The 57671-nt window shown below is 38.0% G+C and carries 53 protein-coding genes and 1 tRNA gene (1 of these 54 running past the window's edge); 31 read left to right on the forward strand and 23 right to left on the reverse strand.

Features of this window, described 5'->3' with window-relative positions; all coding sequences use genetic code 11:
• From K8089_RS09175 to K8089_RS09185, 3 genes are all read left to right on the forward strand, one after another.
• Window positions 1-171, forward strand: a 171-nt coding sequence (locus K8089_RS09175) for a GIY-YIG nuclease family protein (protein WP_237603052.1), incomplete at its 5' end; no start/stop codon positions are given.
• Window positions 172-349: 178 nt separating this feature from the next.
• Window positions 350-1330, forward strand: a complete 981-nt coding sequence (locus tag K8089_RS09180; RefSeq protein ID WP_237602983.1) for a YitT family protein — start codon at window positions 350-352, stop codon at window positions 1328-1330.
• 56 nt (window positions 1331-1386) lie between these two features.
• Window positions 1387-1461: transfer RNA gene (locus K8089_RS09185), tRNA-Val, on the forward strand.
• A gap of 75 nt (window positions 1462-1536) precedes the next feature.
• On the opposite strand, the gene K8089_RS09190 is transcribed toward K8089_RS09185, so the two are convergent.
• The gene (locus K8089_RS09190) at window positions 1537-2817 is read right to left on the reverse strand and encodes a UDP-N-acetylmuramoyl-tripeptide--D-alanyl-D-alanine ligase (protein ID WP_237602984.1); all 1281 of its coding nucleotides are present in this window, start codon (window positions 2815-2817) and stop codon (window positions 1537-1539) included.
• A 70-nt stretch (window positions 2818-2887) separates the two neighbouring features.
• Window positions 2888-4561 (reverse strand): gliding motility lipoprotein GldJ, encoded by a 1674-nt coding sequence (gldJ, locus tag K8089_RS09195; RefSeq protein WP_407932387.1) that lies wholly within the window; start codon window positions 4559-4561, stop codon window positions 2888-2890.
• Window positions 4562-4783: 222 nt separating this feature from the next.
• Between gldJ and porU the strand changes: the two genes are divergently transcribed.
• From porU to K8089_RS09240, 9 genes are all read left to right on the forward strand, one after another.
• Complete coding sequence (porU, locus tag K8089_RS09200; protein WP_237602986.1) at window positions 4784-8617, forward strand: type IX secretion system sortase PorU; 3834 nt, start codon at window positions 4784-4786, stop codon at window positions 8615-8617.
• Between the two features lie 34 nt (window positions 8618-8651).
• Entirely contained in the window at window positions 8652-9812 is a 1161-nt protein-coding gene (porV, locus tag K8089_RS09205) for a type IX secretion system outer membrane channel protein PorV (protein ID WP_237602987.1), read from the forward strand.
• Between the two features lie 100 nt (window positions 9813-9912).
• A complete protein-coding gene (cdd, locus tag K8089_RS09210) occupies window positions 9913-10395 on the forward strand; it encodes a cytidine deaminase (RefSeq protein ID WP_237602988.1) in 483 nt (160 codons plus the stop codon).
• Window positions 10396-10655: 260 nt separating this feature from the next.
• Window positions 10656-11654 (forward strand): pyruvate dehydrogenase (acetyl-transferring) E1 component subunit alpha, encoded by a 999-nt coding sequence (pdhA, locus tag K8089_RS09215; protein WP_237602989.1) that lies wholly within the window; start codon window positions 10656-10658, stop codon window positions 11652-11654.
• A gap of 148 nt (window positions 11655-11802) precedes the next feature.
• Complete coding sequence (locus tag K8089_RS09220; RefSeq protein WP_237602990.1) at window positions 11803-13524, forward strand: pyruvate dehydrogenase complex dihydrolipoamide acetyltransferase; 1722 nt, start codon at window positions 11803-11805, stop codon at window positions 13522-13524.
• Window positions 13525-13630: 106 nt separating this feature from the next.
• Window positions 13631-14311 (forward strand): SDR family NAD(P)-dependent oxidoreductase, encoded by a 681-nt coding sequence (locus K8089_RS09225; protein WP_237602991.1) that lies wholly within the window; start codon window positions 13631-13633, stop codon window positions 14309-14311.
• Window positions 14312-14315: 4 nt separating this feature from the next.
• Window positions 14316-14936 (forward strand): SprT-like domain-containing protein, encoded by a 621-nt coding sequence (locus tag K8089_RS09230; RefSeq protein WP_237602992.1) that lies wholly within the window; start codon window positions 14316-14318, stop codon window positions 14934-14936.
• 209 nt (window positions 14937-15145) lie between these two features.
• Window positions 15146-16225 (forward strand): mannose-1-phosphate guanylyltransferase, encoded by a 1080-nt coding sequence (locus K8089_RS09235; protein ID WP_237602993.1) that lies wholly within the window; start codon window positions 15146-15148, stop codon window positions 16223-16225.
• Complete coding sequence (locus K8089_RS09240; RefSeq protein WP_237602994.1) at window positions 16226-17662, forward strand: DUF389 domain-containing protein; 1437 nt, start codon at window positions 16226-16228, stop codon at window positions 17660-17662. It abuts the gene before it with no gap.
• Between the two features lie 4 nt (window positions 17663-17666).
• Here K8089_RS09240 and K8089_RS09245 read toward each other — a convergent pair whose 3' ends face one another.
• From K8089_RS09245 to gcvP, 9 genes are all read right to left on the reverse strand, one after another.
• On the reverse strand, window positions 17667-18431 hold the full coding sequence (locus K8089_RS09245) for an ABC transporter ATP-binding protein (RefSeq protein ID WP_237602995.1): 765 nt from the start codon (window positions 18429-18431) through the stop codon (window positions 17667-17669).
• Window positions 18428-19168 carry an MlaE family ABC transporter permease gene (locus K8089_RS09250; RefSeq protein WP_237602996.1) on the reverse strand — a complete coding sequence of 247 codons (741 nt, stop codon included), beginning with the start codon at window positions 19166-19168 and terminating at the stop codon, window positions 18428-18430. Before K8089_RS09250 ends, K8089_RS09245 begins: the two co-directional genes overlap by 4 nt.
• A 68-nt stretch (window positions 19169-19236) precedes the next feature.
• Window positions 19237-20343: an alkaline phosphatase gene (locus K8089_RS09255; RefSeq protein WP_237602997.1), complete on the reverse strand. Its 1107-nt coding sequence runs from the start codon at window positions 20341-20343 to the stop codon at window positions 19237-19239.
• Window positions 20344-20445: 102 nt separating this feature from the next.
• Window positions 20446-21300 carry a glycosyltransferase gene (locus tag K8089_RS09260; protein WP_237602998.1) on the reverse strand — a complete coding sequence of 285 codons (855 nt, stop codon included), beginning with the start codon at window positions 21298-21300 and terminating at the stop codon, window positions 20446-20448.
• The gene (locus K8089_RS09265) at window positions 21300-21821 is read right to left on the reverse strand and encodes a class I SAM-dependent methyltransferase (RefSeq protein WP_237602999.1); all 522 of its coding nucleotides are present in this window, start codon (window positions 21819-21821) and stop codon (window positions 21300-21302) included. Before K8089_RS09265 ends, K8089_RS09260 begins: the two co-directional genes overlap by 1 nt.
• Before the next feature lie 72 nt (window positions 21822-21893).
• Entirely contained in the window at window positions 21894-23294 is a 1401-nt protein-coding gene (locus K8089_RS09270) for a hypothetical protein (protein WP_237603000.1), read from the reverse strand.
• Between the two features lie 9 nt (window positions 23295-23303).
• On the reverse strand, window positions 23304-23546 hold the full coding sequence (locus K8089_RS09275) for a hypothetical protein (RefSeq protein ID WP_237603001.1): 243 nt from the start codon (window positions 23544-23546) through the stop codon (window positions 23304-23306).
• Between the two features lie 41 nt (window positions 23547-23587).
• Entirely contained in the window at window positions 23588-24646 is a 1059-nt protein-coding gene (locus K8089_RS09280; protein ID WP_237603002.1) for a 3-oxoacyl-ACP synthase III family protein, read from the reverse strand.
• A 118-nt stretch (window positions 24647-24764) separates the two neighbouring features.
• Window positions 24765-27614 (reverse strand): aminomethyl-transferring glycine dehydrogenase, encoded by a 2850-nt coding sequence (gene gcvP / locus K8089_RS09285; protein ID WP_237603003.1) that lies wholly within the window; start codon window positions 27612-27614, stop codon window positions 24765-24767.
• 133 nt (window positions 27615-27747) lie between these two features.
• On the opposite strand from gcvP, the gene K8089_RS09290 reads away from it, so the two are divergent.
• Window positions 27748-28566 carry a UbiA prenyltransferase family protein gene (locus K8089_RS09290; RefSeq protein ID WP_237603004.1) on the forward strand — a complete coding sequence of 273 codons (819 nt, stop codon included), beginning with the start codon at window positions 27748-27750 and terminating at the stop codon, window positions 28564-28566.
• A 4-nt stretch (window positions 28567-28570) separates the two neighbouring features.
• Here the strand turns inward: K8089_RS09290 and K8089_RS09295 are convergent, their stop codons facing one another.
• Window positions 28571-28816 (reverse strand): hypothetical protein, encoded by a 246-nt coding sequence (locus K8089_RS09295; RefSeq protein WP_237603005.1) that lies wholly within the window; start codon window positions 28814-28816, stop codon window positions 28571-28573.
• Between the two features lie 5 nt (window positions 28817-28821).
• Entirely contained in the window at window positions 28822-29370 is a 549-nt protein-coding gene (locus K8089_RS09300; RefSeq protein ID WP_407932386.1) for a sigma-70 family RNA polymerase sigma factor, read from the reverse strand.
• 259 nt (window positions 29371-29629) lie between these two features.
• Between K8089_RS09300 and K8089_RS09305 the strand changes: the two genes are divergently transcribed.
• The gene (locus K8089_RS09305) at window positions 29630-31075 is read left to right on the forward strand and encodes a M20/M25/M40 family metallo-hydrolase (RefSeq protein WP_237603006.1); all 1446 of its coding nucleotides are present in this window, start codon (window positions 29630-29632) and stop codon (window positions 31073-31075) included.
• Window positions 31076-31223: 148 nt separating this feature from the next.
• On the opposite strand, the gene K8089_RS09310 is transcribed toward K8089_RS09305, so the two are convergent.
• The 3 genes from K8089_RS09310 to K8089_RS09320 all read right to left on the reverse strand — a co-directional run bounded on the left by K8089_RS09310 (window position 31224) and on the right by K8089_RS09320 (window position 35113).
• Window positions 31224-33266, reverse strand: a complete 2043-nt coding sequence (locus K8089_RS09310) for a M3 family metallopeptidase (protein ID WP_237603007.1) — start codon at window positions 33264-33266, stop codon at window positions 31224-31226.
• 102 nt (window positions 33267-33368) lie between these two features.
• Window positions 33369-33854, reverse strand: coding sequence for a 5-(carboxyamino)imidazole ribonucleotide mutase (gene purE / locus K8089_RS09315; protein WP_237603008.1), 486 nt, complete (start codon window positions 33852-33854; stop codon window positions 33369-33371).
• Between the two features lie 104 nt (window positions 33855-33958).
• The gene (locus K8089_RS09320; RefSeq protein WP_237603009.1) at window positions 33959-35113 is read right to left on the reverse strand and encodes a 5-(carboxyamino)imidazole ribonucleotide synthase; all 1155 of its coding nucleotides are present in this window, start codon (window positions 35111-35113) and stop codon (window positions 33959-33961) included.
• A gap of 201 nt (window positions 35114-35314) precedes the next feature.
• Here K8089_RS09320 and K8089_RS09325 point away from each other — a divergent pair, with 201 nt between their 5' ends.
• Genes K8089_RS09325 through K8089_RS09345 form a run of 5 tightly spaced genes read left to right on the forward strand, consistent with a single transcriptional unit; the run spans window position 35315 to window position 39945 of the window.
• A complete protein-coding gene (locus K8089_RS09325) occupies window positions 35315-35770 on the forward strand; it encodes a hotdog fold thioesterase (RefSeq protein ID WP_237603010.1) in 456 nt (151 codons plus the stop codon).
• A 24-nt stretch (window positions 35771-35794) separates the two neighbouring features.
• Window positions 35795-36112, forward strand: a complete 318-nt coding sequence (locus K8089_RS09330) for a thioredoxin family protein (protein WP_237603011.1) — start codon at window positions 35795-35797, stop codon at window positions 36110-36112.
• Window positions 36113-36128: 16 nt separating this feature from the next.
• Window positions 36129-36845, forward strand: a complete 717-nt coding sequence (locus tag K8089_RS09335) for a hypothetical protein (protein WP_237603012.1) — start codon at window positions 36129-36131, stop codon at window positions 36843-36845.
• Window positions 36845-37705 (forward strand): hypothetical protein, encoded by an 861-nt coding sequence (locus tag K8089_RS09340; RefSeq protein WP_237603013.1) that lies wholly within the window; start codon window positions 36845-36847, stop codon window positions 37703-37705. The genes K8089_RS09335 and K8089_RS09340 overlap by 1 nt, the downstream gene beginning before the upstream one ends.
• A gap of 41 nt (window positions 37706-37746) precedes the next feature.
• Window positions 37747-39945 (forward strand): heavy metal translocating P-type ATPase, encoded by a 2199-nt coding sequence (locus K8089_RS09345; RefSeq protein ID WP_237603014.1) that lies wholly within the window; start codon window positions 37747-37749, stop codon window positions 39943-39945.
• A gap of 14 nt (window positions 39946-39959) precedes the next feature.
• Here the strand turns inward: K8089_RS09345 and K8089_RS09350 are convergent, their stop codons facing one another.
• Window positions 39960-40343: a hypothetical protein gene (locus K8089_RS09350; protein ID WP_237603015.1), complete on the reverse strand. Its 384-nt coding sequence runs from the start codon at window positions 40341-40343 to the stop codon at window positions 39960-39962.
• A 455-nt stretch (window positions 40344-40798) separates the two neighbouring features.
• Between K8089_RS09350 and K8089_RS09355 the strand changes: the two genes are divergently transcribed.
• From K8089_RS09355 to K8089_RS09405, 11 genes are all read left to right on the forward strand, one after another.
• Complete coding sequence (locus tag K8089_RS09355; RefSeq protein WP_237603016.1) at window positions 40799-41347, forward strand: GNAT family N-acetyltransferase; 549 nt, start codon at window positions 40799-40801, stop codon at window positions 41345-41347.
• 46 nt (window positions 41348-41393) lie between these two features.
• A complete protein-coding gene (locus K8089_RS09360; RefSeq protein WP_237603017.1) occupies window positions 41394-41891 on the forward strand; it encodes a hypothetical protein in 498 nt (165 codons plus the stop codon).
• Between the two features lie 4 nt (window positions 41892-41895).
• Window positions 41896-42210: a hypothetical protein gene (locus K8089_RS09365; protein ID WP_237603018.1), complete on the forward strand. Its 315-nt coding sequence runs from the start codon at window positions 41896-41898 to the stop codon at window positions 42208-42210.
• A 264-nt stretch (window positions 42211-42474) separates the two neighbouring features.
• Window positions 42475-43047: an adenylate kinase gene (locus K8089_RS09370; protein ID WP_237603019.1), complete on the forward strand. Its 573-nt coding sequence runs from the start codon at window positions 42475-42477 to the stop codon at window positions 43045-43047.
• 46 nt (window positions 43048-43093) lie between these two features.
• The gene (gene obgE / locus K8089_RS09375) at window positions 43094-44092 is read left to right on the forward strand and encodes a GTPase ObgE (RefSeq protein WP_237603020.1); all 999 of its coding nucleotides are present in this window, start codon (window positions 43094-43096) and stop codon (window positions 44090-44092) included.
• A gap of 389 nt (window positions 44093-44481) precedes the next feature.
• A complete protein-coding gene (locus K8089_RS09380; RefSeq protein ID WP_237603021.1) occupies window positions 44482-45033 on the forward strand; it encodes a hypothetical protein in 552 nt (183 codons plus the stop codon).
• 171 nt (window positions 45034-45204) lie between these two features.
• Window positions 45205-45972 carry a LytR/AlgR family response regulator transcription factor gene (locus K8089_RS09385; RefSeq protein WP_237603022.1) on the forward strand — a complete coding sequence of 256 codons (768 nt, stop codon included), beginning with the start codon at window positions 45205-45207 and terminating at the stop codon, window positions 45970-45972.
• The gene (locus tag K8089_RS09390) at window positions 45969-47084 is read left to right on the forward strand and encodes a sensor histidine kinase (protein WP_237603023.1); all 1116 of its coding nucleotides are present in this window, start codon (window positions 45969-45971) and stop codon (window positions 47082-47084) included. Before K8089_RS09385 ends, K8089_RS09390 begins: the two co-directional genes overlap by 4 nt.
• A gap of 116 nt (window positions 47085-47200) precedes the next feature.
• Window positions 47201-47725: a DUF4136 domain-containing protein gene (locus tag K8089_RS09395; protein WP_237603024.1), complete on the forward strand. Its 525-nt coding sequence runs from the start codon at window positions 47201-47203 to the stop codon at window positions 47723-47725.
• A 337-nt stretch (window positions 47726-48062) separates the two neighbouring features.
• Entirely contained in the window at window positions 48063-48788 is a 726-nt protein-coding gene (locus K8089_RS09400) for a tetratricopeptide repeat protein (RefSeq protein WP_237603025.1), read from the forward strand.
• Window positions 48789-48886: 98 nt separating this feature from the next.
• The gene (locus K8089_RS09405; RefSeq protein ID WP_237603026.1) at window positions 48887-50242 is read left to right on the forward strand and encodes a UDP-N-acetylmuramate--L-alanine ligase; all 1356 of its coding nucleotides are present in this window, start codon (window positions 48887-48889) and stop codon (window positions 50240-50242) included.
• Window positions 50243-50257: 15 nt separating this feature from the next.
• Here K8089_RS09405 and K8089_RS09410 read toward each other — a convergent pair whose 3' ends face one another.
• From K8089_RS09410 to K8089_RS09430, 5 genes are all read right to left on the reverse strand, one after another.
• A complete protein-coding gene (locus tag K8089_RS09410) occupies window positions 50258-50854 on the reverse strand; it encodes an FMN-binding negative transcriptional regulator (protein ID WP_262913913.1) in 597 nt (198 codons plus the stop codon).
• Between the two features lie 120 nt (window positions 50855-50974).
• Entirely contained in the window at window positions 50975-52465 is a 1491-nt protein-coding gene (locus tag K8089_RS09415; RefSeq protein ID WP_237603028.1) for a cellulose synthase family protein, read from the reverse strand.
• The gene (locus K8089_RS09420) at window positions 52462-53160 is read right to left on the reverse strand and encodes a glycosyltransferase family 2 protein (RefSeq protein ID WP_237603029.1); all 699 of its coding nucleotides are present in this window, start codon (window positions 53158-53160) and stop codon (window positions 52462-52464) included. Before K8089_RS09420 ends, K8089_RS09415 begins: the two co-directional genes overlap by 4 nt.
• Window positions 53161-53264: 104 nt before the next feature.
• Window positions 53265-54851, reverse strand: a complete 1587-nt coding sequence (locus K8089_RS09425) for a 4Fe-4S binding protein (RefSeq protein ID WP_237603030.1) — start codon at window positions 54849-54851, stop codon at window positions 53265-53267.
• A gap of 61 nt (window positions 54852-54912) precedes the next feature.
• Entirely contained in the window at window positions 54913-56217 is a 1305-nt protein-coding gene (locus K8089_RS09430; RefSeq protein ID WP_237603031.1) for an NAD(P)/FAD-dependent oxidoreductase, read from the reverse strand.
• Between the two features lie 133 nt (window positions 56218-56350).
• On the opposite strand from K8089_RS09430, the gene K8089_RS09435 reads away from it, so the two are divergent.
• Window positions 56351-57406 (forward strand): glycoside hydrolase family 113, encoded by a 1056-nt coding sequence (locus K8089_RS09435; RefSeq protein ID WP_237603032.1) that lies wholly within the window; start codon window positions 56351-56353, stop codon window positions 57404-57406.
• A 12-nt stretch (window positions 57407-57418) separates the two neighbouring features.
• On the opposite strand, the gene K8089_RS09440 is transcribed toward K8089_RS09435, so the two are convergent.
• Window positions 57419-57671: the 3' portion of a hemerythrin domain-containing protein gene (locus tag K8089_RS09440; RefSeq protein ID WP_237603033.1), read on the reverse strand. The gene runs 182 nt beyond the window's last position; 253 of the gene's 435 nt are visible here — the last part of the coding sequence; its start codon lies off the right edge, out of view — the gene reads right to left on this strand; it ends in the stop codon at window positions 57419-57421.

Here is a 57671-nt window from a genome sequence, read left to right on the forward strand (position 1 = left end):
TTAAAGGAGCATCTTTGGAAGCACAAAGGTTTTACGTCAAAGGCAAAAGATTGGGAACTTAAATACTCCGAAAGCTTTGCGACAAAAGCTGAAGCCATCTTACGTGAAAAGCAGATTAAAAAATGGAAAAGTAGAAAGATGATTGAGACGTTGATAAACTCCAAGAATTAGCTCTGCTGATTTAGAGCATCCCGAATTAACTTCGGGAGGGTCGGGGGTTCGAACCTTCCGAAGTAAATTCGGAACAGGCTCTCATCGCCCACCAGATTTTTTATTGTATTATTTTCGCGCTTTATATTAAATGGAATAAGTTTAACTTTGACGAAATTATTTCTAAATACGAAAATTCTTGATTCCATTTATTCATAAAATAATAAGCAACGTAGTAAAGAAACGTCAAAAGAGCGGGAAATCTGCCAATACAACTGAGCCTTTAGAAAAACGTGTAAACAATCTTGAGGTAGAACTGGTGCACGAGGCGAGTGATATATTCTTCCTTCTCTTGGGCGTGGTTTCAGCGTCTTTTGGGTTAAGGGGGTTTTTAATTCCCAATGGGTTTATTGACGGTGGGGTAACAGGAGTGTCACTTATGGTAAATGAATTGGCGGGCATTTCTTTTTCACTGTTATTAGTAAGCTTTAACCTTCCATTTTTAATCTTGGCTTATTTTTCTGTAGGAAGAAGATTTGCGATTAAAAGTGTTTTGGGAATAGTGTTACTGGCAGTTGCTGTGGCTATAATTCCGTATCCTACTATTACAGACGACAAAATATTGGTTGCTGCTTTTGGTGGATTATTTTTAGGTTTGGGTATTGGGTTGGCTATTCGCGGGGGGGCGATAATTGATGGCACAGAGGTTTTAGCAATTTACATAAGCAGAAAAACCAGCCTTACCGTTGGAAATGTAATTATGATATTTAACGTAACTATATTTACGGCAGCAGCGTATTTTCTTTCAACCGAAATTGCTTTGTACGCGATACTTACCTATTTCGCAGCTTCAAAAACCGTAGATTTCGTAATTGACGGGATTGAAGAATTTATGGGAATTACTATTATTTCTGAAAAAAACGAAGAAATTCGACTGGCCATTATTGAAAAAATGGGACGCGGTTGTACAATTTATAAAGGTGAAAACGGCTTTTCTAAAAAAGGGGAGTCTAGAAAACTTGTTGACGTAGTTTACACGGTAATTACGCGTTTAGAAATGAGTAAGCTAAAAACCGAAGTCGATAAAATTGATAAGCAGGCCTTTATGATTATGACCTCGGTGAAGGATGCGAAAGGTGGGATGATTAAAAAGAAACCCATCAAAAAGTTCGATAAATAGCTTTAACACAATTGTTTCTTTCGGGTATTAGAATTTGTATTTTCGAAATTTTAATTGGGCCATTAACTCAGTTGGTTTAGAGTGTCACGTCGACAACGTGGAAGTCGTTGGTTCGAATCCAACATGGCCCACTATCGGAATTCGCCGTGCTTATAAGAAACAGATAGTTATGCCGAAGCTTCTTTAGAGCAAGGCACACTTTATTTTTAAATAATATCTAAAATTCGCTCCATCGCCATTCCGCGCGAGGCTTTAATTAAAATTGTAGCTGCTTTCGGTGGGTTGTTTTCCAGGGTTTTCTTTAATTCATCAAAATCTTCAAATTGTTTTATATGAGAAGATTTATTTGTGGTTTTTAGAAAATTGCTTCCTGTTAAATACACTTTTCCGAAAGGGTTTTCGACCAAGAAATTAACGATGTTTTGGTGCTCAGTTTCGGCATTTGCCCCCAGTTCAAACATATCGCCTAAGAACATAATTTTATTATTGCCTTTTGCTTGTTTAAAATTCTCCAATGCGGCCATCATACTCGTTGGATTGGCATTGTAAGCATCCATTAATATAGTATTTGTGCCTTTAGTAATCAATTGCGAGCGATTATTTGTAGGTATATAACTTTCAATTCCCGCCTTTATTTTTTCGGTTGGAACTTTAAAAAAAGCACCAATTGCTATTGCAGCAGAAAGATTCGCAAAGTTGTATAGTCCCACCAAATTACTTTGTATTTGTGTGCCGTTAAAGGCTACCAAAAGTTGATGGGAGCTATCTATTAATTGAATATCGAAATCGTTATTTTTGGTGCCAAAGGTTATTCTCTCAATACCTTCAGATTTTTCCAATTGTTTTACATCTTCGGCATTTACAAAAATTTTCTTATTGTGTTTTTTGAGATATTGATACAGTTCGGTTTTACCTTGTACAACGCCATCGAGGCTGCCAAATCCTTCTAAATGCGCTTTTCCAAAGTTGGTAATATACCCGTAATCGGGTTCGGCAATTTCACTCAGCATTTTTATTTCGCCTAAGTGATTGGCGCCCATTTCTACGATACCTATTTCGGTTTCTTTGTTCATAGCGAGCAATGTTAGGGGTACGCCTATATGGTTGTTTAAATTTCCTTGTGTGGCAACGGTATTAAATTTTTTTGAAAGAACAGCGTTTACTAGCTCTTTGGAAGTTGTTTTTCCATTGCTTCCGGTAAGCGAGAGTATTGGTAGTTTTAAAGATTCTCGATGAAATCTGGCTAATTGTTGCAGGGTTAGCAGCACATTTTCTACTAAAATGGTTTCTCCGGTGTTTTTATGAAAGCTTTCTTCATCAACAATTACTTTAAAAGCCCCTTTGTCTAATGCCTCTTGAGCGAATAAATTGCCGTTGAAGTTTTCACCTTTTAAAGCGAAAAACATACAGTTTTTAGATATTTTGCGCGTGTCTGTGCTTACGCCACTGCTCTGCAAAAAATAGTTGTGAAGTGATGCTATATTCATAAAATAAATATACTAAAAAACCCTCCGAAGCTGTATGCCACGGAGGGTTGTTTTTATAAATTTTATAATTTTAATTTCTTGGACGTTTTCCTTTTTTAGATTTTGAACCTACGCGGCTCATAGCACATCTAAACCCAATGTAGTCTGTTGCCATATCCTGTGGAAAATAACGTCTCTGTGCTGGATCTAACCAGTAGTCTCTATCTCTCCACGAGCCTCCTTTATACACACGAACTTCGTTATCTATTAAAGTAGTTCGGTTTGAAGATTTGTCGTATTGACGATCTAAAGTACCGCTGCTGTCTGCATATACTTTTTGAATAGGTGAGTTGTACATACGGTGGGTGCCGTCGCCACTTTCACTCTCTTCATCTGCGAATGATTGGTAGTAGCGGGATGAACGCTTGTCTCCATCTCTATAATCGCGGTTGTCGCTTTGAGAGAAATTGGTTCTTAAATACGTTTCATTTTCGTCAATAGGTACTTGAAGGATTCCTCCGGGCAAGTTACGGGCTACAATTTTACCATTGCTTAAAGTATCAAAAACGATGGAGTCTTTAGTAACAATTTGTACTTTTCCATCTTCGCCAATAGCGTTTTTGGTATAAACGTTTCCACGGTAATAGTTAAAGTCGTTGAATTCATCGTCAACAATTGGACGGTAAACATCTGCGACCCATTCGGCAACGTTACCAGCCATATCGTATAGTCCAAAATCGTTTGGTTCGTACGATTTTACTTGTGCAGTAATATCTGCGCCGTCATCGCTCCATCCGGCAATACCACCGTAATCTCCATCACCTTGTTTAAAGTTTGCCATTTGATCGCCGCGAGATCTTCTTTTTCCCGACCGTGTATATTGACCTTCCCATGGATATTTTTTCTTTCCTCTGTATGCATTGTAATTACGAAGACCAACTAAGCCAAGAGCTGCGTATTCCCACTCTGTTTCGGTAGGAAGACGATACGCTGGCATAAGCAATCCATCTTTACGTTGTATGTACAAGTTGGTGCTATCCTTACTTCTTTTTGCAATAGATTCAGATTTTTTTCCACCGCGCGTAATAGAATCATTACCTCCATAGGTTAATGTAGGGGCGTTTAAATATGTTTGGGTGTTAAAAGTTTCTCCCGGTTCAACTTCGTAAGGTGCATTTCGTGCAGTAATACCTTCGGTTGCTAACACCATTTCGTTAACGCGGTCTGTTCTCCAATTGCTAAATTCAACTGCTTGAATCCAACTTACACCTACTACAGGATACTCTGCGTAGGCAGGGTGACGAAGGTAATTATTGGTCATTACTTCATTAAAGCCTAAACGATTTCTCCAAACGAGGGTGTCTGGCACGGCGCCTTCGTATATTTTTCTGTAGGTTTCATCGGAAGGTGGGAAAACTTTTTTCAACCAATCAAGATATTCAAGGTACATTAAGTTTGTAACCTCTGTTTCATCCATATAAAAGGATTGAACGTGTTGCTGATTTGGTGAGTTGTTCCAATCGTGCATAGGATCGTCCTGCACTCTACCCATGGTAAAAGTACCGCCTTCAACAAATACAAGGCCTGGACCTGTTTCTTGTTCTTTAGATTGCGGGTTGTATTGAAATCCACCTTCTTTGGCGTTCATCTTCCACCCGGTGGCTCGAGAGCTGTTTTTATAGTCTCTGGTTTTGTTGCAACCTACTAGAAGTGTGGCTGCTATTAAAGTAACAAATAGCTTAAGTGCTAGGTTTTTTCTTAACATCATAGATTCAAAATATGATAAAATTGGGTTCGCAATATAGTAATTAACGACATAAACACAATAATATTTTATTATTATTGCGCTGTAGGGTTTTAAAAGGTTTTAAGACCAATCAAGTATGCAAACGTATTAGTTTTAAAATTATTATCCTAATACGATAATAGAGAAAAACTTTAAAAAGTGCGTTATACTAAGTGTATATTTGCAGCGTTATTGGTACTAATGAGAAAAGCGATACTATTTTTTGTTTTTATTGCATTACCTATTATAGGGAAGGCACAATCAAAAAGCATTACCATAGATTGGGGAGATTCCCGTCCCACGGCAAGCGATACTAAAATAAACGAATCGCCAGCGGCTGCAAGACAAAAAGCTATGGCAGCCTTAAAATTGCAATTAAACAAGGAAGCAATTGTCTATCACACCAAATGGGAAGACGCGGGTTTTGCCGATAAAACTTCTGCTGCAATTACCAATGTGCGTTATGGCACGGTCTCTCCCGAAGAATTGAACAAAATTGACACCCAATTAGTTCCCAACACGCTTCAATATTCCTTGGGTAGTTCGCGCTCAAGAGAAAAACTTTTCACCATTTTAAAACTTTCACCTATAGTTAAAACTAGTGGCGGGTATCAAAAAGTACTTTCTTTTGATGTTGCTTATCGCTACGGACCATTCTGTGACGACTATACTCCAGCAGTTACAAATTCGGTGTTAGCTACTGGGCAATGGTATAAATTTAAAGTTGAAGAAACGGGTATTCATAAAATAGACAAATCTTTTTTAAGCAGTTTGGGAATGAATACAGACGGCATAAATCCGCGAAATATTAAAATTTATGGTTATGGCGGAAAATCGTTGCCATTACTAAATGAAGAAAATAAGTTTTTTGACCTTCCAGAAATTGCCATTCAAGTTGTAGGCGAAGAAGACGGAACTTTTGACGGTAGCGATTATATCTTGTTCTACGGCACCAGCACCCAAGGTTATGTTGAAGAGAATGATTCAAATATAAATCCATATTCAGACGACTCGTTTTATTATGTAACGGTAAATGGAAATGCCGGAAAACGCGTGCGCCCGATGGTAGAGCCTTCGGGAGCGGTGGATTTTACTATTTCGGAATTTGACGATTATCAATTTTATGAAAAAGACGAAGAGAGTCCTACAAAATTGGGAAGAAAATGGTTCGGAAATAGATTTGATATTAACAATGAACAAAGTTTCAATTTTGAGTTTCCTAACATTGTTTCAAGCAAACCTATTCAATTAACAATTAAAACTGCAGCGGCTTCCGAGAGTGTAACTTCATTGGCGGTAACTGTAAATAGCACTGCTTTGGATCCTATTGAATTCCGCAGATTGGGTGTGGGTGGGCTTTTAGATTTAGATACTTATGAAAAGGAGATTCCGGCGAGTGGCGAATCGGTTCAAATAGATTTAATGTATAACAATGCCGGCAATCCGTCAAGTATAGCTTATTTGGATTATATTGGACTGTGGGCCGTAAGAACGCTGAGTGGCACTGAAGGACAATTGCCATTTCGGTATAAGGCGGCTGGCACACTTTCTGGCGTTGGAGAATATCAATTGTCGAATGCTTCGCAGTTTTCGCAAGTTTGGGATGTTACCGATGCACAGTTTATCACTTCAAAACAAAACGAAAACAACGCTTCTTCTTTTAGTTTTAAGCAAACACTGGGCGAAGTGCGCGAATATGTAGCCGTGGGTCCTTCTAACTATCTAATTCCTATTAAAGCAGCACAATCGGTTGTTCAGAATCAAAATTTAAAGGGTACAATTTTTAAAGACGGTTCTGGCAATTTTAAAGATGTGGACTATCTTATTATTACGGCACCTTTTCTTATTCAGCCCGCTTTGCGTTTGGCAACCTACCATAAAAACCTTCAAGGGCTTAATGTAAAGGTGGTAACCACAGATAAAATTTATGAGGAATTTAGCGGTGGCAGTCAAGATATTAGTGCTATCAGAAACTTTGTGCGCTATGTGTATAACAATGCTTCTTCAGAATCCAAACGGGTAAAATATGTTGGAATAATTGGCGATACCTCGATTGATTATAAAAATAGACTGCCGAACAACAACAATATTGTTCCAACGTTTCAAACACTTACGGGGGTTAGTATAGCACAGTCGTTTATGTCTGATGATTTCTTCGGAAATATGGATTCGTGCGAAGGAACTATTGGCTCTGGCACATCAGATATTGATTTGCTCGATATTGCGATGGGCAGAATAATAGCAGACAATGTTTCCACGGCCAATGCTATGGTTGATAAAATTATAAAATACACTTCTGAAAGTTCCTACGGCAATTGGAGAACTAATTTTGTTTTAATTTCAGACGATATAGACAAGGAAAATGAAGAGCAGCTGCAATTGAAATTGGATGCCTTAGGCGATCAGATTTCAGTGGAAAAACCGTTTATTAATGTGAAAAAAATTCACACAGATGCATATCAACAAGAAGCATCGGCAGGAGGAAATCGGTACCCAGAAGTTAACGAAGCTATTAAAAGTGCTTTTGATGTAGGCGCAATAATCATTGATTATTTTGGGCATGGGGGTGAAGATGGATTGGCTGCAGAGTATATATACACTAAAGAAGCTGCGCAAAACCTGAGAAACAAAGACAACTTGCCCTGTGTTGTTACCGTTACTTGCGAATTCACCAAATTTGACAATCCGTTGCGCATTACTGCCGGGGAGCTCACGTATTTAAATAAAGATGGCGGAGCTATTTCGCTTGTTACAACCACCCGGGCAATCTATATTAATACAGGGGTTTTATTCAATCAATTACTTGCAGATAATCTTTTTGGCTACGGAAGAGACATACCCGAAACACCGGCCGAAGGTTTGCGTCTTTCCAAATTGGGGATGGATAGTGATTTAAGGCGCGTAGTTTTCTACATAGGCGATCCGGCGATGCATCTTGCTTTTCCTAAAAAAAGCATCCGACTAACAAAACTGAATGACATGCCTATTGGGCAAGCTACAGATACGTTAAAAGCATTGAGCAAAATAAAACTTGCTGGTGAAGTAATAAATGAAGCCGGCCTGTTAATGGCAGATTACAACGGTATTTTGGAAGCAAAAGTGTTTGATAAAAACGTAATGCGACAAACTTTAGACAATGACAACTTCAATTTTGTAATGGATTTTACTACGCTTGGCGAATCGTTGTTTAACGGGAAGGCCACCATTACGAATGGAAATTTTGAATTTGAATTTGTTGTCCCCAGAGACATTCAAATACCCGTGGGCAAAGGCCGGGTTAGTTTGTATGCTAAACGAGACAACGAGCTGGAAGACCAAGCAGGTGTAAATTTAGATATAGACGTTGGAGGTCTTAACGAAAATGCTCCTGAAGATAATGAAGGACCGCTAATAAAACTTTATATGAATGACGAGAGTTTTGTTTCAGGCGGAATTACAGATGATTCTCCAATGTTACTCGCAAAACTTGAAGATACCAACGGAATTAACACCGCTAGTGGTATTGGTCACGATATAGTTGCAATTTTAGATGGCGATGAATCCAATCCCTTTGTTTTAAATGAATTTTATCAAGCCGATGTTGACGATTATACAAAAGGGAAAGCAACCTTTAAATTCCGCGACCTCGAAGATGGCTTGCATACTTTAACTCTCAAAGCTTGGGATGTTTACAACAACTCTGCCACTGCCGAAATTCAATTTATTGTTGCGGGTAGCGAAAAGCTTGAAATTACGCGCGTGCTTAATTACCCAAACCCATTTGTAAATTATACCGAATTTTGGTTTAACCACAACCGGCCAGATGAAACTTTAGATGTACAGGTACAAGTTTTTACCGTAACCGGAAAAGTAGTTTGGACCAAAAACGCAACCCTACCGCCTTCTGGCAGCTATTTATGTCGCGAAATCACTTGGGATGGTCGTGATGATTTTGGCGATCGCATCGGAAAAGGTGTGTACGTTTATAAGATAACTGTTAAATCGGCGTTAACAAATCAGCGGGTTGAAAAATTTGAGAAACTCGTTATCCTTTAAAAATTAAATTTATATTTGCTCAAAATTATTTAATATGAAAAAATTATTTATTCCAATTTTGTTAGGCCTTGTAGCATTTAAGTCTGTTGCACAAGAAGATAATACCGGAATTGAAAATCGTGTAATTACAACTGGTGTTCCATTTGTGCTTATTGCTGCCGATCCACGTGCCGCAGGTATGGGAGATATTGGTGTTGTTACCTCTGCCGATGCGTTTTCGCAGCAGTGGAACCCTGCAAAATACGCCTTTGCACTTTCAAAACAAGGTGTTGGTGTAACTTACACTCCCTATCTTAGTAAATTGGTAAACGATATATTTTTAGGTAACATTACCTATTACAATAGAATTAACGAACGTAGCGCTGTTGGTGCAAGTTTTCGATATTTCAGCAATGGTGAAATTGAATTGCGCCAAACTGCAGAAGAAGAGCCTTTGCTAGTGAAGCCAAACGAATTGCTTTTTGATGTTTCGTATTCACTGAGACTTAGTGAGCGTTTCGCAATGGGAGTTGCTGGGCGTTATATTCGTTCAGATTTAAAACTTCAAACGGCAGTTGCCGACGCTTCTGCTGCAAGTACCTTTGCCGTAGATATTGCGGGTTATTATCAGAGTGAAGAAATACCTTACAACGACTTTGACGGACGTTGGAGAATGGGTTTCAATATTTCTAACATAGGCCCTAAATTAAAGTATGACGAAGTAGGTTCTGAAAGTAACCTTCCAACCAATTTAGGCCTTGGAGGTGGATTCGATTTCATCTTAGACGAATACAACAAAGTAGGTGTTTCTGCACAGGTTAATAAATTATTGGTTCCAACCCCAAGCGATTCAAACAACGATGGTGTAATTAACAGTGAAGATGATTACTATAATGAAAGTTTCTTTAGTGGAATGTTCTCTTCATTTGGAGATGCTCCAGACGGTTTTAGTGAAGAACTAAAAGAATTTACTTGGGCTTTAGGTGCTGAGTATTGGTACCAAGATGTGTTTGCATTCCGTACAGGTTATTTCAACGAAAGTGATGACAAAGGAAGTAGAAAGTTTATGTCTTTCGGTGCTGGTTTCCGCTACACGGCAATCAATATTGATATTTCGTACTTGTTCTCTACCTCTAAATTGTCAAACAGCCCATTAGATGGAACCCTTCGTTTTGGTTTAACTTTCAACTTTGGCGATACATACGACGAATACTAGGATAAAAGTTGGGGAGTTTATGAGTGGAGTAGTTGAGGAAAGATTATTTTTATACGAAACACTAAGCTTTTAAAACTATTGACTCATCGACTCAATGTAAATGAAAAAACAAAAAATTGAAATTGCCTTGGAAGTTTTTGACACTGTTTCAGAACTTCCAAAAGATATTCAAGAATTGATGAATAAGGCGCAGCAAGCACGTGAAAATGCTTATGCGCCTTATTCACATTTTAAGGTTGGGGCAGCGCTTCGGCTGGTTTCGGGAAAAATTGTTCTGGGCAGCAATCAGGAAAATGCCGCATTCCCATCTGGACTTTGCGCAGAAAGGGTAGCTGTATTTAGTGCGGGTGCCAATTTTCCCAATGAAATTATTACAGACCTTGCCATAACCGTGCGTGCCGAAAGTCACGAAGTAATTGAAGCTATTGCTCCTTGTGGCGCTTGCCGACAATCGTTAGCAGAGTACGAACAAAAACAAAAAAGCCCAATAACTATCTACTTTATGGGCGAAACCGGAGAGATTATCAAAGTGGCTTCAATAATGGATTTACTGCCGCTAGGCTTTGATGCGAAATACCTCTAAATGGGGGAGCACCAAATTCTAAAAAAGACAAAACACTAAAAAACAATTTCCCCAACACAACTAATATAATTCAGATTATAACCAATAACTCTTGCTTTAAGAAGACTTGTTAATTATTTGAATTTTATTTGAAGTTTGATTTTTCAATTTATTTCAGTTTTTGTTTTTGGGATTTGTAATTTGTATTTTCTCCTTATAAAGTGCTATTTTTGTTATCCGTTTAATTTATTTTCCGCAGAGGAAAACCTTATCGCAGATAGATGAAGAAAATCACCAAAAAAACGTACCTAGATTGGTATGAGAATATGCTCTTTTGGCGCAAGTTTGAAGATAAACTGGCGCAAGTTTATATCAATCAAAAAGTGCGAGGCTTTTTGCACCTTTACAATGGCCAAGAAGCTGTTTTGGCGGGAGCATTGCACGCAATGGATCTTTCTAAAGACCGAATGATAACCGCTTATCGAAATCACGTTCAGCCTATTGGAATGGGCGAAGATCCTAAAAAAGTAATGGCAGAGCTTTACGGTAAAGCAACTGGCACCTCACAAGGGTTGGGAGGCTCTATGCATATCTTTTCAAAAGAACATCGCTTTTATGGCGGTCACGGTATAGTTGGTGGGCAAATCCCACTTGGAGCTGGCCTCGCCTTTGCCGATAAGTATTTTGAACGAGATGCTGTAACCCTAACCTATATGGGCGATGGTGCCACGCGTCAAGGGTCACTTCACGAAACTTTTAACTTGGCAATGCTGTGGAAACTACCGGTTGTGTTTTGTGTTGAAAACAATGGGTATGCAATGGGAACTTCGGTTGAGCGAACTGCAAACCACACAGATATTTGGAAGCTCGGTTTGGGGTACGAAATGCCTTGTAAGCCTGTAGATGCTATGAAACCAGAGGTGGTTGCAAAAGAAATGGACGAAGCAATTAAACGTGCCCGTCGCGGCGATGGGCCAACATTCTTGGAGTTGCGCACCTACCGTTACCGAGGCCACTCTATGAGTGATGCTCAGCATTATCGCACCAAAGAAGAAGTTGCGAAAAAACAGGAGGAAGACCCAATTACATACGTACTTCATCAGATTTATGAAAACAAATGGGCAACCGAGGCCGAAATCAAAAAAATTGACAAGAAAGTAAAAGATATGGTGACGGAATGCGAAAAATTCGCAGACGAATCTCCATATCCAGACAAGAACATAATGTTCGACGCTGTTTACGAACAAGAGGATTACCCGTTTTTATCAGATAAATTGTAATTTTAATTGACGAAGGAATTAGGACTAAAGACAAACCATAATACAAAACACCATTCAATGTCCTAAATCCTTTTGTCTTTTATCCTTAACCCTTTTGATAAAAAAATAAAATAGAAACTAAAAGATACCCGCATTCGCGGGCAATATTATGGCAGAAGTAATAAATATGCCGCGTTTAAGCGACACCATGGAAGAAGGAACGGTAGCAACCTGGCTTAAAAAAGTGGGCGACACCGTAAAAGAAGGCGATATTTTAGCCGAAATTGAAACCGACAAAGCTACAATGGAGTTCGAATCTTTTTATGAAGGAACGTTACTTCATATAGGTGTGGAAGAAGGTGAAACTGCGGCGGTAGATAAACTTTTGGCGATAATTGGTGAAAAAGACGAAGATATTTCCGCATTGATCAATGGAAAATCTGAAGATAAAAAAGATGATTCATCAAACGATGATGATGATTCGGAAGATGACACTTCAGAAAAAGATACTTCTGAAAATGACAATGCTGAGAAAATGGATTCTGAAAAGGAAGACACCAATGAAAAATCTGAAGAATCTTCCTCTGGAGCCGAGCTGCCTGAAGGTGTTGAAGTAATTACAATGCCGCGTTTAAGTGATACAATGACCGAAGGAACTGTTGCAACTTGGCTTAAAAAAGAAGGTGATAAAGTAGAAGAAGGCGATATTTTAGCCGAAATAGAGACAGACAAAGCCACGATGGAATTTGAATCATTCTATTCCGGCACCTTGTTGAAAATAGGCATAGGCGAAGGCGAATCTGCCGAAGTTGATGCTATGCTTGCAATTATTGGCCCGAAGGATACCGACTTGAAAGCTGTTGAAGCCATTATTAAAAAAGGAAGCACTACTGCCAATTCAAAAAGCGAAAAATCTTCTAAAAAAGCTTCCGAAGCTACTGAAAAGAAAGAAAAGCAAACTTCGGAAGATACTTCTGAAAAGGCAGTGTCTAAAAAGGAAGTTGCTGCAGATAAAAAACAGGAAGGTCATCCAACTACAAATGAAGGCCGCATTTTTGTTTCACCATTAGCCAAAAAAATGGCTGAGGAAAAAGGCATTGATCTGCGCCAGGTGCAAGGCAGTGGCGAAAACGGTCGTATTGTAAAAAGTGATATTGAAAATTACCAACCGGCTGCTGGTGGTGGACAGGCTTACACTCCCGTGGGCACTGAAAGTTTTGAGGAAGTGAAAAACTCTCAAATGCGTAAAACCATTGCCAAACGTTTGGCCGAATCTAAATTCACCGCTCCCGAATATTATTTAACCGTGGAGTTGGATATGGACCACGCAATTGCGGCGCGCGAAGCAATAAATGCAAATCCGGATGTGAAGATTTCTTTTAACGATATGGTGATTAAAGCGTGTGCGATGGCTTTGCGCAAACATCCACAAGTAAACAGTCAATGGACGCCAGAGGTTACTAAAATCGCGAAGCACATCCATATAGGCGTTGCCGTAGCGGTTGATGAAGGCTTGTTAGTGCCGGTATTGAAATTTGCAGACCAAATGACTTTTTCGCAAATTGGTGGACAAGTAAAAGAACTTGCCGGAAAGGCGCGAAATAAAAAGATAACTCCGCAGGAAATGGAGGGCAGTACGTTTACGGTTTCAAACCTTGGAATGTTTGGAATTACTGAATTTACTTCAATTATAAATCAGCCAAACTCGGCAATTTTATCTGTTGGTACAATTGTTCAAAAACCAGTAGTTAAAAACGGTCAAATTGTAGTTGGCAATACAATGAATGTTACACTAGCTTGCGATCACCGCACCATCGACGGTGCAACGGGAGCTAAATTTATGCAAACTGTAAAACAGTATATTGAAAATCCTGTGACGATGTTTGTGTAAAATAATTAAACAAACCTAACAGATCTTTAAGACCTATTAGGTTTTTTACTCGAATAGACCCCAAAGGTATCAAAGACCTTTGGGGTCTTTCCCAAATATTTAATCCATGAAAAACATAATAATTACAGGAACTTCACGCGGCATTGGTTTTGAACTGGTGAAGCTTTTTTCGGAAGCTGGACACAACGTTTTGGCATTATCGCGGAATTCAAAACCTATTTCAAATTTAAAGCTGAAAAATGTTACGGCTCTTGAATTTGATATAGCCGATCAATCTGAAATAGTAAAGCTTTCGGCTTTTTTACAAACCGGGATGAAATCTGTGGATATTTTAATAAATAATGCGGGATATTTGGTGAACAAGCCTTTTTCAGAAATTACTTCCGAAGAATTTAAAAGATGTTATGATGTAAACGTTTTAGGCCCAACTTCACTTATAAAAACAGTAATTCCATTTATGAAGCAAGATAGCCACGTTGTAAATATTAGCAGTATGGGCGGTATACAGGGAAGTGTTAAATTCCCTGGACTCAGCGCATACAGCAGTAGTAAAGGGGCTATAATTACATTAACCGAATTACTTGCCGAAGAATACAAAGAAACTGGTCCTGCGTTTAACGTTTTGGCACTTGGTTCTGTACAAACTGAAATGTTAGCAGAAGCTTTTCCCGGGTTTAAAGCGCCACTTTCAGCAACCGAAATGGCACAATATATAATGGATTTTTCCCTTACGGGGAATAAATATTACAACGGAAAAATACTTCAAGTTTCAAGTACTACGCCTTAATTTTATGACGGATATCCTTGAAAAATACATTCCACAAGCCTCCGTTGCCTCAGCTTTTCAGTTGATTAAAACACATAATGTTCATCTTAAAATTGTAAATGAACGCGTTACGCGTCACGGCGATTATAGAAAATTGGCCAACGGTCAGCATCAAATTACGGTGAATGCTTCGTTGAATAAATATCGTTTTTTAATCACGCTCGTTCATGAAATTGCACATTTGGAAGCTTTCACAAAATATGGACACACAATAAAACCGCACGGATTGGAGTGGAAACGCACCTTTCAACTTTTAATGCTGCCGTATTTACGTCCCGAAGTTTTCCCCAACCAATTGTTGCCTTTGTTGGCGCGGCATTTCAAAAATCCAAAGGCTTCCAGCGATACAGATGCAGCTTTGTCACTAGCCTTAAAACAGTTTGACCCAGAGAACGATAAAAACTATATATTTGAAATACCTTTAGGGGGGCATTTTAGATTGTACAACGGTAAAATCTTTAAACGCGGCAAGCAACGGGTTAAACGATTTGAATGTATAGAGGTTTCCACCGGAAGAACCTACCTTTTCAATCCGAATGCTGAAGTGGAATTTTTGAAACCTCCTAACTCACAAAGGGAGTATTAATTTGAAATATTGGTTGCCATTTTTTTGAAAATGGAACCACGAAACAGGACCAAAGGGAAACAAAGAAGCTGGACTAAAGAAAAACGGAATTTAGGGAAAATAAGGCGCAGGAAACTGTAATAGATTAATAAAAAGATACCCGCCGAAGTTTATATTGAGCCTGCCTGCCGAAGGCACGTAGGCAGGCGGAGTTGAAATACGGCATTACAATGAACAAAGATTATTACGCAGTAATTATGGCAGGGGGGATTGGCTCCCGATTTTGGCCAATGAGCACTCAGGAATTTCCAAAGCAATTTCACGATATGCTGGGAACTGGGCAGACCTTGCTTCAAAAAACGTTTTCGCGTTTAAATAAAATTATTCCTTCGGGAAATATATACATTCTCACCAATGAGATGTATCTGGAAATTACTTTAAAGCAATTGCCAGAAATTACCGAAAAGCAAGTAGTTTTAGAACCTGCAATGCGCAATACGGCGCCGTGTATTTTACTTTCCGCTTTAAAAATTAAAAAGGAAAATCCGGATGCTTTAATGCTCGTTGCCCCCAGCGATCATTGGATTGAAGATGAAACAGCCTTTGCCAAAGACGTGCAAGCGTGTTTTGATGCGGCACAGCGCGAAGATATTTTACTCACTTTAGGCATAGAACCAACATTCCCCAATACGGGTTATGGTTATATTGAAAGCGACAAAAACAGTTCTTCAGAAATAAAACCAGTGAAACAGTTTCGCGAAAAACCCGATTACGAAACCGCAAAACAGTTTTTAACTGCAGGAAATTTTCTTTGGAATGCAGGGATCTTCATTTGGAGCGTAAAAAGTATCGTTGCATCTTTTGAAAGCCATCTTGCCGAAATGAATGCCTTATTTTTAAAAGGAATGGTTTCTTTAAACACTTCCGAAGAAAAGCAATTTATAGATAACAGTTATTCGCAAGCCGAGAATATTTCGATAGATTATGGAATTTTAGAAAAGGCGCGCAATGTATTCGTAAAAAAGGCTACCTTCGATTGGAATGATTTGGGTACTTGGGGTGCGCTTTATGACAAGTTGGAAAAAAATGAAGACCGAAATGCAGTGGTAAATGCCGAAACATTATTAAAGAATTCAGATAATAATATGATCTTTACCGATAGAAAAAAACTTGTTGTTTTAGACGGTATTGCAGATTATATTGTGGTTGATAAAGAAGACGTTCTTTTGTTATTTCCGAAGAAAAAAGAGCAGGAGATTAAGGAGTTGTTGAAAGAGGTTTCAAATAAATTTGATAATAAATATTTGTAGATGAATACATCAGGAAATAATAACGATATTAAGGCCACACCTAACGACGAGCAATTTGAGACTGTTAAGCTTAATACATGGCAAAGTATCAAACAATTCCTGAGAGAGCTTTTTGATATTCGTGCAGATACGGATCGCGACGCTACTATTGAAGCGGTAAAGAAGGATATTTCGTTTAAAGGGCACACGGCTTGGATTCTTATTTTCTCCATCTTTGTGGCATCTATTGGGCTCAATGTGAGTAGCACAGCAGTGGTTATTGGGGCGATGCTTATTTCGCCACTTATGGGGCCAATTGTGGGGGTAGGGTTATCTGTTGCAATTAACGACGTTGACACTTTAAAACGCTCCCTTATAAACTTAGGAGTAATGGTAATTTTAAGTGTGCTAACCGCCTTTCTCTATTTTAAACTTTCACCGTTAACCGAAGAAACGCCAGAGCTTATAGCCAGAACCTATCCTACTATTTTAGATGTGCTTATTGCAATTTTTGGTGGGTTGGGGTTAATTGTGGCAAAAACGAAAAGCGGCACTATAGCGAGTGTTATTTTTGGGGTTGCAATTGCTACTGCTTTAATGCCGCCACTTTGTACTGTGGGCTACGGATTGGCTATTGGCAACGCTTCGTACGCAGGTGGGGCACTATACTTATTCTCTATTAATGCTGTGTTTATTGCGCTTTCTACATTTATAGTTTCAAAAATATTACAATTTCCGTTGGTGCGGTATGCCAATAGCAAGCGCAGAAAGAGAACTTCACAGATTGCCTCGTTAATTGCTATTGCAGTTATGGTTCCTAGCGTGTGGTTATTTATAAAGCTATTAGAACAACAGGTTTTTGAAAATAAAACCAAGGAGTTTGTAAACACCGTAATAAAATACGACGGTGTTGAAGTAGTGAAATTTACCCAAGACTATAAAACAAAAAATATTGACGTCTATTTAATAGGTAGGCCCGTGCCGCAAAATAAAATAAATGAGTGGCTTACAAAATTAGAAAAAACCGAAAAATTAGAAGATACGCGTTTGCGAATCTACCAAGGCGCCGATCAAAGTGGAGAAATGGCTGCCAGATTATCGGGTGAAATTAAAGCGGGAATTTTGGAAGATTTATACGTTAAAAACGAGCAAATTATTCAGAATAAGGACGAGCAAATTCGGTTTTTAGAAAATGAATTGGCGCTTTTAAAAATTCAGAATATTCCGTTTAAACAGTTAAGCGAGGAGATTAAAATAAATTACGAAAACATTGAAACCTTTAGTTTTTCGAATAAAATAACCACTAATTTTAAAACTACCGATACGGTTCCCGTAATTAATGTTCGATGGAAAAAGAATGTGTCGTCTAAAGAACGAAAAGCAGAATTAAAAAAGATAGAAGCTTGGTTGAAGTTTAAAATGAAGTTTGATACCCTGCAGGTTTCCGAATATCCGTAAATGCTTATCCTTCTTTAAGTTGTACTTCGCGTATTTTTTTGAAAAGATCTGAAGAATACACAAAATTAGTTACGTCTTCGTTATCGGTTTTAAAGATTTCTTGATTGGTCCCTTGCCAAACAAGTTTTCCGTTTTTAAGTAAAACTACCTTTTCGCCAATTTCCATAACCGAATTCATATCGTGCGTTACTACTATTGTTGTAATGTTGTATTCGTGGGTAATTTCTTGAATAAGCGTATCTATTAAGGTTGCGGTTTTTGGATCGAGGCCGGAGTTTGGTTCATCGCAAAATAGAAATTTTGGCTTGTTTACAATTGCTCGGGCAATAGACACTCGTTTCTGCATTCCACCAGAGATTTCTGCAGGAAACTTTTTATTTACATTTTCAAGATTAACGCGTTTTAGTACTTCGTTCACCCTGGCAATCATATCGGCTTTTTTTTGTTTGGTAAACATACGTAACGGAAACATTACGTTTTCTTCAATATTCATTGAATCGAAGAGCGCCCCACCTTGAAACAGCATGCCTATTTCCTCACGAAGCTTGCGTTGCTGTTCGTCGTCCATATCTTGAATGGCGTTATCACCGTAATAAATTCTACCTTGTTCGGGTTTAAAAAGACCGATTAAACATTTTAAAAAAACTGTTTTACCACTTCCGCTTTGCCCGATGATGAGGTTGGTTTTGCCTCTGTCAAATTCTGTAGATATTCCTTTCAGAATTTTTTCGCTACCAAAACTTTTATGTACATTTTCAACTTTAATCATGAGCTTAAAAGGAGTTGTGTTATTATATAATTTGCAGCAATAATAAGTACACTAGTCCAAACAAATGAGTTGGTACTGGCTTTCCCCACTTCTAAAGCGCCACCTTTCATATAGAAACCTTGCCAAGAGGGAACGGTAGCGAGAATAAAGGCAAAAACAAAGGTCTTAAAAAAGGCGTAAAAAAGTTGATAGGGTATAAAATCTTCTTGCACTCCCGCTATAAATTCGGACGAACTGGTAAAGCCACCGTAAACACCGGCAACCCAGCCTCCGAGAACACCGAGAAACATGGAAAGTACAATTACAAACGGATAAAACATTAAGGCCACTATTTTAGGAAAAACCAAGTAGTTTAAGCTGTTAATACCCATTACTTCTAAAGCGTCAATTTGTTCTGTAACCCGCATAGAGCCAATGCTGGAGGTGATAAATGATCCAACTTTTCCGGCCATAATTATTGAAATAAATGTTGGCGCAAATTCTAAGATAACCGATTGCCGTGTGGCAAACCCAATTAAACTATCTGGAATTATGGGGTTGTCCATATTTAGAGCAGTTTGAATTGCAACAACTCCACCCACAAAAAAGGAGATAAAGGCCACAATACCCAAAGAACTAATAATAAGATCGTTGATTTCCTTAAAAATAAGATGCCTTAAAACCGATGTTTTGGTAAAACTACCAAACACCTTTTTAAGCATTAAAAAATAGGAACCAATATCTTGTATATACTTCATATAAACGCTAGCTATGGCTAAAATACTAAAATTAGTGCACTGATAATTGAAAAAGCTTTTTTTAGCTTTTATTTATTAAAAAGCGCCATCATTTTGTGGTAAACCTCAATGCTTTCATAAATTCCGTTGAAACTCGCAGCACCTGGGCCTTCAGCAAAAACTGGAACCATAGTGCCTGAATGGCCCGTGGTAGAAAAGAGAGGTTTTATTGTGTTGTAATCACTGCCATCTGAAGCTAGAGTAAAACCTCCAGTTTCATGGTCTGCAGTAACAATTACAAGTGTTTCACCATTTTGTTTTGCAAAGTCTAATGCGACGCCCAAGGTTTTATCAAAATCTAGCAATTCTTGTATTAGATAGTCGGCGTCGTTGTCGTGGCCGCCCCAATCTATTTGGCTGCCTTCAACCATTAAAAAGAAACCTTTTTCGTTTTTGGAAAGTTTTTCCAGTGCCAGTTTTGTTGCATTTGGAAGAAAATCGCCGCGGCCTTCGCTCATTTTGGGCATTCCGTTTGACGCGAGTAAAATTAATTCGTTTTTATCGCTGGGGGTTTTGGGAAGTTTGTCTGTAATAACTTCATATCCTTTGGCTCGCATTGTTGCCAATAAATCTTTTCCGTCTTTTCGCTCGTTAAAAAATTTGAGTCCGCCACCGGCAAAAAAGTTAACGCCGGAATTTGGCGCAAACGCTGTAATTTCTTCGTATAATCTTCTGCTTTTTACGTGTGCATAAAAACTCGCTGGCGTGGCGTGTTGAATAGAAGATGTAGCAACAATACCAGTAGCCAAGCCTCGATTAGACAGTTGTTCCACAATTGTTGGAGCTGGTATTGTGTCTATATTTACCCCAATTGCGCCATTGTATGTTTTTACGCCTGTAGAAAAAACAGTAGCACCAGCTGCCGAATCTGTGATTAATTCGTTACCCGAAGATGTTTTACTAAGACCTATGGTGCTAAAACGTTCAAAATTCGGTTTTCCATCTTTGTAATAAATGGCCGCCGAAACCTGACTCAAACCCATCCCGTCACCAATTAAAAGGATGATATTTTTTGGTTTTTTTACTTCGGTAGAAGTTGTTGAAACTGTATTATCACTTACCTGAACAGAAACGCAGGAAGTAATAATAAGTAGGATTGAGAAAAAAAATGTGAGGAAAGAAATCTTGAGTTGCATTGCTAAAATTTAAGGAGCAAAAATAACGAATTTATCTACGATTATATGTTAAGGAGATGTTGTCATATTTTAAATCTTAAATCACAAATCTCAAATTACAAATCACCCAATTCCCAATTTCTTTCGGATGTTTTTCCAACGCAGCTGGCGGATGAATTCGCCTTCCTTTTCTGAAACAATAAAGTCTAATTTGGCGTTTTTTGCTTTAAAATAACCTTTTAAAGTATCCAGAAAAAAGGAGAGGCTATTTTTTTTAGAAGCGAGTTTTGCCGAAGCAATAAGCGTGAGCCAAAAACCATAGCGCATTTTGTAGAATGCCTCGCCTTGTTTCAGTTTGGCGGCTCGTGTATAAACTTTTCCTGTAGGTTTTAGATGTTTTACGTGAAGCGATGGGTCGGTTTTAATTTTCCAGCCGTGGTATTGTGCTTGTAGTTCGTCCACGGTATCCCAACCCATGGCATTTTTTAAACCATTTATTTGCTGAAAACATTCCTTTCGGTAGGCTTTTAAAGCCCCGCGAAGATGGTCTTTATTTGTGAGATTTTCTAAAACCCAATCGTCATCTTTTTCAATGTAGCAGAAGCCTCCTGCCATTCCAATTGATGATTCGCTTTTAAAAATTTCACTTAATTTCTCTAAATAGTTCTTTGGAAAAATTAAGTCTGCATCAAATTTACAGATAATATCGAAGTCATCATCTAAGGTTTCAAAACCTTTATTAAAAGCATTTATAACCTTACTTCCCGGCTCGTGTAGTTTTTTGGAATTGTGAAACACACTTGTTATAAAATCGTAATTTTCGGAAAACTGATCGATTATTTTTTGGGTATCGTCTGTGGAAGCATCGTTTACAACAACAATTTTTTTTGGGGGCAGAGTCTGTTCCACCAACGACTGAAGCGTTTTACCAATTAATGCTTCTTCGTTATGGGCTGGTATGACGATGTAAATATCCATTAAACTCTCTCAGCATAAACCAAATAATAACGGGGTATAATTCTTCGAAGCATTGGACGAATACCTATTTTATTCACCGGGTTGGTAAATTTCTCGCTTTTTACAATTCGCCAGCCCGCTTTTTCGAGTAGCCAATCAAATTGCCAAGCTTCAAATTCGTGATAGTGGCGATCCCATTTGTCGGTTTTACTTCTGTATGCCGGTGCAAACCAAAGTTTTAATGGAACAGATGCAACCAGTTTTTTTGCTTGAATATCTTTTAGCACGTTAAAAGGAGCGACCAAATGCTCAAAAATTTCGAAAGCGGTTACTACATCAAAATTGTTTGTTTTTACTACTTCAGTTTTAAGGTCTAGATCTTCGCCTTTGGTATTTGTTACATTGTAACCTTCCTTCGAAAGTATTTCAGAAAAAGGGTTTGAAACCCCTAAATCAAGAATTTTTTCTTCTTTAGAAATTACTTCGTTTAAAAAACTGAGAGTATGCTTATATCTTTTTTTGGGAAACCTAGCTTCGTACATTTTCTTAATTGAAAAATTCGTGATTTATTAATGGATATATATCAAATACTGAATTATATTAATAATGTTTTTTTAGTTTATAGGTATTTTGATTCCTGAAATAAAATAGTCTGGATTATCTGTGCCGAAAGCCATATATATATATATATAACCGTTTTTTATGAGTGGTGAAGCAAAGGCGCCTAAATGATCCCAACACCATTCGTAAATTGGATATTTGTGGTATAGTTGTACAGGGTTAATTATTAATGGGCTTCTGCTATCATGTTTCCAAGTATCCCCGTTCCAATTAATTAGTCCATATTCTCTATTATATGAGGTCAGGTAATTTGAAGAGATTTCTTCACTTCCTAATAATATATATAAATTTGAATTAAACTGAATATATGATGCGTCATCTGCTTTTCCTCTTAAATAACCGCTCTCATTACTACCTTTGTGAATTACATTTGATGATATAATACCATTGTTATGATCTAAGGCGTCAAATAAATTTGTTGCAATTACTTCGTGAATTTCCCTATCAATAGAAGCTGAATTTCTTTTATGGAAAAGTATTCTATAATTATTTTCAAACTTTGTTAATGCCAAAGGAAAACTATTCTGATCTTCCCCGTGCCATTCAGGAATCATAATTTCCTTAGGTTGTTGAATAATGCTAAGGTCTTCGTCTATTACCATATATGCAGATGTATAATTGCCGTTTGGTTGTTCCACACCAAGTAAGACGAGAAAATTATTATTCTCTAGTTTATAAGGATTATCACTTGAAAAAACATTTCCATTTGTTTTTGCAAATGGTATCATATCAGTACTTAAAATTTTTTGGTCATGAAATGTCCAATCTTCTAAGTTTTCGCTAGTTGCATAATAAATACTTCTTTTGGTATGAGATCCAAATATCACAGGAGTCAAAAGCACGTAGGTTCCATCAGATTTTTCAATAATACCACCAGGCTGAATGTAATTAAAAACCCCTTCAGGAACTCTGGTTGGATATGGGTTAAATAATGGGCGATCATTGATAATATCGTAATTAACGAATGGATTAAAAAATTCTATTGTTGCTCCTATATTTTTATTTAAACTCCCTAGATAAGTTTCTCCTAAAGTAATCCATCCATTCTCGAGATCTATACTTTCAATTTCAACTACAGTTGAAGCTTCACTGCCTTGAATTACAAACCAACTTCGATTATTGTTTGTCTGAACCAATAAATGCTCCATATAAGTATAATTGGTTTTGATTTTATTGTTTCCATCATAATCGATTATTTCAATAGGATTCTCACGCTTTATATTATTGAATTTGTCTGAAATTAATGCGTTGGAGAAAAGATGATTAAGACTTCCTTCTGGAAAGATTTCTTCAGAACCTGTTTCAGTTTCATCAACTATGATTGGTTCTACATCGTCATTGCTACAAGAAATGAAAAAAGAAATTATTATAATCAATGAAATTGTTTTTTTCATATTCTAAATTTATATGGGTTTGATTTCAGAATTTGCTAAAATCTCTACGTTTAATATGTTGTAATTTTGATTTTTAGTTAAATAAAGATCTTCGCCTTTCGGGTTTGTTACGTTAAAGTCTATTCCGGTAATAATTTCAGAAAAAGGGTTTGAAACCCCTAAATCAAGAATTTTTTCTTCTTTAGAAATTACTTCGTTTAGAAAACTGAGGGTGTGGTTGTATCTTTTCTTTGGGAACTTGCCTTCGTACATTTCTTTAATTCAGAATTCAGAAATTATAATTCTGAATTATTTTAAACCTTATAAACAATCGCATTGATATTCATGCCTGCACCCACGCTGGCAAAAATAACTACATCGCCTTTTTTAATGGAGTGTCCTTTTAGTTCTCCGTTTAAAACTAAATCGTAAAGGGTTGGTACTGTTGCCACACTGCTATTGCCCAATTTATTAATGCTCATAGGCATTATATTTTCTGGGGTAGATTTATCGTAAAGTTTATAAAAGCGGTTAACAATAGCCTCGTCCATCTTTTCGTTGGCTTGGTGTATGAATATTTTTTCAACTTCATCTATGCCGTGGCCACTTTTTTCGAGGCAAGTTTTCATTGCATCTGGGACGTGGTTTAGCGCGAATTCGTATATTTTTCTACCGTACATTTTTATATAGCGGCGGTTGTCTTTTTTTTCCAAATTGTTGCTTTCGCCGAAATAAATAAAGTGTGCTTCATCAAAAGCGTAGGTGGCACTAAAATGACTAAGAATTCCGCCTTCAGCGTCAGTGGCTTCAACCACTGCAGCACCTGCGCCATCGCTGTAAATCATAGAGTCGCGATCGTGCGGATCAACCACGCGCGAAAGGGCTTCGGCACCTATAACCAAACATTTTTTGGCAATTCCAGCTTTTATAAATGCATTGGCTTGAATCATACTTTCAATCCAACCTGGGCATCCAAAAAGCATGTCGTAACCCACACAAGTTGGGTTTTGAATTTTAAGATTGTGTTTTACTCGCGTGGCAATACTGGGCACGGTATCGCTTTGCACAGAGCCGTGTTTTACATCGCCATAATTGTGGGCAACTATAATGTAATCTAGTTCTTCTTTTTTAATTCCTGCGCTGTTAATTGCGTTTTCTGCGGCAAAGGTTGCAATGTCTGACGTGTTTAGGTTTTTGGGTAGGTACCTGCGTTCGGCTATACCGGTAATGGCTTTGAACTTTTTAATTATGGTTTCATTTTCTTGACCAAAGCGCGTGCCGTCATCATTGTAAAAATGATGATTGCCGAAATGTTCATTCTTTGCAATTTCGCTTGGAATATAACTGCCTATGCCTGTTATTTTGACATTCATATTGTTAAAAAGTTTGGTTAAAAGTACGGAAAAAAAAGTGTTCAGTATTCAGTAGTGGTATTCAGTTATACTTTTTCACTTTAAAAGAGCGCACTGAATACCGCTACTGCAAACTTTTTTAAGCCTCCATATATGCTTCTATAGGGTCGCAAGTACAAATTAAATTTCTGTCGCCATAAGCGTCATCAACTCTTCTAATTGACGGCCAGAATTTATTATCGGTCACATATTCTATTGGAAAAGCTGCTTCCTGTCTGGTGTAAGGAAAATCCCAGTCGTCTGAGGTTAGCATTTGCAAGGTATGTGGCGAATTTTTAAGAACGTTATTAGGCTCATCTTTATCTGCACTTTCAATTTCTTTTCTAATTGAAATCATCGCATCGCAAAATTGGTCTAAAGCCATTTTGCTTTCACTTTCGGTAGGCTCAATCATCAAAGTTCCCGCAATGGGGAAAGAAACCGTTGGCGCATGAAAACCGTAATCCATTAATCGTTTAGCGATGTCGGTTACTTCAATTCCCTTTGCTTTAAACGGACGGCAGTCTACAATCATTTCGTGAGCTGCGCGGCCGCGTTCGCCTGCGTAAAGTACTTCGTAGTGACCGTTGAGCCTTTCTTTAATATAGTTGGCGTTTAAAATAGCGTATTGTGTAGCTTTTTTCAAACCATTTACGCCAAGCATGCAGATATATGCATAGCTAATAAGGCAGACTAAAGAGCTGCCATAAGGTGCTGCTGAAATTGCTGAAATTGCTTTTTCTCCACCTGTTTTAATAACTGGATTAGAGGGCAAGAAAGGAACTAATTGTTCCGCAACACAAATGGGTCCAACACCTGGGCCACCGCCTCCGTGAGGGATAGCAAACGTTTTGTGAAGGTTTAAGTGGCATACGTCTGCGCCAATAGCACCGGGATTGGTCAACCCAACCTGTGCATTCATATTTGCGCCATCCATATAAACTTGCCCACCGTTTTCGTGAATAATACTTGTTATTTCGCGAATAGCCGACTCATAAACCCCGTGGGTAGATGGATAGGTAACCATTAAACAAGAAAGATTGTCTTTGTATTTTAAGGCTTTTTCACGAAGATCGTCAACATCAATATTACCTTCGGCGGTAGCTTTTGTTACAACTACTTTCATACCGGCCATAACGGCGCTGGCTGGGTTTGTACCGTGCGCAGACGACGGAATTAGGCATATATTTCTATGCGCTTCCCCGCGCGATTCGTGGTATGCGCGGATAACCATTAAGCCTGCAAACTCGCCTTGCGCCCCGCTATTGGGTTGAAGCGAAGTTGCTGCAAAACCAGTAATTTCGGTAAGTTGTTTTTCTAGTTTCTTTAAAACAATTTGGTAGCCTTCTGCTTGTTCTACAGGAACAAATGGATGCATATTACCCCACATGGGATCGCTTAACGGAAGCATTTCGGCAGCCGCGTTTAATTTCATTGTACACGAACCTAAAGAAATCATAGAGTGATTTAAGGAAAGATCTTTGCGCTCTAGTTTTTTAATGTAGCGCATTAAATCTGTTTCGCTATGGTATTTGTTAAATACTTCTTGCTCTAAAAACTCAGTTTTACGAGCCACTTCTTCTGGAATTTTATTGCCAGTTTCTAGCTCTGTAATTTTTTGGAATTCTTTTTTATTTGCTTCGGAAAAGATTGCAACTATTTTGTTGAGATCTTTTATAGTAGTGGTTTCGTTTATTGAAATAGATACCGTTTCGTCGTTCGGATAATAGAAGTTTACTTCTTTAGCTTCTGCCAAGAACTTAATTTTGGTCGCATCGGTTTTTATTGCGATGGTGTCAAAATAAGTTTCGTTTATTTGTTCAAAACCTAATTCTTCCAATGCATTTGCAAGGGTTACGGCACTGTTGTGTACTTTTCTTGCAATATACTTTAAGCCTTCAGGGCCGTGGTAAACTGCATACATTCCAGCCATAACTGCCAACAAAACTTGTGCAGTACAAATGTTTGAAGTTGCTTTATCGCGTTTAATGTGTTGCTCGCGCGTTTGAAGCGCCATACGCAGCGCACGATTACCGTCTGTGTCTTTAGTTACTCCGATAATTCTTCCAGGAATACTTCTTTTATATTCATCCTTTGTAGCGAAGAATGCTGCGTGGGGTCCGCCATAACCCAATGGAATACCAAAGCGTTGTGTGGTTCCCACAACTACATCTACGCCAAAGTGGCCTGGCGATTCTAGCATTACAAGACTTAATATGTCTGCGGCGACAGCAACTTTTATTTCGTTTTCATTCGCTTTTGCAATGAAGTTTTTATAGTTGAAAACTTTTCCGGTTTTGCCGGGGTATTGAAGCAGCGCCCCAAAAAATTCTTCCGAAAAGTCGAATTCTTCGTGATTGCCAACAACCAATTCAACACCAATAGGTAATGCACGCGTTTCTAACAACGAAAGGGTTTGCGGCAGTATTTCATCGGAAACAAAAAACTTTATAGCGTCATTCTTTTTCTTGTTTTTTGTGCGTACGTTTAACAGCAGCGACATTGCTTCGGCTGCGGCAGTAGCTTCGTCAAGAAGTGAGGCGTTTGCCAATTCCATTCCCGTTAAATCACTAACTACAGTTTGGAAATTTAATAATGCTTCTAACCTGCCTTGAGCAATCTCTGCTTGATATGGAGTATAAGCCGTGTACCAGCCCGGATTTTCAAGAATATTTCTTTGAATTACCGGCGGTAAATTAGATTGGTGGTACCCCAATCCAATGTAGGTTTTAAAGATTTTATTTTTAGTAGAAAGCTCGGTAATGTGCTCTAGGTATTCCTGTTCGCTCATAGCCGTGTCCAAGTTTAATGCTTTTTTAAGCAAAATATCGTCGGGAACAGTTTCGAAAATAAGTTGATCTAAAGTGCTTGCGCCAATGGTTGAAAGCATTTCGGGAAGATCATTTTCCCGAGGCCCGATATGTCTTAAAGCAAAAGAATCTGTATTCATTAAATATGCGATTGAAATTAAGCTGGCAAATTTACGATTTTTAACGCGAAATAGCTTCTTTTTTAAAGGTTTGAAACCTATTATTTTTCAACTAAATAATGAGGTTACTAACACTTTGATTATTTTTGATATTATGAAGTTTTTAAAGCGCGTTTTTGCATTTTATATAAACAGTAGCATCCACGTTGCCTTAGCAGTTGTGGCTTTGCTGGCCATAACCGTTTTGGAATATAATCTAACAATTGTAAAGCCTTTTTGGGGTTTTCTTTTTTTAGCAGCCTTAACGGGATATAATTTTGTGAAATACGCCAAAGTAGCCGGTCTTCATCACCGAAGTTTAACACATTCTTTAAAGCTAATTCAGGTTTTTTCGGCAGTGTGTTTTGCGTTATTAATATATTTTGCGTTGCAACTTCGTCTTGCGGTTTTATTGCTAACCATAGGTTTTGGGATGGCAACTTTTTTATACGCCGTTCCGGTTATACGAAGTAAAAATCTAAGAAATTTTTCGGGTATAAAGATTTTTGTCGTGGCTTTTGTTTGGGCAGGAGTGAGCGTGATTTTGCCCTTTGTAGCTTCAAAAGTGGCAATTACCCCCGATGTTTTACTCACCTTTTTTCAGCGTATGCTCATAGTAGTAGCACTTATCTTGCCTTTTGAAATCCGCGATGTGCCTTATGACGGGCTTAACCTTAAAACGCTACCACAGCAGCTTGGCGTAAAAAACACAAAATTACTGGGTTTAATTATTTTGTTGTTATGTTTAGTTGTGGAGTTTTTTAAGGAGTATTCTGAAATATCCTATCTTGCAAGTCTGCTTATTTTTTGCGTGGTTTTAGGGTGGTTGCTAGTAATTTCAAAAACCCACCAAACTCGGTATTTTGCTTCTTTTTGGGTAGAAGGCCTACCTTTAATGTGGTTGCTGCTTTATCTGCTTTTTGAACAGTTTTAAGTTCTTATTTGTCAAAGCTTTGTTGTTCTAGTCGGTTTTTTATTTGTTGCTTTTCCGTGGCGGTTAATGTTTTAAGGTTAGCAGCCTTAATGTTTTTGGTAAGCGCCGCGTTTCGTTTTGAATAATTGCGGCACAATTTGCACATTAACAAATGCATTTTTAGCCTTAGCTTGTCTAAGAATCGGGCTTCGTTATATTGCGTTTTGTCGCATACGTGTGCGGCTTCGTTACATTTTAAATAAAACTTCATTTGCGTTAATTAAACCAATTTTTTTCTAGGCACTCGGCCAACGTTTTTCGCGCCCGGTGAATTATTACCCATAGATTAGACGGTGTAATATTGTATTCTTTACAAATAGCTTCGGTGTCGTAATTAGCTACGGTTTTCAATTTAAAAATAGTTGCTTGTTTTTCGGGAAGCTTGTCTAAACATGCCAAAATTGCGAGTCCCAATTCGGTGTTTTCCATTTGGTCTTCTGCGGTTTTATCAAATGGGTCTGCGGCATTTTCTTCCAGCCAATCGCCTTCGGAATCTTCATTTTTGTATGAAATATGAACTTCGGCTTTTCCTTTTTTCGAATTAATTTTTCGATAGTGATCAATTATTTTTCGCTTTAAAATTGAAATCAGCCACGTGCGTTCGGTGGCTTCACCTTTAAAATTATCTTTCGATTTAAGTCCGGCTAAAAATGTTTCAGAAATAAGATCTTGTGCCACAATAGGGTCGTTTACCCGCACAATAGTATAATTGTAAAGGTAATCGGCATATTTGTCAACCCATATTTCGGGATTTAATATTTCCACAGCAATTTTTTTAAACCTATTTCAAAAATAGGCAAGTTATATAACATATACGGAAACACGATTTGTTTAGTTTGGAAAATCTGGTTGTGAGTTGAAAAAATTTTGAAACAAAATAATTAAAAATTGCAACATTTTTTGAAAAATACCCTGTTGTTATTAATATAAGCGGTTGATATGAAATAGTTAAACTTTCAAAATGCCTTTATAAATAGCGAAGATGTTTTATTTTTACGAAAAATTAACCCCTATAAACTTCCCAATGAAAAAATTTACTTCAGGAATTTTAATGTTCCTTTTATTTACAATTGTTGGTTTTGCACAAAACGACAATACTTTTTATGCAACAATGGACGCTGCAGATGCGGTTTCATTTAAAGCACTCTACCCAGATGGAATGACCATTTTGGCAAGCAATGACAAACAAGCTGCGGTTATACTTTCTGAAGAAGTTTCGCACAGTATTCACGACAACGTAAAAACCCACGGACCGGGTTATATTTTTAGAGCATCGGCCCAAAAAGCTATTCAGGCCTTAGAACCTGTTGAGCGCAGAAGTCCGCAAATAGATTACAGTATTACCGAAGATGCCTTTGTAAACGAGTGCTTAGATTTAGTTGATGGCCAAAATATTGAAGACGATATTTTAAATCTTCAAAATTACGGTACGCGTTACCATACAAAATCGCAAGCAGAGATGGCAGTCCTCGATCAACAAGCCAAGTGGGATGCTATGATTGCCGCGTCTGGCAGAACCGATGTGCACACCCGTATTTTTACGCACGTAAACACGCCAATGCCTTCTGTAATTATAACTTTTGACGGTGCTAATACGCCAGATGAATTTGTAATTATTGGCGGACATATAGATTCTACAACTTTTGGAGACAAGAATAATGCGCCTGGGGCAGATGATAATGCTTCGGGAATTGCGTCTTTAAATGAAATGGTGCGTGTGCTTTTAGAAAAGAATTTTGTACCAAATAGAAGTATAGAAGTGATGGCTTTTGCCGCCGAAGAAATTGGTTTGGTAGGTTCTGCCGAAATAGCCGAAGAATACGCTAACAACGGTGTAAATGTAGCCGCTTATGTACAATTTGATATGACCGGTTATAACGGCTCTAGTAGTGATATTAACTTAACTACAGATTGGTATAACAGCAGTGAGTTAAACGATTATTTGGCCGCGCTAATGGATCATTACAACAGCTCGGGAGCTCATAGTTTTACCTATGGTTACACAGAATGTGGCTACGGATGTTCAGACCACGCAAGTTGGGCAGATAATGGCTACGATGCTGCATTCCCATTTGAAGCTAGAATGGGTGAAGACAATCCGAATATTCACAGCCCGGGTGATGTTTATTCGTTTTTTAACACACCAGACCACAGTGTAAAATTCGCAAAACTTGGACTTGAATTTTTAATTGAAGCTGCTAAGCCACAAATCCTTTCGGTTGATGATTTTTCTGAAAATGCTATTCGTGTTTTTGTAAATGACAAAACTTTAAATTACCGATTAAACAATACGGTTTCAAACGTAAAAGAAGTAGTTGTTTACAACGTAGCGGGACAAAGAATAATTTCTGAAAAAGTAAATGCTGAAAGTGGAAGTCTTCAACTAAGCCAATTTGCACAAGGTTTTTACATTGTACATTTTGCTTTGGAAAACGGACATACGTTTTCAAAGAAGTTTATATTGAACTAGTGTCCAGTCGAGCACAATCGAGCCTTACTTTTTAATCATAATTAGGTTGAAAAGATGACCTCTCGACTGCGCTCGAGGTGACATTTGGAATAGACCTAACAGGCGTCATTGCGAGTAACGAAGCAATCTCCTGTTAGGTCTTTTTTCATTATACTAATCCAGCTCTTTTTAAAAGTGCTTCGGGGTCTGGTTTCTGTCCTCGGAATTTAATGTAAAGTTCCATTGGGTCAAGGGTGCCACCCTGCGAAAGCACAAACCCTTTAAAGCGATCTGCTATTTTTTTGTTGAAAATACCTTCTTGTTTAAACAATGCAAAAGCATCTGCGTCCAGCACCTCAGCCCATTTATAACTGTAATACCCTGCCGAATATCCACCTTGAAAAATATGTGAAAATGAAGTACTCATACAATTTTCCCTTACATCTGGGTAAAGTTGGGTGTCGTTAAATGCAGCAAGTTCAAAAGCTTTTACTTCTTTTATTCCCGAAGGGTCCTGGCCGTGCCAAGCCATATCTAGCAAGCCAAAGCTCAATTGGCGCAAAGTTGCCATTCCTTCCAAAAAGGTGGCGGATTCCTTTATTTTTTCAACGTATTCCATCGGGATAACTTCGCCCGTTTTGTAGTGCGTGGCGAAGAGTTCCAGCGTTTCTTTTTCATAACACCAGTTTTCCAAAATCTGGCTCGGCAATTCTACGAAGTCCCAATAGACGTTAGTTCCCGAAAGGCTGGGGTAGTGGGTGTTTGCCAGCATTCCGTGTAGGGCGTGACCAAATTCGTGGAATAATGTAGTTACTTCATTAAAAGTTAAAAGAGAAGGTTTACTAGCCGTAGGTCCTTCGACTCCGCTCAGGACAGGCTTCGTGAAATTACAAACGATTGAAATATGCGGACGGTCATTTTTCCCGTCCTTAATTTGTTGTGGTTTGTACGAAGTCATCCAAGCGCCATTCCGTTTCCCAGCACGCGGGTGGAAGTCTGCGTAAAGGATGGCGACCAATTGGCCTTCGTCGTCTTTTACTTCGTAGGTTTTTACGTCGGGGTGATATTTATCGATGTCGTGCACTTCTTCAAAATGAAGTCCGTATAATTTTTCAGCCACCGTGAAAACGCCATTAATAACATTTTTTAATTCGAAATAAGGCTTTAACTTTTCATCGTCGAGGTTGAAAAGTTTCTGTTTTAATTTTTCTGAATAATAAGCGCCGTCCCATTTTTCCAAATGATCGATACCGTCTAATTCTTCGGCAAAAGCAGTTAATTCTGCAAACTCTTTTTGAGCGGCTGGTTTTGCCTTTTCGAGTAATTCATTTAAAAACAACTTAACTTTTTCAGGAGTTTCGGCCATTCGCTCTTCCAAAACGAAATGCGCATGACTTTTATAACCCAATAAATGCGCACGTTTATGGCGAAGTTTTACAATCTGAAGTACATTTTGTTGGTTGTCTAAAGCGTCATTATGAAAACCTTTTGCTCCAAAGGCAATCGCCATTTTTTTGCGCAACTCGCGATTGTTGGCGTAGGTTAAAAAGGGAACGTAGCTTGGGTAATCCAAAGTGAAGACCCATCCCTCTTTTTCTTTTTCTCCGGCAGTTTGTGCAGCGGCTTCAATAACGCCTTCGGGTAAACCGGAAAGATCTTCTTTATTTGTAATATGAAGCTCGAATTTGTTGGTTTCTGCTAAAACATTTTCACCAAAAGTAAGTTTCAATTTTGAAAGCTCTGCATCAATTTTACGCAGTTCTGTTTTCTTTTCTTCAGAAAGATTGGCGCCGTTTCGCGAAAAAGCTTTGTACTTTTTATCAAGCAGCATTTGCTGTTCTTCGGAAAGATTTAATGAATCCTTTTGATTGTAAACTGTTTTTATTCTTTCAAACAACGCTTCGTTTAACAACATATCGTTGCTGAACTCCGTAAGCATAGGCGAAATTTCCTGCGCTATTTTCTGAATTTCATCATTGGTTTCTGCACTGTTTAAATTGAAGAAAATACTCGTTGCGCGATCTAATTGCTCGCCTGTATTTTCCAAAGCTTCTACTGTATTTTTAAAAGTAGCAGGTTCAGGATTTGAAGTTATAGCATCGATTTCGCCTCTGGTTTTTTCAATCAGCTGACTTATTGCAGGGAGGAAATGTGCATTTTCAATTTTTGAAAAAGGGGCTGTGTTGTAGGGTTGTAATAGGGGATTGTTCATTTTAAATTGTGATTTTTTGCCCGCGGATTTCGCGGATTTTCGCAGAACTCATTCCATATATTTTCTACAAAAATCTGTGAAATCTGCGGGAAACTTTTAAAGCTATTTGTTTAATTCTTTTGAAGCTGATTCAACTTTAACCTTCAATTCTTCCTTGTAGGCTATAATTCTGTCCAGTACCGCTTTATCTGAAGACCCAATAATCTGTGCGGCAAGAATTCCTGCGTTTTTGGCGCCATTTAATGCTACGGTTGCAACAGGAACGCCGCCGGGCATTTGGAGAATGGAAAGTACGCTGTCCCAGCCGTCAATGGAGTTGCTGGATTTTACGGGCACGCCAATTACCGGTAGAGGCGAAAGCGAAGCAATCATCCCTGGTAGATGTGCCGCGCCGCCTGCGCCCGCAATAATTACCGAAAAACCACGCGTATGGGCATTTTTTCCGTAATCAAAAAGTTTATCGGGGGTTCGGTGGGCAGAGACGATGTCTATTTCAACCTCTATGTTAAATTCTTTTAAAATATCCACAGCGTCTTGCATTACTGGCAGATCGCTGGTACTTCCCATTATTATTGCTACTTTGTTCATTTGTTTTTATTTTCGTTTGTCTGGTCGAGCGCAGTCGAGACCTACTTATTAAGACAATTTTTTTTCCTTTATATTGACCTCTCGACTGCACTCGAGGGGACACCTTATTTACTAATTACCTCTATCGTCTTTTTAACCTCCTCCGCAATTTTTCGTGCTACATTCAGGTCTTTGTTTACTATGGTTACGTGGCCCATTTTTCTGAAAGGGCGAGTTTCTTTTTTACCGTAAATGTGGGGTGTAACGCCTTCCATTGCTAGAATTTTTTCTATGTTTTTATATACCACTTGACCCGTGTGGGCTTCGGCGCCAACTAAGTTTACCATTATGCCGCCCACTTTGCTGTCGGTATTTCCTAAGGGTAAATCTAGGATTGCCCGTATTTGCTGCTCAAATTGGTTGGTAAAACTAGCTTCAATGCTGTAATGCCCGCTGTTATGTGGACGCGGGGCTACTTCGTTTACAAGAATTTCGTCGTCTTCGGTTTGAAATAATTCAACCGCTAAAAGGCCTACGTGTTTAAAAGCTTCGGAAACTTTGGTGGCTACGGCTCTCGCTTTATTTGCAACGGCTTCGTCTATTCTTGCGGGACAGATTACATATTCCACTTGATTTGCTTCGGGGTGAAATTCCATTTCTACTACCGGATAAGTAATTACGTCTCCCGATGGATTTCGAGCTACAATAACGGCCAATTCATTTTTAAAGGGAATTAATTTTTCAGCAATACAGGCGCCTTCCGAAAGTGGAATTACATCTTCGGCACTGCGAATAATACTTACGCCTTTACCGTCGTACCCGCCGATGCAACTTTTCCACACAAAAGGAAAGTGTAGCTCTTTGCGAACTATGGCTTCGTTTAAATCGTTTTTATCTTTGTAAACTTTAAAAGGCGAAGTAGGAATTTGGTGCTCTTTATAAAACTGTTTTTGAACCCCTTTATCCTGAATATTTCGGAGTGTTGCTGCGCTGGGATATACTTTTACACCTTCGTTTTCTAACTTTTCCAAAGCTTCCACATTTACGCCTTCAATTTCAAAGGTAAGTACATCTACCTTTTTTCCGAAGTTGTAAACCGTTTCAAAATCCATTAGGTCGCCTACTTCAAAATTCTCTGTGGCAATGCGGCACGGTGCTTCGGGGCTGGGGTCGAGGACGTTGGTGCGGATGTCCCATTTACGGGTTTCGTAGAGCATCATTTTGCCCAACTGGCCGCCGCCTAAAATGCCAAGCGTGAAATTAGTGGAAAAGTAGTTCATTGATTAATACTTATTTTTTATTGTTATTATTTATTGTGCAAAGATAGTTATTTCGATTTTCGTTAAACGGGTATTTATAAATCTAAACTGATGCCGCGAATTCATAAAAGTAGTTGCATTGAATTGTTGGATTTAGCTAGTAAATTGAGTGTTTATTTCTAAATTTGAGGAATTAGTCTAAAATTGAAAAATCAATAAAAAATGCTCCAAAACAATATAGAACTTATTAAAACCACTTTTGAAGAAAGCATCCCAATGCATAAGTTTTTGGGATTAAAAATTGAGGTGCTTGAAAAGAATTTTGTTCGAATTAGCGTTCCTTTCAGAAAAGAATTGGTGGGCGATTTCAGAAATAATAGATGGCATGGCGGTGTTATTGCTACCGTGATGGATTCGGTGGGCGGTGTAATAGGCGCCACACATTTTACTTCGCTTGAAGATAAAATTTCTACCATAGATTTAAGAGTAGATTACCTGCGAGGTGCCGAACCCGAAGCGATTATGGTGGAAGGCAAAATTATTAGGTTTGGCAACAGAATACTGGTGGCAAGAATGAAAGCCTTTCAAAATGATAAATTAATAGCTGAAGGAAAAGGAGTATATAATTTTGTAAGGATGAACCACGAACACGTTAATGGGGAAAGTGGAAACGATTGAAGTAAATTTTGAAAAGGTTTAACGATGGAAGCTAATGCTTTAAAAGAAATAATAAACTCTGAACTCGCAGTTGCGGTTTATTTTTCTGCGCCAAATTGTAGCGTTTGCTATGCTTTAAAGCCGAAGGTTGAGGCTCTGTTTTTAAACGAATTTCCTGCTGTAAAATTTATACATGTTGAAATAGATAAATCTCCCGGAATTTCTGGTGCTTTCGGGGTGTTTTCTGCACCCACATTATTGGTGTTTTTTGAAGGAAAAGAATTTTTACGAAAAGTACGATTAATGAGTATTCAAGAATTACAGCAAAAAATAGAGCGGCCGTATAAATTGTTAATCGGTTAAAATATGACTATTAAATATGATTATTTTTTCTTATCACTTAGTTGAATTGCCGATAGCTACTGCAGTAAAAGGACTATTCTCGATTCCAATTTCCAAGAAAACAAAAGGGCTTATTCATAGGGAGTATATGACAGCGATGACTCTCGGTTCCCCAATTTTTTCAACTTCAAGATTCCTAATAACGGAGGCGGCTATCTTCATTCAGTGGGAAAGTGAATTTGCTTTAAACGAATATTTAAAACAAGACGATTTTGGCAGAATTCTAGCAAAAGGTTGGCACGTGCGTTTGTCTTTTATACGAGACTGGGGAGCGTTTAGTGGTTTCAAAATACCTAAACAGAAAGCCAAATTAGAAACGGTTAATTCTCCCGTGGTTGCTGTAACTATTGCACGAATGAAACCATTAGAGATTCCACGTTTTCTCCATTGGGGAAGACCGGTAGAAAAACTAGTTCGCGACCATCCGGGAACTATACTTTCACTAGCATCAGTTCGATTTCCGAATACGGTTTCAACTTTTTCAATTTGGAAAACAGAAGTAGAAATGACCAATATGGTTCACGGACATAGTGCTGTGCCCAAACCTAAAAGGCATTCAAATGCAATGAAAGAAAGAGCTCGAAGGAATTTTCATTTTGAATTTACAACATTACGATTTAAGCCAATTGCAGAATTTGGCACTTGGAAAGGCAAAAAAGACTTTGTTCCCAACATTGAAAAAGTAAATCGATAATGGGAATTGCTCTTTTAAAACAAAATTTTCAAGACTGGATAACACAACAATGGGTTATTCTATTTGGGAAAAGAATTAATCGCGATCAACACGAATGGTTAATAGGTCCCTTTGGAAAAACGAACGGTATAGGTAAAAAATTTATCAAGCAATTAGCGGAAACCGAAAATTTAGTTATTGATGATAGTGAAAGAAGTAAAGGTATTTTACAATCTATAAGTCAGCTTAATTTAGCTGAAGAGGAGCTGAATAGGTTGTCTAAAGAAGTAATTGATTTTTATGAAAATACTAGTGATTACAATTTCGATTTAAATGTTAAATGGAATCCGATTTTTAAAGTTTTCGGTGTTTTACTAAAAATACTTTTCAGTAATCGAATAGAACAATTAAACATTCCAATTGAAAATATAAAGGATTCTAAAGTATTATCAAGTGAAATAATTCAATTATTAAATAGTGAGACAGCCGAAATAAAACACACCATTTGGTTAAGAGCGTTTAAAGCAACAGGCCATGTAGTGTATTCTGGTGTTTATGAAACCGGCCCAATTCCCACTGGCCAAACTTGTGTAAAAGCAATATTCCCCCTTCCTAATGGAAATGCAACAGTTATTTTATATCCAAGTGTTGGTGAAAACGGAGAACTCATTTTAACTTCTTCAGGTAAAAAAATTGGTGATAGTGGTTTTTACTTCTTATTAAATGATTCAAAAGGTAATTTATGGACGAAATTTATAAGTTCGTTTAAAGACGAGTTAGTTGTTAGCGCTATAAATGAGCAAATCGTGGCAAAACAGTCATTAACATTGTGGAATTTAAGAGTTGTAAATTTTAAATATACCATCAATAATAAAATGTGAGAAGGTTGATAAACTATTAAATACTTAGTTATTTTTATAAAATGAACAAACTAAAAGTTGAAATTGAGCAAAGTCTGCATACTCGCGAGGCGCGTAGAATTGAAAATTCATTAAAAAGAAATGCAGGTGTTAGCTATGCTTCTGTATCTAATTCGGGTGTTATGTTTGTTGAATGGGATGGGGACCAAACTGTTCAGTCTGCTATTGTAAAATGCATCGCCAAACAAGGCTTAACTATTGTAAATATTCAAAATACAAATGGGGCTGATGATTTAAAAGAGGGTGATCATAATCATTTTAAGCTTACTATTTTAGGTGAAAATACCGAGCTTTATTTTGCTGTAATCAGCGGTGTTTTTTGGGTTTCGGGAATAGTGCTTTCTTTTATTGCGGGTGTTGCTGATATTCTTGTAACAATTCTATTTATTATTGGCGCCCTTTTCGGTGGGGTTTTTACTCTTTTTTCAGCAGCAAAAGATTTATTCCGTGGCAAATTTGAAATAGATTTTTTAATGCTTTTTGCGGCAATTGGTGCGGCAGCATTGGGAAAATGGGGGGAAAGTGCACTATTGCTTTTTCTGTTTAGCTTGGGACACGCCTTAGAACATTACGCAATGAAACGTGCGCGAAAATCTATTTCGGCACTTTCAGATTTAACACCGCCAAAAGCACTTGTAAAGCAAGAAAATGGCGAGTTAAAAGAAGTTTACATTGAAGAGTTAAAAGTGGGAGATATTATTGTGGTAAAACCAAACTCTACAATAGCTGCAGATGGTGTAGTTGCTAAAGGTAGCAGTCCGGTAAATCAGGCTTCTATTACTGGCGAAAGTATGCCAGTAACTAAACATTCTCACGACGATTGGCAAAGTGAAATCGATATTACAAAACTGCTACCTGAACATCGGGTATTTGCGGGTACAATTAATGGCAACGGCGCATTGGAGATAAAAGTTTTAAAGGAAGCAAAAGACAGTACGTTGTCGCGATTAATATATTTGGTGAAAGAAGCCGAAACACAAAAATCGCCCACACAACACCTCACTGATAGGTTTGAAAAATACTATGTGCCTACAGTTTTAATATTCGTTTTGCTACTATTATTTGCCTTTGTAGTTTTAGACGAAACTTTTGAACAAAGTTTTTACAGAGCCATGTCTGTATTAATCGCTGCTTCGCCTTGTGCGTTAGCTATTTCTACACCCAGCGCCGTATTGGCCGGAATTGCACGAGCCGCCCGTAAAGGGGTGTTAATTAAAGGCGGTCGTCCGCTCGAAGATTTAGGCTCAGTTAGTGCCATTGCATTCGATAAAACGGGCACTTTAACCGAAGGCAGACCCACCTTAACCAATGCCATTCCTTTTGGAGCAACGACCAAGGAACAACTATTAAAAGTTTCAGTTGCGGTGGAAGGTTTAAGTGATCATCCGTTGGCTGCAGCCATTGTTGAAGGAGGAAGAAAAGAATTGGGTGACGTTGAAATTCCGAAGGCTGAAAATTTAAAAGCATTAACTGCAAGAGGAATTCAAGCAGATTGGAATGGAGGTGTTGTACATATTGGCAACCGAAGGCTTTTTGAAGAGTTAACAGGAAAACCGGTTCCAACAGAAATAGATCAGCAAATGGCAGCACTTGAATCTGACGGACATACGGCTATGATTGTTCATCAAAAAGCGGAATATTTGGGAGTTATTTCGGCAATGGATGTTGCGCGTCCCGAAGCTATTTCAACATTAGAGAATTTAAAGAAAATAGGCATTAAACGAATGGTTATGCTTACGGGCGACAATCAATTAGTTGCAAATGCAATTGCTAAAAACATAGGAATCACGGACCCGCTGGGTAGTTTACTTCCCGAAGATAAAGTAACGGCAATAGAGAAATTAAAAGCCGAAGAAAATGGCGTAGCAATGGTGGGCGATGGTGTAAACGATGCGCCGGCAATGGCAAAAAGCACAGTGGGTATTGCAATGGGCGCAGCAGGATCAGACGTGGCGCTGGAGACCGCAGATATTGCATTAATGGCCGATAAACTAGATAATCTGCCGTTTGCTATTGGTTTAAGTAGAAAAGCGAAAAGCATAATAAAGCAAAACCTAATTATTAGTTTGGGAATGGTGGCTATACTAGTGCCTTTAACATTACTCGGCACAATCGCCATCGGTCCCGCCGTAGTATTTCACGAAGGTTCTACTTTAGTGGTTGTGCTGAATGCGTTAAGGTTGTTGAGGTATAATGCGTGATAAAAAGAAGGATTCTATTTAGTGAAAAGAGGTTTGTATTTTTCTTTATAAAATAGTATCAAACTGAAATTTAGCAGCGCAACAACCAAGGCTGGGATGGCATCTATAAAATCTTGGTTTGAAATGCTGAAAATTAAAAATGCAACCGATAATGGGAAAAGGACAATTAATAAAAACGGGGTCCATTTATTTAATATTAATAACAAGCCCAAAATGATTTCAAAAAAGTAAAGTATGGGAAGGTAAACTACCACCGCATATATAAAATCCATGGCATCCTCAGGCATTTTTCCGTAGCTGGTTGGCAGAAAACGGAAAAACTGATTTAATGAGTACAGAATTAAGAACAAACCGAGGAAAATTCTGAGCCCAGTTTTTAGGGATTGGTTGCTTTTCATTTTATGAAATTTTATAAAGAGTAAAGGTAAGGTTTCAATTAACCGAATAATATGACAATTGTCAGACGTCTTTTGGCGTGCTGAAACCTACTTGGTGGTTTGTGGAGCAAAAAAAGCTGACGCACGTTTGCAACACCTACCTCATTGACACGTCCTTAAAAAAAGTTTATATATTTTAAATTTTCCCTTGATATTGAAGATCTCGGTATAAGATTAAGTACCTTTATGAATATTTATTTGCTAATGGCTAAACAGCTATTGATCTATAAAATTTAACCATTGCCGCCCAATAAAAGTATTGATTGATCCTGAAACCCCGCGCCAAATCCAACCCCTGCAAGACTTGGACTTTGATGGCGAGTTCCATTCCCTTTGATTATTGAGAAGCTTTAAGGTGTTTAAAAAAAACGTTTTAAAATACAGCTACCTCTTCGGGAAATATAGCAATTGAGATTATGAAAATTCACATAGAAACAGAACGCCTACTTCTGCGCGATATGATAGATGAAGACGTCAACGGTATGTTCGCAATGGATTCCGATGCCGAAGTGCATAAATTTTTAGGAAACAAACCAATCGATACTTTAGAAGAAGCGAAAAATACAATTGATTACATAAAGCAACAATACATCGATAACGGGATAGGCAGATGGGCGGTGGTTGAAAAAGAGAGCGGAGCGTTTGTGGGGTGGTGCGGTTTTAAACTTATTACGAACGTGATAAATGGCAGAACTAATTACTACGATCTTGGGTATCGTTTTCTTAAAAAACACTGGGGCAAAGGCTATGCTTCCGAAACTGCATTTGCATCTTTAAACCATGGTTTTCACGAATTAGATTTCACAGAAATTGTGGGAATTGCAGATGTTTCGCATACGGCCTCTAATGCTATTTTACAGAAAGTAGGGCTGATAAAAAGAAATGAATTTATGTATGAAGGCATACTTCACAATTTTTATTCACTTAAAAAATCGGATTGGAAAAAGCCTGAAAGTAAACTGTAATTCAGTACAAATCACTAACTTAGTGGTTGTTTAGAGAACGGTCGCTATGAAAACTATCAAACTACATTTTTCTTTTCTAGCACTTTTAAGCATCCTCTTGCTTACTAGTTGCGAAGCTACTTTGGCTCCCGCCTACGACCAAGCTATTGTAGATAAAGTAACCGTTAGCAGCGATTTGGCAATGCGGTTTTTTGCGGAGGTTGACGAAGGTACAGATAGCATTAGTTTTCCTGTTAGAGAACCAGTTTACAACCAACTTATTGGCGCTTTTGAGTCGCTAAAACTACATGCCAAAGCCCGACCAGTGCCCAGTGACGGTGCAACAAAAAAAATAAATGCATTATTGAAATCTAAAGGAAGCAATCCCATTGCTGGCGATTATCCGAGTGCTTTTGCCTTTGAGCAGATAGCCGAAACCTTTCAAAGAATGAAGCAAACCGATAGAGAAAAAGGTTTAAATCCAATAGTAATTGAAGCGTTTAAAGGACAAATTGAAATCTATTTAGACCAAGCAATGACTTATGAAAGTTTCTTAAAAAGATAAGGTTATGGGCGAAAATGTAACAGCAATTATCACCGAAATGAAGAATATTAGTTCGGGTATTTTAAACAAAGATCTTACTACGGTGCGTGGCTTTAGCGAGCGACAATTAGAGGCGATTGCCAAACAGACGGTGCTTATTCAAAAAGGAGTTAAAAGTGGCGATATAGACGAAGATCTTCGAGAGTTCTTTCTTGACGGATTGGAAGCCATGACGCGTAATTTTATAAACACCTTAAAAGGAATTTTACTCGTTACTATTGAAAAACTTTGGAACGCTTTAATTAGCTTTCTGTACAAGGCTGTTGGGGCTGTGGTTTAAGAATTCAACAATTGATTTCCATAAAATTTTGCGCGATTAACAGTTCGGCTTGTTCATTATTGAAGTAGAAGAACCATTGGAGGCTATTCGATTATTTGTGTGAAGATAACTTCACAAGTGTAAGAATTCAATCTTCATTCTGCAAATTTCACGATTTACCTTTACAGATATTTAAGCCCAAATTAACAAATCCCGAATTAACGATTCCCCAATTATAATTTCGTAAATTTGCAACTTCGTTTTTTCACATATAAAACCACAAGCATGACTAATATTATTTTATTCGGCCCTCCTGGCGCAGGAAAAGGAACCCAAGCTACATTTTTAAAAGAAAAATACAATTTAGTACATATTTCTACTGGCGATGTTTTTCGGTATAACATTAAAAATGAAACCGAGCTTGGTAACTTGGCTAAATCGTTTATGGCAAAGGGGAAACTAGTTCCAGATGAGCTTACAATCGATATGCTTAGCAACGAAGTGGATAAAAATAGCGATGCTAAAGGTTTTATTTTTGACGGCTTCCCAAGAACCGAAGCGCAGGCCGAAGCATTGGGTCATTTAATGGACGATAAAGACTCTCAAATAGACGCGATGGTTGCTTTGGAGGTAGATGATGAAGTCTTGGTGAAGCGTTTACTAAAACGGGGCGAAACTAGCGGAAGAGCAGATGATGCCGATGAAAGCATAATTAGAAACCGAATAAAAGTTTACTATAACGAAACCGCTATTTTAAAAAATTATTACGAAAAACAGGGTAAGTATTACGGCGTTGATGGCGTGGGCAGCATTGAAGAAATAACCGAAAGGTTAAGTGAGGTAATAGATGGTTTATAGTTTGGAGTTCCCAATATTAAACCATAAATAATAAACATTAAATATAGTGACTGAAGGCAATTTTGTAGATTACGTTAAGGTTCATGTTACTTCCGGAAAGGGAGGGCAAGGCAGTAAACACATGCGACGGGAAAAATATATCCCTAAAGGTGGTCCCGATGGTGGTGATGGTGGTCGTGGCGGACACGTAATTGTAAAAGCCAATAAAAATCTTTGGACGCTTTACCACTTAAAATTTAAAAGACATTATAAGGCCGAACACGGTAGTGCAGGTAGTAAACAAACCAGCACAGGTGCCGATGGTGCCGATGTGTATATTGAAGTGCCACTGGGTACTGTTGTTCGCGATAAGGAAACCGAAGAGATACTCTTTGAACTCACCGAAGATGGCGAAGAAAAAGTTGTGGCTCAAGGAGGTCGTGGCGGATTGGGCAATGCACACTTTAAATCTTCAACTAACCAAACGCCCCGGTATGCACAACCCGGTGAAGAAGGGGAAGAAGTAGATATTATTTTAGAATTAAAAATACTTGCAGATGTGGGATTAGTAGGATTTCCAAATGCTGGAAAATCTACTTTGCTTTCGGTTATTACTGCGGCAAAACCTAAAATTGCCAATTATGAATTTACGACACTAAAACCCAATTTGGGAATCGTGGAATACCGCGATTTTCAAACATTTGTAGTTGCCGATATTCCCGGAATTATTGAAGGTGCTGCCGAAGGAAAAGGCATCGGGCATCGTTTTTTACGGCATATTGAACGTAATTCAACATTGTTGTTTTTAATTCCAGCCGATGCGCCAGATATTAAAGAACAATACGAAATTTTAGTTGACGAATTGCGTCGTTACAACCCACAACTTTTAGACAAGGAACGCTTAGTGGCCATCAGTAAAAGCGATATGCTAGACGATGAGTTAAAAGCCGAAATGAAAAAGATTCTTGATAAAGAATTTAAGGATATTCCGTATTTGTTTATTTCTTCTGTTGCGCATCAAGGTTTAACAGAGCTTAAGGACAAGCTTTGGGCAATGTTGAACTAGAACAAATGTCAGGTCGAGCGCAGTCGAGACCTCTTCTTATTTTAAATCTGACAGATAATATTCCCTCGATTGTGCTCGGGGAGACGACTTCGGTTTTCTCAAAACTTCTTAACTTTCATTCAATTTAGAAATACCTTTTCTCGCTGCTTTACAATTTCGTTTTATAAATAATTCATATAAGTGATTGAATTATAGTGTGGTTACACTTCAATTCTTGTGTTGATGTTTCTTTTCAAATCAAAATTCCATAATTCCAACAACCAATTTTAGCCATTCACATCATTTAAGTCCAACGAGGGTGTTGTTCCGTTAATTTAGTGGATGTAAAAATACCTGATCAGTGTTTACAAGTTTAACAAACAAGTTATAAACCCTTAAAATTATCAGTTATGAAAACTTTAATTATTTCTATTATTTTTATTTTGACCGCTACGGTACTCAGTGCTCAAGAAGTTACCGTTTTAGATGAAGCTAGACTGTTTTACGCTCCGCTCAATGTTGTAATAACCCAAGACGGCGACAGTTATGTATATAATATTAAAGAAAGCCAAAGTCGCCAATTTGCTCGCGACCCCATTGGTTTTATGAAAGCTAATTTTGATATTCAAAGCTTTATCACCCATACGGCAGACAAAAAATATCACGCCTATTTGGTAACGTTTAAAAGTTCAAACGGATCTTTGGAGGCAGATTTTGACAGCAAAGGCAGGCTGCTAGAAACTCGTCAGCAATTTAAAAATGTGATTTTACCAGCAAACCTCAGAAGCGATGTGCACAAAGCCTACCAGGGATATACTTTAACTAAAACCAAATATACTGCCCGCACCAAAGGGGAAATATTGGCCAATGCCAAATATAAAATTCGTCTTGAAAATGGAAAAGACAAACAGCACCTAAAAATTGACGCTATAAGTAGCGGCGTTGGCGTGGCCGTTAATTGAACGAATGTGGTTTGCCAATTCTATAAAGACCGTCTGGCAACAAATGCCGATGGTCTTTTTATAGATTGAACAGGCTCTAAATATTGAGTTCTTACGCCGCCAACCAATTGATTTTAAATATCTTTACCTGACCATTTACTGTTTTTAAAATTAATCATAAATTATTTTATAATGATAAAAGCACTTGTAATAGATGACGAAGAGCTTGCCCGTAAAAGGGTTCTCTACCTGCTTCTGCAAGTGCCAGATGTGGAGGTAATAGGAGAATGTTCTAACGGTAAAACCGCCATTGCAGAGATAGACAAACAACGCCCCGACCTTATTTTTTTGGATATCAATATGAAGGATATGAATGGTTTTGAAGTCTTGCAAAAAATAACCCTTTCGCCAAAACCCATCGTTATATTTGTTACTGCTTACGACAATTACGCGCTTAAAGCCTTTGATGTTGATGCTTTCGATTTTTTGCTGAAACCTTTTAAAGACGAACGCTTTTTTAGAACGATTGAAAAAGTACGTAAAATTTCAGCAAACGAAGCAGATGAAAATTTTGAAAAACGTATCATCGAGCTTTTCAATTTATACAAAAGCAAAGCGCAAAAAACCGCAATTCTTGATAAAATACCAGTTAAACAAGGGAACAAAACGGTGTTAATTCATCCAGATGAAATTTTATACATAACGGCATCTGGTAGCTATGCCGAAATTTTTGTGGAAAACAAAAAATACGTGCTTCGAGAATCGCTAAACAGCCTTTGCGAGTCATTGGACGGTAATAAATTTATTAGAATTCACAGATCTAGCATTGTCAATCTGCATCACGTAAAGGAAATTGTACATTCAGAATTTTCAGAAATTGATGCCCGAATGACCGATAATAATTTGTTGCACATCAGTAAATCTTATAAAAAAGATTTTTTGGAAAAAGTAGGAATATGAATAAAAGTTACAATTTAGAGAAGAAATACATAGACCTAAAATTAATTCTTCTTTTAGGTGGATTTTATGCATTGTTCGACTTGGTTTTAATTGCAAAAACCGCCTATATGCAAGTCTTCGGTATGGAGAAAATGGAAGTCTTCTCTTGGTCTCGATTCTTAATAGACAACCTGCTTTTTGACTATATAATTGTGCTTAGCTTTATGACGCTAATTGCCATTAGCACCAAACGATTTCTTCGGAAAAACTATTCGTGGACAAAAATTATTTCCACCCACATTTTGTTTTCGCTCTTAATAGGCATGTTTATTAGGCTTATTGTTGATCTGTATTATATTTTATTAGGAAGAATAACCTTTGCCGAATATGATTTTGAGCGTAGTATTTTTAGGTTTATGTACGTGATAGATCTCAATTTTCTCATCTACTTTGCTATGGTTTTTATAATCTACACGTATTACTATGTGAAAGAGGTAAAAAAGGCTGAAAAAAAACAGGGGAAATTGGAAGCGCAACTCGTTAACACCCGGATGAAAATGCTTTCCTCACAATTGCAGCCACATTTTCTTTTTAACACATTAAATTCCATTGCCGTGTTAACCGACATTGATGCTTCAAAAGCCAAAGATACAATTGCCGATCTCAGCGATTTTTTAAGAGAAATTCTTTATGACAATGACAGCAATCGAATTCCATTGGAGAAAGAATTACGGATTTTAGAATTCTATCTCAATATTATAAAAGTGAGATTCACCGACCATTTAAAAATTTTAACGGAAATAGACGAATCGCTACTTCAAAAAATGGTGCCAGCACTTTTGCTACAGCCCATACTCGAAAATTCCATTAAACACGGCTATGATTTTAACCATACCGATCTGGAAATTCTTGTAAAAATTTATGCCGAAGAAAAAAACCTAATTATAAAGGTAGAAAATGATGGAGCTCCAGTAACTGTGGCCCACGGCTTGTTGCTTAAGCGTGGTATGGGTTTGGCTAACATAAATGACCGATTAAATAATCTGTATGGTAACAATTATTTTTTTGAAGTGAGAAATAGAAATGATGGCGCGGGAGTTGAAACGATAATTAAAATTCCTTTAGAAAATTAATTTAAACAGTTTAAAAGCCGAGGCGAATTTTGTGTTAAAGTGGTTCTTCCAACTTTAACCTTTTCTAAAAACCAATTCTTCAGTTTTTGCGTATTTTTATTGAAAAGAAAAACGCAATGAAGTTCCTCTCGATTTTTATGCTTTCACTGTTTTTGGTGTCCTGTGGCGCCACAGTCGCAGTAGATTACGACAAGCAAATAGATTTTTCAAAATACAATAGCTACAATTATTTCCCTACTATAGATTCTGGTTTAAATGAACTGGACGACAATCGCATAATTCAAATTACCGATAGTCTTTTGCAGCAACGCGGCTTCGTAAAAAGCGAAACCCCGCAACTGTATATCAACTTTTTTGCACGTGAAAGTGTTTCCCGTTCCCGAAACACGATTGGCATAGGTATCGGCAGTGGCGGTGGCAATGTTGGCGTGGGCGTTAGTGGCGGTATTCCCATTGGCGGAAGAGTCGTCAACCAGCAATTAACAATGGATTTTATAGATGTTGAAAAAGACGATTTGGTGTGGCAAGCCGTTGTGGATGGCGAAATGAAAGAACGCGCAACCCCACAACAAAAGGAAGCGTATTATACAGCTATTATTCGGAAAATATTATCAAAATATCCACCTTCTTCGAAAAAATAACAAATCCCAAATCTCAAGAAAATAACGAAAATTGCAGTTTCTAAAATCAACTATCGGCTTTTGTTTTTCTTTATATGAAAAGGTTTCGTTTTCGCATAAAAAGGGCTTCTTTTTAGTATTTATTTTCTTACAGTTATTCCCTGTATTTGTAATGGCTCAAACAAACTATCAAAAAGCAGAGGAATATTTTAAACAAGAAAATTTCAGCAGAGCAAAACCTATTTTTAAGCGTTTTCTGAAGCAGCATCCCACCGACAAAAAAACGCGGGAATATCTGGGTGATATTGCGGGTTACCAAAAGGATTGAGATACTGCAATTGCGTATTATAAAGCTTTGGTGAACGATGAAAAAAGCAATGCCAATTACCATTTTAAGTACGGCGGCGCATTGGGAATGAAAGCGATGTCCGTTAGTCGAATTCGTGCAGTTACTTATATTGGCGATATAAAACATCATTTGGAAAGCGCCACAACGCTCGATCCACAACACATTGAAGCACGATGGGCATTAGTGGAATTCTACATACAACTACCAGGAATTTTTGGCGGAAGCGAAAACAAAGCCATTGCCTACGCAAATGAATTGGGGGCTATTTCAGAAGTGGACGGATATCTAGCCAAAGGTTATATTGCTGAATATTCAAACAGACCCAAGGATGCGGAGCGGTATTATAAACAAGCGATTGAAGTAGGCGGTTCGCCACATACGTATGAAAAACTTTCGAGTCTTTATGAAAAGAATAATCAGCCAAAAGAAGCCATCGCCACAACTTCAGAATCGTTGAAAAAGCACAAGCGCAATCAGCTCAATTACCAGATAGGTAAAATCTCCGCGCAGTACAATTTGGAGCCAGAATACGGCATTGCATGCTTGAGTGAATACTTGGCCAACTATTCTATAAAGGACGGTGTGCCGAAGGATTGGGCGTATTATCGATTGGCGCAGATTTATAAAAATTTAGGCAAAAAGGAAATCGCGCTTACTTGGATAAACAAAGCTTTAATTGATCGCGCAGATTTCGATGAAGCGCAAAAAGAGAAATCACTCATTTTAGCAATGTAATTCTGAAATATGAATCTTGAATTCAGCATTAGAAAAAGTATCTTTACAAAACGAATGTCACCCTGAGCGCAGTCGAAGGGTTAAATATTAAACCCCACATGAGAATCCATTTTATAGCTATAGGCGGTAGCGCGATGCACAATCTTGCATTGGCACTACATCAAAAAGGAGATACGGTAACCGGAAGCGATGACGAGATATTTGAACCCTCCAAAAGTAGATTAAATAAGAAAGGGTTACTGCCCGAAAAAGAAGGCTGGTTTCCCGAAAAATTGAATTCTGAAATTGATGCAGTTATCCTCGGAATGCACGCCAAAGCAGATAATCCCGAACTGGTAAAAGCGAAGGAGCTCGGGTTAAAAATCTACAGCTACCCCGAATTTCTTTACGAACAATCCAAAACGAAAACCCGTGTGGTAATTGGTGGTTCCCACGGAAAAACTACAATTACTTCTATGATTCTTCACGTGATGAATTATCACGAAAAAGATGTGGATTATATGGTTGGTGCTCAATTGGAAGGGTTTGACACCATGGTGAAAATTACAGATGACAACGATTTTATGGTTATTGAAGGCGATGAATATCTGTCTTCGCCCATAGACCGCAGACCAAAATTTCACCTTTACAAACCGAACATTGCCTTGTTGAGTGGTATTGCTTGGGATCACATTAACGTTTTTCCAACTTATGAAAACTACGTGGAGCAGTTTGAAATTTTTCTAAAGGAAATTACCAACGGCGGCGCAATAATTTACAACGAAGAGGACGCAGAAGTTAAACGAGTAGTGGAAGCAGCAACAAACCCAATTAAGAAATATCCGTACCAAACTCCCGAATATACAGTTGAAAACGGAACTACGCTACTAGAAACTCCCGAAGGCCCAATGCCTATTGAAATCTTTGGAAAACACAATTTAAACAACCTAGAAGGCGCTCGATGGATCTGCCAATTGATGGGCATAGATGCCGATGATTTTTACGAAGCCATCGCCACATTTAAAGGCGCGAGTAAACGATTAGAAAAAATTGCCGAAACCAAAACTGCGGTAGCGTATAAAGATTACGCACATTCGCCCAGCAAAGTAAAAGCCACTACGCAAGCCGTAAAAAACCAATACCCAAATAGAAAATTGATAGCCTGTTTGGAGTTACATACCTACAGCAGCCTAAATCCTGACTTTTTAAAAGAATACAAAGGAACGCTCGATGCAGCCGATAGCGCAGTAGTATTTTACTCACCCCATGCGGTAATGATAAAACAGCTCGACGAAATAAAAAGGGAGCAAATAGAGGAGGCCTTTGACCGTGATGACTTGGTAGTTTTCACAAACCCGGCAGATTTTAAAACCTACCTTTTTTCGCAGGATTATGACGATACTTGCTTGCTTTTAATGAGTAGTGGTAATTACGGAGGATTAAATTTTGAAGAGGTAAAGGAGTATTTAAAATAGCCAATACTTCATCTTTTATTTATAGATATTTTCGATAAACACTGAATCTTCCGCTCGTGATTTTTTGATTAATTCCTTCTTCGCATTTTCAAAATCCTGTGCGTTTTTATCTTGCGAAAGCTTGAATTTTCCTTCCCAATTGGTGATTTCAATTTCAAAAGCTTGAATATAGTCAATCAATTTTTCCATTCGGGAGTCGTTCATTTTTAGACTAAATTTTTGGTTCTTTCCTTCTAAAAAATCTGTCATATCTACAAGGGTCTTTTTAGCTACCTCGGCATTGCGAATAAGCTTGAGTTTCCCTGTAACGTGAACGATAATATAATTATATGTTGGCAATTGTGGTGTAGTATAAATACTCGGGGAAATGTACGTATCGGGACCATTAAAAACTGCAGTAACTGTGGCACCGTCTTTTAAAGTCTCCATTTGTGGATTGCTGCGATCTACGTGGGCTACGAGTCTTTTTGAATTTTCATTATATATAAACGGAATGTGCGTAATAAATGGCTTTCCATCTTTTGCGGTAATCAGAGCGCCCAACGGAAAGTTCTTAATTACTGAAATCATTTTTTCAATATCGTGCGATTGATGATGTGGAGGTGGATACATTTGCTTAATAAATAATGCTAAATAAATAATGAAACTTAGTGACTCGTTGTGCAACTCCGCAGTATAACGATCACACAAAGCCGCTGGGGTTCACGGAGCTTAAATATAATTAAAAATGATTTAAACTTTGGACGTCAGCGATTTAAAAAACACAAATCCAAACCCTAAGAAAAGCATCAAATGAAACGGGAAAAGCCCGAAATCGCCACCTTGGTCGCCAACTACAAAGGCGCTATACATTCCAAAAGCGAAGTAGAGCATCAAAATTCCTTCAAAGATTACATTTGTAGAAATATTTTTTGTGAGGTATTTATTGCTTTTCCAACCTTCCTTTAAACTGCCGATATTGAATTTTGGAGTTCGGATAAATTCACTTTTCTTACCAAAATGTCCTTCCAAAACGGCAATAGAATTGTGAAGTGAAAAACCCATCGCAATAGAAAAGAAGGTAAAAAACATCGCAGAATACTTGAAAAAACGTTTAAATCCGCCGCCGTAAATTGCTTTGTAAGTAAACCAATAGCAGATAAAAAAAATAGCTGTACTAATCACAAAAAAGCTCATTACATAAAAATAAACTTTCAAATGTTCGTATTCGTTTTTAATGTATAGCATCGGAATACTCAAAATAGCGACAATCAAAATATTTAAAAACATGGTGCTATTCAGCAAATGCAGGAAACTGTGTATTTTAGTTTTAAAAGTAACATCCTCGCTCTTAAAGACGCGCCACGCCATTTTTTGAAAATTCTCGGCGCCACCTTTGTTCCAACGAAATTGTTGGGATCGAGCCGCGCTAATAACCACTGGCAGCTCGGCCGGAGTTTCTACTGCTTCCAAATATTTGAATTTCCAATTTTTAAGTTGCGCGCGATAGCTGAGGTCTAAATCTTCTGTTAAGGTATCGCCTTCCCAATTACCCGCATCCAGAATACACGCTTTTCGCCAAACACCCGCTGTTCCGTTAAAATTTATGAAATGTCCTTTACTATTTCGGCCCACTTGCTCTAAAGTAAAATGTGCATCGAGCGCAAAAGCCTGCACGCGGGTAAGGATGGAATAATTGCGATTTAAATGGCCCCACCGAGTTTGCACTACACCTATTTTGGAATCTTTAAAATATGGAATTGTATTTTTTAACCAGTTTTTCTTCGGAAGAAAATCTGCGTCAAAAATCGCGATATATTCGCCTTTGGCAGTTTTTAAACCTTCTTTTAGCGCACCTGCCTTAAAACCAGATCGATTTGTTCGTGTAACGTGCTGAATATCTAAGTCTGTTTTCTGAAGTTTTTGAATGTGTTTTGCAGTTGCTTCGAAGGATTCATCGGTGCTGTCGTCCAACACCTGTATTTCTAATTTATCTTTTGGATAATCAATTTCAGCAATATTGTCCAACAGGCGTTCCATTACATATAATTCGTTATAAACGGGAAGTTGGATGGTTACTAAAGGAATTTCTTCAGCCTTTAAAAAATTGAATGTTGGGCAGGTTTTGTGATTCTTACGCGCTTTTAAATAATTGAAAAGCAGGTTCAATTGCGCCAAAGCGTACATAAAAATGAGAAGCAAGGCTACGGAGTAAATTACAATGATAATAGATTCAAGAATCATTTTTTGAAACTGTATTTAAAGATCCAGCTCAGGATTTTTACGCCTGCAAATATAGCACCTTTTACCGTACCCGAAACTTTTGAAACGCCAATACGGTTTCTATAATTTACGGGTACTTCAACATAACTATAGTTTTTTTTCAATGCTTTTAATTGCATTTCTACCGTCCAACCGTAGGTTTTATCCTCCATATTTAAAGCGAGCAATTTTTCGTATTTAATTGCGCGAAAAGGTCCTAAATCTGTAAATTTTGAATTGAAAAAAAGCGTCATTAATTTAGTTGCCAACCCATTTCCAAAACGCTGCGGAAACGTCATGGAACCGGTTTCTTGTAACTTTTTTACCCTTGCGCCCACCACGAAATCTATATCGTCTTCAATTATTGGAGCAACTATTTTTGTTAATTCAGAAGGATAATCGCTGTAATCGCCATCGAGAAATACAATAATGTCTGGATACTGTTGCTCATAACTTGCCACATATTCCATGCCTTTTAAGCAAGCATTTCCGTAGCCAGCCTTCGGTTCAAAAAGCACGGTTGCACCCGCAAGTTCGGCAGCATTGGCGGTATTGTCTGTGGAATTATTGTTAACCACAATTATTTCTGAAACAATATTGGGAATTTCGGCAATCACCTTCCCAATTGAATCTTCTTCGTTATAAGCGGGAATGATTACCTTGATGTTTTTTACCATTAAAAGTTTGGGGTTTTTGGATTGCGAATTTCAGAAAAATAAATGACAATCCCTTGGACGAAAATAGCTTCTAAACCTGACAAGCCTTTGTGATCTGTTAGGTTTTATTTATTCACATAATTCATTAAATCTACATCGTTACCAAGTAGAATTTCGTTGCTACTGATGCGTTTTTCCAACGGACCGTTTTCAAGTTTTAATACGCCACGTGGACAAACTGCTGAGCAAATTCCGCAGCCTACACAGCTTGATCGTACGATGTTTTCGCCTTTTTGAGCATAAGCACGTACGTCGATACCCATTTCACAATAAGTAGAACAATTACCGCAGCTAATGCATTGTCCGCCGTTTGTTGTAATTCTAAATTTTGAAAACAAGCGCTGCTGAAATCCTAAAATAGCGGCCATTGGGCAACCAAAACGACACCAAACCCGACTCCCGAAAATAGGGTAGAAGCCCACCCCAATTACACCACTAAACACAGCGCCAATAAGAAAACCGTAAGTTTGGCGCAGGGTTTCTGCTTCAAACAGAAATAACTTTGTTCCAGAGAAATAATGAAAACCTATTAATGAAATTATAATGACGAAGTAACCTATGGCACCCAATTTTGCATCTTTCTTCAATTCGTCTCTTTTAAAAATCCAAGTTCCTGCGAAAACCAAAGTTAAAAACACAGCAACCGAGATTAAAAAAGTGTTCTTAGTTAACCAATATTTTGAACTATCATCGCCCAAATAGGAATACACAACCGCAGTGGTCATCAAAACCACAAAAACCAAAACACTGTGAATTACCCAACGCTCAACCTTCCAAGCCATTTGACTTTTATCGCTTAAATGACGAAATGGGTCGCCAGCAGTTTCTGCCAATCCGCCGCAACCGCAAACCCACGAACAATACCAGCGTTTGCCGTATTTATACGTTAAAATAGGGGTGATTATAAAAATAGAAGCTACGCCAAAAATTAGTAATCCCAGGCCAATATCGCCTGCGGAAATAAAGGAGTCTACTCTATATTGTTCAAAGTTGTAATAATTAAGTGGCCAGATATTTTTTAAGTCGTAATATGGAAGTGAAAAAGAGTCGCTATTTAATCGAGACATAAGTTCGGGGATTAAAAAAGCGAAACCGAGCTGGAAAAACATCACAGAATACGTACGAAGTTTTTCGTATTTATTATGGCGATATTTTAAAAGAAATTTTATTCCGAAAGCCAAAATAGCCAATGTATAAAGCGTTCCATATAAAAACCATTGGCTTGCGGGACCACCGTTTAGAAACTGACTTAGTGGGTCAAAAAGGGCAACAACACCGCTGTTATTACCGTCTTGCGCCAAGCCTAAATATTGCGGAAACCAATAAAGCAGTACGTAAAATAAGGTGAGAAAAATTCCCAAAATCCAAGCCCAAAAACCTTTTGAAGTAAGCGACTTAAAGTAAACGCCATCATTTTTAATTCCTTCGTGTTTATTTGCATATGCCGCGATAGAAAACCAAACCGTTCCGCCACCAATGGCAATTATAGAGGCGGTAAGCCACAAGCTTTTGTTCGGAAAATTAAGGTTGAAGAAAGCCAATACTAATACCATCAATCCCAATAACCCAATGAAGGAAGCAATTTTTTGTTGCGTATTTATGGTTTTTGGTGGCTCGCCAGTTAAGGACATATTTCGTTGAACGGTGCTCATATTTATTGTTTTTATTTAGAATCCCAGAGACTTTAAAAACCTTTGGGGTCTTAAAGACTTGTTAGGTTACTGTTTCAGTTAATGATAAATATTCCTTTAAAATTTCCCTTTCATACCTTTTAAAGAACTCGGGGTCAAAATTGGCTTGTTTTAGACTTTTAACTACATAATCGAGACTTCTTTTTTCATTCAGCCAATTATCAAAAACTTCCTGTTTCATTCGTATTCCGAAAGTGTTTATTCCTAAAAATTCGTTGTTGTCTTTATTATATGAAATGGTGATGCAACGCAAATCGCTTTCGCATTTCCAATGAAATTGTGCTTCGTAATCCTTTCGTCTTTCTGCTGAAAAAACCCAGCCGTACGTTTGGTATTCAATATCAAAAAACTTGGCGCTGTTAAACCAGTTGCCGGGTTTATATTCAAATGGATTGCCGCAAATTGTTTGCGCAAGCGCTTCACCCATCATACGGCCGGTGTACCACACAGCTTCAATTGGCGGTCGGTTACTGATGGGTTCGCGTTGCTGGGCGCAATCGCCAATGGCATACACGTCTTCAATATTTGTTTCTAGTTTTCGGTTGACCAAAATGCCTCTGTCTGTTTCAATTTTTGAATTTTTCAGAAATGAAATATTCGGTTTTACGCCAGTGGTTATTCCCACGACACTACACGGAATTTCTTCGCCATTTTTGGTGATAACCGATTTTACGTTTCCGTCTCTATCGCCTATAATTTTATCGAGCTCTTCATTATGCCGAAGATCCACTCCGTGCGAAACAATATGCCGCGAAATCATTTTGGCATCCTGTTTTGGAAGTACGTTGGCCCAAAAACCATCTTCGCGGACGAGCATAGTTACTTCAATCTTTCGAGTGCGGAGCATTTCGGCCATTTCAACACCAATTAATCCGCCGCCAATTATTACTGCACGCGGACATACGTTGTTATTAGGTGCATTTTTTTCGAGTTTTTCCAAATCTTGTTTTGAAATCAAACCTTGAACTCCGTTGAGCTCCAAGCCTTCCCAGCCAAATGTATTTGTTACCGAACCAGTTGCGATTATGAGTTTGCTGTAAGTTAACGAACCACCTTTTTTAAAATGAAGGGTTTTGTTATTTGTATCGACGGTTTCAACATAGGCGTTTATAAGTTCCAATCGGTTTTTTTTCCAGAACCACGATTCGTATGGTTCAATATCACGCCAACGCATATGGCCCATATACACGTACATTAGCGCGGTGCGAGAAAAAAAATGATCGGTTTCGGCAGAAATTATGGTTATCTTTTTATCGGAAAGTTTACGAATGTGTCGCGCGGCGGTTATACCAGCAATTCCGTTGCCTATAATGACGATGTGTTCCATAATTATGCAGTTGTCGTTTTCTTCAGTCGTTTATAAATTTACGCAATTACAAGGGGAGCAGATTTAAAACCGTTCTAAATATTCTTATAATTTTTGATATAAAGTCTTAAATTCAACCCTCATAAAATTTGAAATGACAAAACGCTATACTTTTCTTGCCTGTATTTTAATTTTTTCCCTACTCAGTAGTTGTGCACAAAAGAAGGAATCGCCCAAAATGAACGTGCAGAAAGTGAAGGGAATTTCAAAAATAAACGGTGTTAGCCTTGTTGCTTCCAGAGACACACTTTTTCAGCAAAATGTAGAACCTTTAAATGAATTGGGAGCAAATTACGTCGCAATTATGCCCTTCGGTTTTATAAAAAATCTAGGGCATCCCGAAATATTTTACAATCAGCCACGCCAATGGTTTGGTGAGTCGGTGCAGGGTGTGGCGCAATATGTTAAATTGCTTCACGAAAACGAAATAAATATTATGTTGAAGCCTCAAATCTGGGTTTCGCGGGGCGAATTTACTGGTTTGGTTGAAATGGCCTCGGAAGAAGAATGGCTTCAACTTGAAGAAACGTATCGCAATTTTATTATGGATTTTGCGAATGTTGCCGAAGCAGAAAATGTTGCTATTTTCTGCATTGGCACCGAGTTGGAAAAATTTATTGAACACCGTCCCGAGTATTGGCGAACCTTGATTAATGAAGTGAAAAATGTTTATAAAGGAAAGCTAACCTATGCCGCCAATTGGGACGAATACAAGCGTGTTCCTTTTTGGGATGCGCTGGATTTTATAGGCGTAGATGCCTATTTCCCGGTTTCTGAAAGTAAAACCCCAACAATTGATGAAGTGAAAATGGGGTGGGAGCGATGGAAAACAGAATTGAAAGCTATTTCAGAAAAGGAAAACAAGAAAATTCTCTTTGCAGAATACGGGTATCGGAGCGTGGATTTTAGTGGGAAAGAACCGTGGAAGAGCGATCGGGAAATGAATGCGATAAACTTAGAGGCGCAATCCAATTCATTAGACGGATTATACCAAACTTTGTGGAACGAAGAGTGGTTTGCTGGCGGATTTCTTTGGAAGTGGTTTATCGTGCACGAAAGGGCTGGTGGCGAAGTTGACACGCAGTTTTCACCACAAAATAAACCGGCGCAGACCGTAATTGCGAAATATTATTCAGCTAACAAATATTAATTTTACAGGAATTTATCTGTTTTTTTTCATTTCTTCCAAATAATCCTTGGCGATAGCTGTTTTTTGGGTTTCGGTAAAAACCTTTCCTGCTAATTGAAAAAAGCTGTGCTCCTCATCGTCCAAATGGTGCTCTACCTTTTCACACAATTGTTTTGCATACACAAGCCAAGCGGGCGAATCCATATCGGTTTCGTCTATTTTCTCTATTAATTCGTCCATTTCATGATGTTCTGCAATGCCGTGTCGGGCGTGCTCCTGCATCATA

Source organism: Aequorivita vitellina, from assembly GCF_022008365.1.
Taxonomy (GTDB): Bacteria; Bacteroidota; Bacteroidia; order Flavobacteriales; family Flavobacteriaceae; genus Aequorivita; species Aequorivita vitellina.

Bases quoted from the DNA above. Each gene is read 5' to 3' on its own strand.
- pdhA (WP_237602989.1), top strand. From the start codon at position 10,656: ATGAAGAAAATCACCAAAAAAACGTACCTAGATTGGTATGAGAATATG.
- K8089_RS09235 (WP_237602993.1), top strand. From the start codon at position 15,146: ATGAACAAAGATTATTACGCAGTAATTATGGCAGGGGGGATTGGCTCC.
- porU (WP_237602986.1), top strand. From the start codon at position 4,784: ATGAGAAAAGCGATACTATTTTTTGTTTTTATTGCATTACCTATTATA.
- K8089_RS09385 (WP_237603022.1), top strand. From the start codon at position 45,205: ATGATAAAAGCACTTGTAATAGATGACGAAGAGCTTGCCCGTAAAAGG.
- K8089_RS09410 (WP_262913913.1), bottom strand. From the start codon at position 50,854: ATGTATCCACCTCCACATCATCAATCGCACGATATTGAAAAAATGATT.
- gcvP (WP_237603003.1), bottom strand. From the start codon at position 27,614: ATGAATACAGATTCTTTTGCTTTAAGACATATCGGGCCTCGGGAAAAT.
- cdd (WP_237602988.1), top strand. From the start codon at position 9,913: ATGAAAAAACAAAAAATTGAAATTGCCTTGGAAGTTTTTGACACTGTT.
- porV (WP_237602987.1), top strand. From the start codon at position 8,652: ATGAAAAAATTATTTATTCCAATTTTGTTAGGCCTTGTAGCATTTAAG.
- K8089_RS09330 (WP_237603011.1), top strand. From the start codon at position 35,795: ATGGAAGCTAATGCTTTAAAAGAAATAATAAACTCTGAACTCGCAGTT.
- K8089_RS09260 (WP_237602998.1), bottom strand. From the start codon at position 21,300: ATGGATATTTACATCGTCATACCAGCCCATAACGAAGAAGCATTAATT.
- K8089_RS09270 (WP_237603000.1), bottom strand. From the start codon at position 23,294: ATGAAAAAAACAATTTCATTGATTATAATAATTTCTTTTTTCATTTCT.
- K8089_RS09280 (WP_237603002.1), bottom strand. From the start codon at position 24,646: ATGAATGTCAAAATAACAGGCATAGGCAGTTATATTCCAAGCGAAATT.
- K8089_RS09225 (WP_237602991.1), top strand. From the start codon at position 13,631: ATGAAAAACATAATAATTACAGGAACTTCACGCGGCATTGGTTTTGAA.
- K8089_RS09390 (WP_237603023.1), top strand. From the start codon at position 45,969: ATGAATAAAAGTTACAATTTAGAGAAGAAATACATAGACCTAAAATTA.
- K8089_RS09350 (WP_237603015.1), bottom strand. From the start codon at position 40,343: ATGAAAAGCAACCAATCCCTAAAAACTGGGCTCAGAATTTTCCTCGGT.
- K8089_RS09250 (WP_237602996.1), bottom strand. From the start codon at position 19,168: ATGAAGTATATACAAGATATTGGTTCCTATTTTTTAATGCTTAAAAAG.
- K8089_RS09305 (WP_237603006.1), top strand. From the start codon at position 29,630: ATGAAAAAATTTACTTCAGGAATTTTAATGTTCCTTTTATTTACAATT.
- K8089_RS09230 (WP_237602992.1), top strand. From the start codon at position 14,316: ATGACGGATATCCTTGAAAAATACATTCCACAAGCCTCCGTTGCCTCA.
- K8089_RS09325 (WP_237603010.1), top strand. From the start codon at position 35,315: ATGCTCCAAAACAATATAGAACTTATTAAAACCACTTTTGAAGAAAGC.
- K8089_RS09420 (WP_237603029.1), bottom strand. From the start codon at position 53,160: ATGGTAAAAAACATCAAGGTAATCATTCCCGCTTATAACGAAGAAGAT.
- K8089_RS09425 (WP_237603030.1), bottom strand. From the start codon at position 54,851: ATGAGCACCGTTCAACGAAATATGTCCTTAACTGGCGAGCCACCAAAA.
- K8089_RS09335 (WP_237603012.1), top strand. From the start codon at position 36,129: ATGATTATTTTTTCTTATCACTTAGTTGAATTGCCGATAGCTACTGCA.
- K8089_RS09380 (WP_237603021.1), top strand. From the start codon at position 44,482: ATGAAAACTTTAATTATTTCTATTATTTTTATTTTGACCGCTACGGTA.
- K8089_RS09360 (WP_237603017.1), top strand. From the start codon at position 41,394: ATGAAAACTATCAAACTACATTTTTCTTTTCTAGCACTTTTAAGCATC.
- K8089_RS09190 (WP_237602984.1), bottom strand. From the start codon at position 2,817: ATGAATATAGCATCACTTCACAACTATTTTTTGCAGAGCAGTGGCGTA.
- K8089_RS09340 (WP_237603013.1), top strand. From the start codon at position 36,845: ATGGGAATTGCTCTTTTAAAACAAAATTTTCAAGACTGGATAACACAA.
- K8089_RS09265 (WP_237602999.1), bottom strand. From the start codon at position 21,821: ATGTACGAAGCTAGGTTTCCCAAAAAAAGATATAAGCATACTCTCAGT.
- K8089_RS09395 (WP_237603024.1), top strand. From the start codon at position 47,201: ATGAAGTTCCTCTCGATTTTTATGCTTTCACTGTTTTTGGTGTCCTGT.
- K8089_RS09295 (WP_237603005.1), bottom strand. From the start codon at position 28,816: ATGAAGTTTTATTTAAAATGTAACGAAGCCGCACACGTATGCGACAAA.
- K8089_RS09355 (WP_237603016.1), top strand. From the start codon at position 40,799: ATGAAAATTCACATAGAAACAGAACGCCTACTTCTGCGCGATATGATA.
- K8089_RS09290 (WP_237603004.1), top strand. From the start codon at position 27,748: ATGAAGTTTTTAAAGCGCGTTTTTGCATTTTATATAAACAGTAGCATC.
- K8089_RS09240 (WP_237602994.1), top strand. From the start codon at position 16,226: ATGAATACATCAGGAAATAATAACGATATTAAGGCCACACCTAACGAC.
- K8089_RS09365 (WP_237603018.1), top strand. From the start codon at position 41,896: ATGGGCGAAAATGTAACAGCAATTATCACCGAAATGAAGAATATTAGT.
- K8089_RS09275 (WP_237603001.1), bottom strand. From the start codon at position 23,546: ATGTACGAAGGCAAGTTCCCAAAGAAAAGATACAACCACACCCTCAGT.
- K8089_RS09245 (WP_237602995.1), bottom strand. From the start codon at position 18,431: ATGATTAAAGTTGAAAATGTACATAAAAGTTTTGGTAGCGAAAAAATT.
- K8089_RS09320 (WP_237603009.1), bottom strand. From the start codon at position 35,113: ATGAACTACTTTTCCACTAATTTCACGCTTGGCATTTTAGGCGGCGGC.
- K8089_RS09220 (WP_237602990.1), top strand. From the start codon at position 11,803: ATGGCAGAAGTAATAAATATGCCGCGTTTAAGCGACACCATGGAAGAA.
- purE (WP_237603008.1), bottom strand. From the start codon at position 33,854: ATGAACAAAGTAGCAATAATAATGGGAAGTACCAGCGATCTGCCAGTA.
- gldJ (WP_407932387.1), bottom strand. From the start codon at position 4,561: ATGTTAAGAAAAAACCTAGCACTTAAGCTATTTGTTACTTTAATAGCA.
- K8089_RS09310 (WP_237603007.1), bottom strand. From the start codon at position 33,266: ATGAACAATCCCCTATTACAACCCTACAACACAGCCCCTTTTTCAAAA.
- K8089_RS09370 (WP_237603019.1), top strand. From the start codon at position 42,475: ATGACTAATATTATTTTATTCGGCCCTCCTGGCGCAGGAAAAGGAACC.
- K8089_RS09415 (WP_237603028.1), bottom strand. From the start codon at position 52,465: ATGATTCTTGAATCTATTATCATTGTAATTTACTCCGTAGCCTTGCTT.
- K8089_RS09345 (WP_237603014.1), top strand. From the start codon at position 37,747: ATGAACAAACTAAAAGTTGAAATTGAGCAAAGTCTGCATACTCGCGAG.
- K8089_RS09430 (WP_237603031.1), bottom strand. From the start codon at position 56,217: ATGGAACACATCGTCATTATAGGCAACGGAATTGCTGGTATAACCGCC.
- K8089_RS09435 (WP_237603032.1), top strand. From the start codon at position 56,351: ATGACAAAACGCTATACTTTTCTTGCCTGTATTTTAATTTTTTCCCTA.
- K8089_RS09405 (WP_237603026.1), top strand. From the start codon at position 48,887: ATGAGAATCCATTTTATAGCTATAGGCGGTAGCGCGATGCACAATCTT.
- K8089_RS09255 (WP_237602997.1), bottom strand. From the start codon at position 20,343: ATGCAACTCAAGATTTCTTTCCTCACATTTTTTTTCTCAATCCTACTT.